Origin of the sequence: Achromobacter sp. JD-1, assembly GCF_038594925.1 — a bacterium.
In the GTDB taxonomy this organism is placed as follows: Bacteria; Pseudomonadota; Gammaproteobacteria; order Burkholderiales; family Burkholderiaceae_B; genus Achromobacter; species Achromobacter spanius_C.
On the sequence record NZ_JBCGCS010000001.1, the window covers coordinates 171,988 to 226,637 of the forward strand.

At 64.2% G+C, this 54,650-nt stretch carries 54 protein-coding genes, 1 tRNA gene and 1 riboswitch (2 of these 56 only partly in view); of the genes, 29 read left to right on the forward strand and 26 right to left on the reverse strand.

Annotation, left to right across the window (positions count from 1 at the left end; all coding sequences use genetic code 11):
• Positions 1 to 1,425: the 5' portion of a glutamine--tRNA ligase/YqeY domain fusion protein gene (locus WBR68_RS00730; protein WP_050448962.1), read on the reverse strand. It extends 345 nt beyond the left edge of the window; 1,425 of the gene's 1,770 nt are visible here — the first part of the coding sequence; it begins with the start codon at positions 1,423 to 1,425; the stop codon falls past the left edge of the window.
• A gap of 136 nt (positions 1,426 to 1,561) precedes the next feature.
• Here WBR68_RS00730 and WBR68_RS00735 point away from each other — a divergent pair, with 136 nt between their 5' ends.
• Both WBR68_RS00735 and WBR68_RS00740 read left to right on the forward strand, forming a co-directional pair.
• Positions 1,562 to 2,905 carry a cytochrome ubiquinol oxidase subunit I gene (locus tag WBR68_RS00735; protein ID WP_230693360.1) on the forward strand — a complete coding sequence of 448 codons (1,344 nt, stop codon included), beginning with the start codon at positions 1,562 to 1,564 and terminating at the stop codon, positions 2,903 to 2,905.
• Positions 2,902 to 3,954: a cytochrome d ubiquinol oxidase subunit II gene (locus WBR68_RS00740; protein ID WP_127183618.1), complete on the forward strand. Its 1,053-nt coding sequence runs from the start codon at positions 2,902 to 2,904 to the stop codon at positions 3,952 to 3,954. Before WBR68_RS00735 ends, WBR68_RS00740 begins: the two co-directional genes overlap by 4 nt.
• A gap of 375 nt (positions 3,955 to 4,329) precedes the next feature.
• Here WBR68_RS00740 and recQ read toward each other — a convergent pair whose 3' ends face one another.
• Entirely contained in the window at positions 4,330 to 6,159 is a 1,830-nt protein-coding gene (gene recQ, locus WBR68_RS00745; protein ID WP_050448912.1) for a DNA helicase RecQ, read from the reverse strand.
• Positions 6,160 to 6,268: 109 nt separating this feature from the next.
• On the reverse strand, positions 6,269 to 7,597 hold the full coding sequence (locus WBR68_RS00750) for a fimbrial protein (RefSeq protein ID WP_127183619.1): 1,329 nt from the start codon (positions 7,595 to 7,597) through the stop codon (positions 6,269 to 6,271).
• A 218-nt stretch (positions 7,598 to 7,815) separates the two neighbouring features.
• Between WBR68_RS00750 and WBR68_RS00755 the strand changes: the two genes are divergently transcribed.
• From WBR68_RS00755 to WBR68_RS00775, 5 genes are all read left to right on the forward strand, one after another.
• Positions 7,816 to 8,517: a response regulator gene (locus WBR68_RS00755; RefSeq protein ID WP_050448961.1), complete on the forward strand. Its 702-nt coding sequence runs from the start codon at positions 7,816 to 7,818 to the stop codon at positions 8,515 to 8,517.
• Positions 8,517 to 10,127, forward strand: coding sequence for a sensor histidine kinase (locus tag WBR68_RS00760; RefSeq protein ID WP_127183620.1), 1,611 nt, complete (start codon positions 8,517 to 8,519; stop codon positions 10,125 to 10,127). The genes WBR68_RS00755 and WBR68_RS00760 overlap by 1 nt, the downstream gene beginning before the upstream one ends.
• 115 nt (positions 10,128 to 10,242) lie before the next feature.
• A complete protein-coding gene (gene ruvB / locus WBR68_RS00765; RefSeq protein WP_050450393.1) occupies positions 10,243 to 11,316 on the forward strand; it encodes a Holliday junction branch migration DNA helicase RuvB in 1,074 nt (357 codons plus the stop codon).
• Between the two features lie 97 nt (positions 11,317 to 11,413).
• Entirely contained in the window at positions 11,414 to 12,379 is a 966-nt protein-coding gene (locus WBR68_RS00770; RefSeq protein ID WP_050450394.1) for a threo-3-hydroxy-L-aspartate ammonia-lyase, read from the forward strand.
• A 137-nt stretch (positions 12,380 to 12,516) separates the two neighbouring features.
• The gene (locus WBR68_RS00775; protein ID WP_127183621.1) at positions 12,517 to 13,437 is read left to right on the forward strand and encodes a complex I NDUFA9 subunit family protein; all 921 of its coding nucleotides are present in this window, start codon (positions 12,517 to 12,519) and stop codon (positions 13,435 to 13,437) included.
• Here the strand turns inward: WBR68_RS00775 and ruvA are convergent.
• The 6 genes from ruvA to WBR68_RS00805 all read right to left on the reverse strand — a co-directional run bounded on the left by ruvA (position 13,434) and on the right by WBR68_RS00805 (position 19,010).
• The gene (gene ruvA, locus WBR68_RS00780; RefSeq protein ID WP_050450396.1) at positions 13,434 to 14,006 is read right to left on the reverse strand and encodes a Holliday junction branch migration protein RuvA; all 573 of its coding nucleotides are present in this window, start codon (positions 14,004 to 14,006) and stop codon (positions 13,434 to 13,436) included. The two genes, WBR68_RS00775 and ruvA, sit on opposite strands and share 4 nt — an antisense overlap.
• A gap of 140 nt (positions 14,007 to 14,146) precedes the next feature.
• Complete coding sequence (ruvC, locus tag WBR68_RS00785; protein WP_127183623.1) at positions 14,147 to 14,695, reverse strand: crossover junction endodeoxyribonuclease RuvC; 549 nt, start codon at positions 14,693 to 14,695, stop codon at positions 14,147 to 14,149.
• Entirely contained in the window at positions 14,695 to 16,284 is a 1,590-nt protein-coding gene (gene purH, locus WBR68_RS00790) for a bifunctional phosphoribosylaminoimidazolecarboxamide formyltransferase/IMP cyclohydrolase (RefSeq protein WP_050450398.1), read from the reverse strand. The genes ruvC and purH overlap by 1 nt, the downstream gene beginning before the upstream one ends.
• A 104-nt stretch (positions 16,285 to 16,388) precedes the next feature.
• On the reverse strand, positions 16,389 to 16,628 hold the full coding sequence (locus WBR68_RS00795; RefSeq protein ID WP_006217670.1) for a helix-turn-helix domain-containing protein: 240 nt from the start codon (positions 16,626 to 16,628) through the stop codon (positions 16,389 to 16,391).
• 36 nt (positions 16,629 to 16,664) lie between these two features.
• Positions 16,665 to 17,690: a tRNA dihydrouridine synthase DusB gene (gene dusB / locus WBR68_RS00800; RefSeq protein WP_050450399.1), complete on the reverse strand. Its 1,026-nt coding sequence runs from the start codon at positions 17,688 to 17,690 to the stop codon at positions 16,665 to 16,667.
• Positions 17,691 to 17,843: 153 nt separating this feature from the next.
• A complete protein-coding gene (locus tag WBR68_RS00805; RefSeq protein WP_127183625.1) occupies positions 17,844 to 19,010 on the reverse strand; it encodes a UbiH/UbiF/VisC/COQ6 family ubiquinone biosynthesis hydroxylase in 1,167 nt (388 codons plus the stop codon).
• A gap of 91 nt (positions 19,011 to 19,101) precedes the next feature.
• On the opposite strand from WBR68_RS00805, the gene WBR68_RS00810 reads away from it, so the two are divergent.
• Positions 19,102 to 19,566: a TM2 domain-containing protein gene (locus WBR68_RS00810; protein ID WP_127183626.1), complete on the forward strand. Its 465-nt coding sequence runs from the start codon at positions 19,102 to 19,104 to the stop codon at positions 19,564 to 19,566.
• 36 nt (positions 19,567 to 19,602) lie between these two features.
• Here WBR68_RS00810 and WBR68_RS00815 read toward each other — a convergent pair whose 3' ends face one another.
• Positions 19,603 to 20,946: an aminopeptidase P N-terminal domain-containing protein gene (locus WBR68_RS00815; protein WP_230693361.1), complete on the reverse strand. Its 1,344-nt coding sequence runs from the start codon at positions 20,944 to 20,946 to the stop codon at positions 19,603 to 19,605.
• 135 nt (positions 20,947 to 21,081) lie between these two features.
• Positions 21,082 to 21,247, forward strand: a riboswitch (yybP-ykoY riboswitch).
• A 79-nt stretch (positions 21,248 to 21,326) separates the two neighbouring features.
• On the opposite strand from WBR68_RS00815, the gene WBR68_RS00820 reads away from it, so the two are divergent.
• The 5 genes from WBR68_RS00820 (at position 21,327) to WBR68_RS00840 (ending at position 28,508) form a co-directional block, all read left to right on the forward strand.
• Positions 21,327 to 22,334, forward strand: a complete 1,008-nt coding sequence (locus tag WBR68_RS00820; RefSeq protein ID WP_050447312.1) for a sodium:calcium antiporter — start codon at positions 21,327 to 21,329, stop codon at positions 22,332 to 22,334.
• Between the two features lie 459 nt (positions 22,335 to 22,793).
• Positions 22,794 to 23,132 (forward strand): hypothetical protein, encoded by a 339-nt coding sequence (locus WBR68_RS00825; RefSeq protein ID WP_050447311.1) that lies wholly within the window; start codon positions 22,794 to 22,796, stop codon positions 23,130 to 23,132.
• 431 nt (positions 23,133 to 23,563) lie between these two features.
• Positions 23,564 to 26,368, forward strand: coding sequence for a magnesium-translocating P-type ATPase (gene mgtA / locus WBR68_RS00830; protein ID WP_230693362.1), 2,805 nt, complete (start codon positions 23,564 to 23,566; stop codon positions 26,366 to 26,368).
• 62 nt (positions 26,369 to 26,430) lie between these two features.
• Positions 26,431 to 27,537: a porin gene (locus WBR68_RS00835; RefSeq protein ID WP_230693363.1), complete on the forward strand. Its 1,107-nt coding sequence runs from the start codon at positions 26,431 to 26,433 to the stop codon at positions 27,535 to 27,537.
• A 98-nt stretch (positions 27,538 to 27,635) separates the two neighbouring features.
• Positions 27,636 to 28,508 (forward strand): cytochrome c oxidase assembly protein, encoded by an 873-nt coding sequence (locus WBR68_RS00840; RefSeq protein WP_157055417.1) that lies wholly within the window; start codon positions 27,636 to 27,638, stop codon positions 28,506 to 28,508.
• A gap of 31 nt (positions 28,509 to 28,539) precedes the next feature.
• Here the strand turns inward: WBR68_RS00840 and galU are convergent, their stop codons facing one another.
• Positions 28,540 to 29,391 carry a UTP--glucose-1-phosphate uridylyltransferase GalU gene (gene galU, locus WBR68_RS00845; RefSeq protein WP_050447308.1) on the reverse strand — a complete coding sequence of 284 codons (852 nt, stop codon included), beginning with the start codon at positions 29,389 to 29,391 and terminating at the stop codon, positions 28,540 to 28,542.
• A 57-nt stretch (positions 29,392 to 29,448) separates the two neighbouring features.
• On the opposite strand from galU, the gene WBR68_RS00850 reads away from it, so the two are divergent.
• Positions 29,449 to 30,972 carry a M48 family metalloprotease gene (locus WBR68_RS00850; protein ID WP_050447307.1) on the forward strand — a complete coding sequence of 508 codons (1,524 nt, stop codon included), beginning with the start codon at positions 29,449 to 29,451 and terminating at the stop codon, positions 30,970 to 30,972.
• Between the two features lie 54 nt (positions 30,973 to 31,026).
• Here WBR68_RS00850 and WBR68_RS00855 read toward each other — a convergent pair whose 3' ends face one another.
• Genes WBR68_RS00855 through WBR68_RS00865 form a run of 3 tightly spaced genes read right to left on the reverse strand, consistent with a single transcriptional unit; the run spans position 31,027 to position 32,826 of the window.
• A complete protein-coding gene (locus tag WBR68_RS00855) occupies positions 31,027 to 32,127 on the reverse strand; it encodes a YheT family hydrolase (protein WP_127183632.1) in 1,101 nt (366 codons plus the stop codon).
• 17 nt (positions 32,128 to 32,144) lie between these two features.
• Positions 32,145 to 32,567 carry a YybH family protein gene (locus WBR68_RS00860; protein WP_050447305.1) on the reverse strand — a complete coding sequence of 141 codons (423 nt, stop codon included), beginning with the start codon at positions 32,565 to 32,567 and terminating at the stop codon, positions 32,145 to 32,147.
• A gap of 40 nt (positions 32,568 to 32,607) precedes the next feature.
• Positions 32,608 to 32,826 (reverse strand): zinc-finger domain-containing protein, encoded by a 219-nt coding sequence (locus WBR68_RS00865; RefSeq protein WP_050447304.1) that lies wholly within the window; start codon positions 32,824 to 32,826, stop codon positions 32,608 to 32,610.
• Positions 32,827 to 33,137: 311 nt separating this feature from the next.
• Here WBR68_RS00865 and WBR68_RS00870 point away from each other — a divergent pair, with 311 nt between their 5' ends.
• From WBR68_RS00870 to WBR68_RS00880, 3 genes are all read left to right on the forward strand, one after another.
• Complete coding sequence (locus WBR68_RS00870; protein WP_050447303.1) at positions 33,138 to 33,887, forward strand: AzlC family ABC transporter permease; 750 nt, start codon at positions 33,138 to 33,140, stop codon at positions 33,885 to 33,887.
• Positions 33,884 to 34,219 carry an AzlD domain-containing protein gene (locus WBR68_RS00875; RefSeq protein ID WP_050447302.1) on the forward strand — a complete coding sequence of 112 codons (336 nt, stop codon included), beginning with the start codon at positions 33,884 to 33,886 and terminating at the stop codon, positions 34,217 to 34,219. The genes WBR68_RS00870 and WBR68_RS00875 overlap by 4 nt, the downstream gene beginning before the upstream one ends.
• A gap of 382 nt (positions 34,220 to 34,601) precedes the next feature.
• Positions 34,602 to 36,080, forward strand: coding sequence for a DEAD/DEAH box helicase (locus tag WBR68_RS00880; RefSeq protein WP_127183633.1), 1,479 nt, complete (start codon positions 34,602 to 34,604; stop codon positions 36,078 to 36,080).
• 76 nt (positions 36,081 to 36,156) lie between these two features.
• On the opposite strand, the gene WBR68_RS00885 is transcribed toward WBR68_RS00880, so the two are convergent.
• Positions 36,157 to 36,540, reverse strand: coding sequence for a thioredoxin family protein (locus tag WBR68_RS00885; protein ID WP_230693364.1), 384 nt, complete (start codon positions 36,538 to 36,540; stop codon positions 36,157 to 36,159).
• A 64-nt stretch (positions 36,541 to 36,604) separates the two neighbouring features.
• Here WBR68_RS00885 and WBR68_RS00890 point away from each other — a divergent pair, with 64 nt between their 5' ends.
• From WBR68_RS00890 to WBR68_RS00900, 3 genes are all read left to right on the forward strand, one after another.
• A complete protein-coding gene (locus tag WBR68_RS00890) occupies positions 36,605 to 37,414 on the forward strand; it encodes an EI24 domain-containing protein (protein ID WP_230693365.1) in 810 nt (269 codons plus the stop codon).
• Between the two features lie 31 nt (positions 37,415 to 37,445).
• Positions 37,446 to 38,261: a competence/damage-inducible protein A gene (locus WBR68_RS00895; RefSeq protein ID WP_050447299.1), complete on the forward strand. Its 816-nt coding sequence runs from the start codon at positions 37,446 to 37,448 to the stop codon at positions 38,259 to 38,261.
• A gap of 125 nt (positions 38,262 to 38,386) precedes the next feature.
• Positions 38,387 to 39,250: an IclR family transcriptional regulator gene (locus tag WBR68_RS00900; protein WP_050447298.1), complete on the forward strand. Its 864-nt coding sequence runs from the start codon at positions 38,387 to 38,389 to the stop codon at positions 39,248 to 39,250.
• Positions 39,251 to 39,326: 76 nt separating this feature from the next.
• Here the strand turns inward: WBR68_RS00900 and WBR68_RS00905 are convergent, their stop codons facing one another.
• Positions 39,327 to 40,304, reverse strand: a complete 978-nt coding sequence (locus tag WBR68_RS00905) for a tripartite tricarboxylate transporter substrate binding protein BugD (RefSeq protein ID WP_050447297.1) — start codon at positions 40,302 to 40,304, stop codon at positions 39,327 to 39,329.
• A 383-nt stretch (positions 40,305 to 40,687) separates the two neighbouring features.
• On the opposite strand from WBR68_RS00905, the gene WBR68_RS00910 reads away from it, so the two are divergent.
• Positions 40,688 to 41,266 carry a phasin family protein gene (locus tag WBR68_RS00910; RefSeq protein ID WP_050447296.1) on the forward strand — a complete coding sequence of 193 codons (579 nt, stop codon included), beginning with the start codon at positions 40,688 to 40,690 and terminating at the stop codon, positions 41,264 to 41,266.
• 157 nt (positions 41,267 to 41,423) lie between these two features.
• On the opposite strand, the gene WBR68_RS00915 is transcribed toward WBR68_RS00910, so the two are convergent.
• The 5 genes from WBR68_RS00915 to WBR68_RS00935 form a co-directional block, all read right to left on the reverse strand.
• Positions 41,424 to 42,467: a quinone-dependent dihydroorotate dehydrogenase gene (locus WBR68_RS00915; RefSeq protein WP_050447325.1), complete on the reverse strand. Its 1,044-nt coding sequence runs from the start codon at positions 42,465 to 42,467 to the stop codon at positions 41,424 to 41,426.
• Positions 42,468 to 42,531: 64 nt separating this feature from the next.
• Entirely contained in the window at positions 42,532 to 43,266 is a 735-nt protein-coding gene (locus WBR68_RS00920; protein WP_050447295.1) for an arginyltransferase, read from the reverse strand.
• A 40-nt stretch (positions 43,267 to 43,306) separates the two neighbouring features.
• Positions 43,307 to 44,080 (reverse strand): leucyl/phenylalanyl-tRNA--protein transferase, encoded by a 774-nt coding sequence (gene aat, locus WBR68_RS00925; protein WP_230693366.1) that lies wholly within the window; start codon positions 44,078 to 44,080, stop codon positions 43,307 to 43,309.
• Positions 44,077 to 44,658, reverse strand: coding sequence for an NUDIX hydrolase (locus WBR68_RS00930; RefSeq protein WP_230693367.1), 582 nt, complete (start codon positions 44,656 to 44,658; stop codon positions 44,077 to 44,079). Before WBR68_RS00930 ends, aat begins: the two co-directional genes overlap by 4 nt.
• A gap of 10 nt (positions 44,659 to 44,668) precedes the next feature.
• Entirely contained in the window at positions 44,669 to 45,601 is a 933-nt protein-coding gene (locus tag WBR68_RS00935; RefSeq protein ID WP_050447292.1) for a LysR family transcriptional regulator, read from the reverse strand.
• A gap of 130 nt (positions 45,602 to 45,731) precedes the next feature.
• On the opposite strand from WBR68_RS00935, the gene WBR68_RS00940 reads away from it, so the two are divergent.
• Positions 45,732 to 46,133 carry a DoxX family protein gene (locus WBR68_RS00940; protein ID WP_050447291.1) on the forward strand — a complete coding sequence of 134 codons (402 nt, stop codon included), beginning with the start codon at positions 45,732 to 45,734 and terminating at the stop codon, positions 46,131 to 46,133.
• Between the two features lie 21 nt (positions 46,134 to 46,154).
• Here WBR68_RS00940 and WBR68_RS00945 read toward each other — a convergent pair whose 3' ends face one another.
• The 3 genes from WBR68_RS00945 to WBR68_RS00955 all read right to left on the reverse strand — a co-directional run bounded on the left by WBR68_RS00945 (position 46,155) and on the right by WBR68_RS00955 (position 48,245).
• Entirely contained in the window at positions 46,155 to 46,745 is a 591-nt protein-coding gene (locus tag WBR68_RS00945) for a DUF2946 family protein (protein ID WP_050447290.1), read from the reverse strand.
• 2 nt (positions 46,746 to 46,747) lie between these two features.
• Complete coding sequence (locus WBR68_RS00950) at positions 46,748 to 47,107, reverse strand: hypothetical protein (RefSeq protein WP_370641163.1); 360 nt, start codon at positions 47,105 to 47,107, stop codon at positions 46,748 to 46,750.
• Positions 47,108 to 47,195: 88 nt separating this feature from the next.
• Positions 47,196 to 48,245, reverse strand: a complete 1,050-nt coding sequence (locus tag WBR68_RS00955) for a cyclase family protein (RefSeq protein ID WP_230693368.1) — start codon at positions 48,243 to 48,245, stop codon at positions 47,196 to 47,198.
• A gap of 66 nt (positions 48,246 to 48,311) precedes the next feature.
• Between WBR68_RS00955 and WBR68_RS00960 the strand changes: the two genes are divergently transcribed.
• Entirely contained in the window at positions 48,312 to 49,088 is a 777-nt protein-coding gene (locus WBR68_RS00960; RefSeq protein ID WP_050447287.1) for an IclR family transcriptional regulator, read from the forward strand.
• Complete coding sequence (locus WBR68_RS00965; RefSeq protein ID WP_050447286.1) at positions 49,085 to 50,062, forward strand: Bug family tripartite tricarboxylate transporter substrate binding protein; 978 nt, start codon at positions 49,085 to 49,087, stop codon at positions 50,060 to 50,062. Before WBR68_RS00960 ends, WBR68_RS00965 begins: the two co-directional genes overlap by 4 nt.
• 67 nt (positions 50,063 to 50,129) lie before the next feature.
• Here the strand turns inward: WBR68_RS00965 and WBR68_RS00970 are convergent.
• Both WBR68_RS00970 and WBR68_RS00975 read right to left on the reverse strand, forming a co-directional pair.
• Positions 50,130 to 50,203: transfer RNA gene (locus WBR68_RS00970), tRNA-Cys, on the reverse strand.
• Between the two features lie 657 nt (positions 50,204 to 50,860).
• The gene (locus WBR68_RS00975; RefSeq protein ID WP_019726331.1) at positions 50,861 to 51,016 is read right to left on the reverse strand and encodes a hypothetical protein; all 156 of its coding nucleotides are present in this window, start codon (positions 51,014 to 51,016) and stop codon (positions 50,861 to 50,863) included.
• A 29-nt stretch (positions 51,017 to 51,045) separates the two neighbouring features.
• Here WBR68_RS00975 and WBR68_RS00980 point away from each other — a divergent pair, with 29 nt between their 5' ends.
• The 5 genes from WBR68_RS00980 to WBR68_RS01000 form a co-directional block, all read left to right on the forward strand.
• Positions 51,046 to 51,798: a hypothetical protein gene (locus tag WBR68_RS00980; protein WP_019726332.1), complete on the forward strand. Its 753-nt coding sequence runs from the start codon at positions 51,046 to 51,048 to the stop codon at positions 51,796 to 51,798.
• A 118-nt stretch (positions 51,799 to 51,916) separates the two neighbouring features.
• Positions 51,917 to 52,129, forward strand: a complete 213-nt coding sequence (locus WBR68_RS00985; protein ID WP_009459729.1) for an AlpA family transcriptional regulator — start codon at positions 51,917 to 51,919, stop codon at positions 52,127 to 52,129.
• A 42-nt stretch (positions 52,130 to 52,171) separates the two neighbouring features.
• Positions 52,172 to 53,047: a ParA family protein gene (locus WBR68_RS00990; protein WP_009459727.1), complete on the forward strand. Its 876-nt coding sequence runs from the start codon at positions 52,172 to 52,174 to the stop codon at positions 53,045 to 53,047.
• The gene (locus tag WBR68_RS00995) at positions 53,031 to 53,279 is read left to right on the forward strand and encodes a hypothetical protein (protein WP_019726333.1); all 249 of its coding nucleotides are present in this window, start codon (positions 53,031 to 53,033) and stop codon (positions 53,277 to 53,279) included. Before WBR68_RS00990 ends, WBR68_RS00995 begins: the two co-directional genes overlap by 17 nt.
• A protein-coding gene (locus WBR68_RS01000) for a ParB family protein (protein ID WP_009459725.1) crosses the window boundary here: on the forward strand, positions 53,272 to 54,650 show its 5' portion. It continues 271 nt past the right edge of the window; only the first 1,379 of its 1,650 coding nucleotides appear in the window; it begins with the start codon at positions 53,272 to 53,274; its stop codon lies off the right edge, out of view. Before WBR68_RS00995 ends, WBR68_RS01000 begins: the two co-directional genes overlap by 8 nt.

Here is a 54,650-nt window from a genome sequence, read left to right on the forward strand (position 1 = left end):
CAGGTATTCGGCCTGGACTTCAACGACTTCGCCCGCTTCGTTCTTGGTGAAGCCGGTGCAGCGCACCACGTAGCCGTACTTCAGGCGCACGGTGTTGCCCGGGAACAGGCGGAAATACTTCTTCGGCGCTTCCTCGCGGAAGTCGTCGCGTTCAATCCAGAGCTCGCGCGACAGCGGGAATTCACGCACGCCGGCTTCCGGGTCGTGCGGGTTGCGCGGGGCGGTGCAGAGTTCGGTCTGGCCTTCCGGGTAGTTGGTGATCACCAGCTTGATCGGATCCAGCACGGCCACCGAGCGGGCGGCGATGGGGTCGAGGTCGTCGCGCACGGCTTGTTCGAGCAGGCTGTAGTCAATACGCGAATCCGACTTGGACACGGCGGTGCGGTCGCAGAACAGGCGGATCGAGGCCGGCGTGTAGCCGCGCCGACGCAGGCCGAAGATGGTCGGCATGCGGGGGTCGTCCCAGCCGTCCACATGGCCTTCGCGCACCAGTTGCAGCAGCTTGCGCTTGCTGGTGACGACGTAGCTCAGGTTCAAACGAGCGAATTCATATTGATGCGGCAGCGGCTGGGCCAGCTTGCCCAGCTCGGCCAGGCGCGCCAGGATCCAGTCGTAGAACGGGCGCTGGTCTTCGAATTCCAGCGTGCACACGCTGTGCGTGATGCCTTCCAGCGCGTCTTCCACCGGGTGCGCCCAGCTGTACATCGGATAGATGCACCATTGGTTGCCCGTGCGGTGGTGGGTGGCGTGGCGCACGCGGTACATGACCGGGTCGCGCAGGTTGATGTTGGGCGACGCCATGTTGATCTTCGCGCGCAGCACCAGGCTGCCGTCCGGATGCTTGCCGTCGCGCATTTCGCGCAGCAGGGCGATCGATTCCGCGGCCGGGCGGTTGCGCCAGGGCGAATCAGTGCCGGGTTCGGTCAGCGTGCCACGGTTGGCGCGGATTTCTTCGGGGCTTTGCGCATCGACGTAGGCATGGCCGGCTTCGACCAGGGCTTCGGCGAACTCATACATATAGCCGAAGTAGTCGCTGGCGAAGTACAGGTTTTCCTGTCCGTCGGCGGCCTTCCAGTCAAAGCCCAGCCAATGCACGGCTTCCATGATGGCGTCGACGTATTCCTGGTCTTCCTTTTCGGGATTGGTGTCGTCAAAGCGCAGATGACAGACACCGCCGAAGTCGCGCGCCAGGCCGAAGTTCACGCAGATGCTCTTGGCGTGGCCGATGTGCAGATAGCCGTTGGGCTCCGGCGGAAAGCGCGTGCGGATGCGGGCCGGATCGGCCGTCCCCTGCGCCTGCACGTCGGCCGGGCCAGGCTTGCCCGCCCAGCGTTTGCCCTGGAAGCGATTGGCTTCAAGGTCGTCCTGGACGATGTTAAGCAGGAAATTGGATGCAGCTGGGGTCGGCGTCGTGGCGGAGGTCATTCTTGAAAGAATAGGAAAAAGCGGCGACAAAGCGTCAATTTTGCCACGTTCCGCCACAGGGGCCTTTTTGAACCCCATGCAACCGGTTTCAAACTGTCCCCACAGGCATGTAACTGGCTCTACACTACGGGCCATCATGGATATATCCACCCTTTCCCTGGCCCGTGCGCAGTTCGTGGCCAGCCTGAGCTTTCTGGCGCTGTTCCTGGCGGTTTCCCTGGCCCTTGCCTGGGTGCTGCTGTTTTTCAAGGTGCGCGCCCGCTGGTCCGGCCGCCCGGGCTGGACCGCCGCCTACCGCTTCTGGGTGCGTATTTTCGCGCTGGCTTTCGTCCTGACCCTGGCGGCCAGCGTGCCCGTGCTGATCCAGATCGGCAGCCTGTGGGCCGGCCTTATGGACAAGATCGGTAATGTGGCCGGCCCCTTGCTGGGCTACGGCATCCTGTCGGTCTTCATCCTGAAGTCATGCTTCCTGGGCGTGATGCTGTTCGGCCAGCGCCGCGTGTCCGATGGCGCGCACACGCTGGCGGTGCTGATGGTGGCGGTGGGCCAATTGGTGGCGGTGTTCTGGGTGATGGCCCTGCAATCCTGGATGCAGACGCCCGACGGCGCCATTCTGGTCGACGGACGCTACCAGGTCTATGACTGGGTCGCCGTGGTGCTGAACCCGTCGGTGGGCTGGCGCATGGCCATGGTGACGGTGGGCGCTGCACTGTCCGTGTCGTTCCTGATGATGGGCGTGACGGCGTTGCAGGCCCTGCGGCGTCCGCTGGGCGATGGCGAGCGCAATACGTTCAAGACGGCGCTGGTGATTGGCGTGGTGGCCGCGTTCCTGCAGATTCCGGTCGCCACTGGTACTGGCCACCTCATGGCCAAGCTGCAACCTGCCAAGGCGGCGGCTGCGGCGGGTTTCTGGAACAGCGGCACCGAGCCGCAACTGGTGCTGTTCGGGTGGCCCGATGCGCGCGCCCATGCCAATGTGTCGGACCTGACCATCCGCAACGCGGGCGGCGCCTGGCTGCATCGCAATGCTGAAGGCACCTACGAAGGCCTGGATAAATTCTCCGGCATGTTGCCGCCCGTGGCGCTGACGTTCTGGTCACTGCGCGTGGCCGTCGCCCTGGGCCTGCTGATGCTGGTCGTGGCCTGCGTCACGTTTCTATGGACGTTCCGGCGCGGGCTGGATCCCTCGACGTTGCCCGTGTGGTGGCAGCGCGTGCTGTGCGGCATGATGTTTTCGGGCGGTATCGCCGTGGTGGCGGGCTGGTGGGTGTCCATCATCGGCCTGCAGCCCTTCGTGGTGAACGGCACCGTTACGCAATCCGAAGTGCTGGGGCCGGTGCCGTCCAGCACGGTTCTTTATGGCTTGGTGGGCTATGGCCTGCTGTATGCCCTGTTACTGGCCGCATTCACTGGCATGCTGTTCCACGCGGCGCGCTACGGCGTGGTGCCGGTGCGTAAATTGGGCGGAGGATCGCCATGATCGCCATGTTGGCCGCGTCGCAGGGGCTCAGCCCCGAAGACCCATCGTTCTGGATGCCGCTGGCCTTCATGGGGCTGTTGTTCGTGGTGATCGCCGCGGGCATGGTGCTGGATGGCTTTGATCTGGGGGTGGGCATCCTGCTGCAACTGGCGCCCGAACACGAGCGCGGCCGCATGATGTCGCTCTTGAGCCCCTGGCGCGACGCCAACGAATTCTGGCTGCTGTTGGGCATGGGCCTGTTCGCCTCGGCCTTTCCTTTCGCGTGGGGCGCGGTGCTGGGCAAGCTTTACGGGCCGCTGACCTTCATGGTGCTGGGCGTGGTGTTGCGCAGCGTGTCGTTCGAATTCCGCATCCGCGCGCGCAACGAGATGAAGCCGCGTTGGATCTTCGGGTTCTGGGCCGGTTCCATCATTACGGCATTCGGGCAGGGGATGCTGCTGGGGCGCATCGCCACCGGCTATCAATCCGACGCGGGCTATGGCTGGTTCGCGCTGTTCGTGGGCCTGTGTGCCGTGGCGGCCTACGTGCTGCTGGGTGCATCGTGGTTGGTCATGCGAGTGGATGGCGACCTTCAACGCCGTGCGTCCTACTGGGCCCGCCACGCCATCCGCTGGACGGCGGTGGGCATGGTGGCGATTGCGGTGACGCTGGGGCTGGCCAACGCGGGCATCTTCTACAAGTGGAGCAACATTGCCCACCTGAGCCTGGCCGCAACGGTTTGGGTGCTGATGCTGGCGGGGTATGTCGCGGCAGAAATGTTGCTGGCCCGCTTGCCCGGCCGGGCGGAGCGTTTCAGCTGGCTGCCGTTCGTGCTATGCGTGGGGCTGTTCTTGCTGATGTTGAGCGGCCTGGCCTATAGCCTGTTCCCGTATCTGATCCTGGACGACATGACGCTCTGGGACGGCGCGGGGGCGTTGGGTTCGATGCGCCTGGTCATGGCTGGTGCGGTGGTGGGAGTTCCGGTGGTGCTGGTGTTCAACATCCTGGCGTACCGATCGGTCTTCGGCAAGGAACGCGCACCGGTCCCGCTATTGCCGCCACCCTCGTAGTAGGATGGGTGAAGCGCGCAAAGATCAATGCAAAATCCCCGGCATCGATCGCGCGCAACCCATCATGCAACGCCGAATTTTTCGCAACGGGCGGCCATGGTGGGGCGGCCGCCTGATGGGTTACGCGCGATGCAGGCCAGCATTCTTTTATGCGGCCTCGCGCGCTTCACCCATCCTACAATTCCCGGATCACAGCCACGGATCGCGGATCACGGATCACAGCCACGGATCACAGCCACGGATCGCGGATCGCGGATCACGGATCACGGACCACGACCGCGGACCACGGATCACGGGCCGCCGACCACGGACCCGACCACGCCCCCGCCCCTTGACGACCCATCCACGTCCGCACACGCCGCGGACGTCCTACGATCACATCACCGGTCTTGCCACGCGTTGCAGGATCTCTTCGCCGTAGGCTTCCAGCTTGCGGGCGCCCACGCCGCTGATGTGGCTCAGGGCGTCCATCGAATCTGGCTGGGCCAGGGCGATTTCGCGTAGCGTGGCGTCGTGGAAAATGACGTAGGCGGGCACGCCGTGGCTTTTGGCGACTTCACCGCGCCAGGCGCGCAGCGCTTCAAACACCGGTTGCAATTCAGCCGGCAGGTCAATCGTTGCCGCCTTGGGACGGCCACTGCCTGTCTTGCCCGACCGGGTTTTCTTCTCGGACTCCCGGCGCAGCATCAACTGGCGTTCGCCCTTGAGCACGGCGCGGCTGCCTTCGGTCAGCGCCAGGGTGCCATAGCCTTCGGCGTCCACGGTCAGCAAACCCTGCGCCAGCAACTGGCGCAGCACGCCGCGCCAAGCCGTGTCGCTCAGGTCTTCGCCCACGCCGAACACGCTTAGGGTTTCATGGCCGTGCTGCTTGGTGCGGTCAGTGACCTTGCCACGCAGGATGTCGATGATGTGGCCCGCGCCGTAGCGCTGCCCACGTTCCTTCCACAAGCGATAGACGGCCGACAGCACTTTTTGCGCCGCCACGGTGCCGTCCCAGGCTTGCGGCGGTTCCAGGCAGACGTCGCAGTTGCCGCAGGCGGTGATCTGCTGGCCGAAGTACGCCAGCAGCCGCACCCGGCGGCATTCCACGGTTTCGCACAGGCCCAGCATGGCGTCCAGTTGCTGGCCCAGCCGACGGCGGTAGGATTCGTCGCCGGGGGACTCGTCGATCATGCGGCGCTGCTGCACCACGTCTTGCAGGCCATAGGCCAGCCACGCCGTGGCGGGCAGGCCGTCGCGGCCGGCGCGGCCGGTTTCCTGGTAGTAGCCTTCAACGGATTTGGGCAGGTCGATGTGTGCCACGAAGCGCACGTCCGGCTTGTCGATACCCATGCCAAAGGCAATGGTGGCCACCATGACCACGCCGTCTTCGCGCAGGAAACGGGCCTGGTTGGCCGCGCGCACTTGGGGGCTGAGGCCGGCGTGGTAGGGCATTGCATCGATGCCCTGATTGCACAGGAATTCGGCCGTCTCTTCGACCCGCGCCCGCGACAAGCCATACACCACGCCGGATTCGCCGTCGTGTTCGGTGCGGATCATGTCCAGCAATTGCTTGCGCACCTCGTTCTTTTCGACGATGCGGTAGCGGATGTTGGGGCGGTCGAAGCTGGACACGAAATGCCGAGCATCGTCCAGCGACAGGCGCTGCGCGATCTCGGTGCGCGTGTCCGCCGTGGCCGTGGCCGTGAGCGCGATGCGCGGCACATCGGGCCAGCGCTCGTGCAGCATCGACAGGCCCAGGTATTCCGGCCGGAAATCATGCCCCCATTGCGACACGCAATGCGCCTCATCGATGGCGAACAGGGCGATGCGGCCGCGCTCAAGCAGTTGCAGGCAGCGGTCGGTCAGGAGCCGTTCGGGCGCGACGTAGAGCAGATCTAGTTCGCCCGCCAGGAACGCCTGTTCCACGTCGCGGGCCACGCGCCAATCCTGCGTGGAATTCAGGAAGGCCGCGCGCACGCCCAGTTCCGTCAGGGCGTCGACCTGGTCCTGCATCAGCGCGATCAGGGGCGACACGACGATGCCGGTGCCTTCGCGCACCAGGGACGGAATCTGGTAACAGAGCGATTTCCCTCCGCCCGTGGGCATGAGGACCAGCGCGTCACCGCCGTCGATCACTTGTTCGACAATGGCTTGCTGGTCGCCGCGGAAGGATTCGTAACCGAAAACGCGCTGCAGGACGCCAAGGGCGCGCGCGTCAGACATGGGGGTAGGCCGAAAGCATCATGGCGGGGATTTTAAGCCGCAATTGCGGGCCGGCCATTTTCAGAGAGATATTTCCGTCCGGCTCGCGGCTTGCAGGCCCCCTGGCCCGCTACCAGCTCAACCAGGTGCCGCGCATGAAGGTGTCCACCGGCATGCTGAGGTTGGCGCGCCATTCGTAGTTGCCCGACACGATGTCGCGGTCGGCACCCACGGCCAGTTGCACCTTGGGCGCCACAAACATGCTGTGCGACAGGCCGACACGCTGCTCGGCCAGGGCCGAGCCTTCGCGCAGCCCTGAATAGGTTCCGCTGAAGGTGCCCCAGCCGGTGATGGGCACGCCCGCCGACAGGGTGTTGCGCGTTTGCGCCGCCGAGGCCACGCCGCCGGAGTAGGTCGACAGGTCACCAAAACCCGCCCCGATCTGTTCGTTGGTGTAGCCCAGGTTGACCATATCCGCCACGTCCACGTTGTAGCCGAAGCGGTAACGCCAGGCGTTGGAGGCGTCGAACGAGCTTTGCGTGGCGCCCGCCTGGAACGTGCCGTATTCGCCCGCGGCGTAGGTCGTGCCCAGGCCGCGCGTGGTCAGGGCGGGGGCGCTTTGCATCTGGCCTTCCAGGGTAAGCACCGGGGTCAGCCCGTAGCGCACGCTGCCGGAGCCGACCGACGCGCCGTAGTCCACCGGACCCGAGCGGGCGGCCGGATCCATCCGGTTCAGTTTGCCAACCGACGATGAATAACCGAAGCTGCCTTCCGGCACGGTGGCGGCGGAGCCTGCCCAGTTTGCAATCTGCAGCCCGCCCACCGGCGCGCTGCTGCCCCATACGGGGGCATTGGCGTTGATGTTGCCCACAGTCAGCGACGGGCCGGCGGTGTTGCGGTAAACCCAGTTGCGGTCGCCACCATAGCGCAGGCCGTCCTGGCCGCTGACCGACGCGAACCAGGGGCGGGTCGGTCGCGATACGCCCGAGATCACCACCACCGGCACGCGCGGAATGTCGCTGTCTTCCAAGGCGAAGGAATAGTCGGGCATGCTGTCTTCAACGATGGCTGTCGGCTGGGTCTGGCATTCCGGCGTCATGCCCTGTGCGCCACCCGACAGGCCCGTGCCCAGTCCGGGAATGACGTCGGAGCCGTCGTCTTCGCCGCCGCGCACGCTGGTGTCCAGGGCCGGTTCGGCGGCCTCCAGGCCGCACAGGGGCGGGTCCAGGGGTACGGCGCGCGCCGCGATCGACGGCGCCGGGCGCACAGGAATCGGCTGCACCGGCGACAGCACGCCGATGCCGCGTGCCATCAGCACCGGCGCGCTCTGCGCGGGCGATGGGACAGAAAATGGGGGCGCATCAAGCGTGTCGGCCAGGGCGGCAGGCAGCGGGCAAACCACGCCCGCCGTCAGCACCACGTGCAACAGCCGTCTGCGCCAGATTGCAGGGGCGACCATAAAAATCAGTGTAGAGAGGGGACGCTGCCGTAGCTGTAAACGATTTTTAGTAAACCGGACCAGGGGCAAGACCAGGGGCTTCATTTTAGGGCCGGCCGGGCGCGCCTGGAAGGAACTTGAGGGATGCGCCACAAGACGCCGTACATCATGCAACAGGTCTATTTCAGTTGATTTCTTGCCCCTTGCGGTCAGGCGCGCCGCGCCGCACTATGGCGACCATGGACAATCCTCATACCAAGCTGCTGGTCGTCGACGATGACCCGGCCCTGCGGCAATTGCTGGCCGACTACCTGAATCGGCACGGCTACGACACCTTGTTGGCGCCGGACGCCACCGACCTGTCGACGCGCATCACCCGCTATGCCCCCGACCTGCTTGTGCTGGACCGCATGCTGCCCGGCGGCGACGGCGCCGACGCCTGCCGCCGCCTGCGCGAGCAAGGCGAAGACATCCCCGTAATTTTGCTGACCGCGCGTGACGAAGCCGTGGACCGCATCATCGGCCTGGAAGCGGGCGCTGACGATTACGTCGGCAAGCCCTTTGACCCGCGTGAACTCTTGGCCCGCATCGAAGCCGTGTTGCGCCGCAAGCGCGGTCCGTCCGCCTTGACCAAGGATGCGCCGGTCACCTTTGGCCCGTTCCTGTTCGACCCGTCCACCCGGCAGTTGTCGCGTGATGGCACGGTGGTCAAGCTGACCGGTGGCGAAATCAACCTTCTGGAAGCGCTGGTGCGCAACGCGGGCAAGCCGCTGTCGCGGGAACGTCTGCTGGCGCTTGCGCGCGACGATGACGCCGGCGAACGCAACGACCGCGCCATCGACATCGCCATCCTGCGCCTGCGCCGCGTGATCGAAGATGATCCGAAACAGCCGCGCTGGATCCAGACCGTTTGGGGCATTGGCTACCGGTTCTCGCCCTGATGCGCTTTCTTGCCCGCTTCCTGGTGCCGCGCTCGCTGCGTGCGCGCCTGATCCTGCTGATCCTGGGTTCCGTCCTGCTGACGCAAGCGGCCACGCTGGTGACGGTGTCGTACTTCCGGCACAAGTTCATGGAAGACGTGGCGATCGGCTATATCGTCACCACCATTCGCACGCTGCGCGCCGCCTTGTCCGAAGTGCCCGCTGAGGACCGTGCCGATTTCGTGCGCACGGCGTCGCAGAATCAATGGCGCCTGTGGTCGCGGGTGCTGCCCGCCGAAGCCAAGCTGCAACGCTTCAACGGACGGCGTCCGCCGCCGCCGCCCCGAGCCACGCCCCGCCCGCCGCCACCGCCGCCCTCGGACGCCCGGCCCGGCGACAGGCCACCGCCGCCCTCGGACGCCCAACCTGGCGACAGGCCACCGCCGGACGGGCACGGCGACGAGCACGAGACGGGCGCCGACCAGGTGGACACGCGCACTGCCCAGCAGCGCGAGGCCGACCGCGTGGCGCACGAAGAGCGCATGCGGCGCCACAACAAGCCCGAGCCCGACGACATCCGCCGCGACCTGAAGGCGCTTGTGCAGTTGCTGAACGAACGGCTGAACGACGGCACCCGCGTAGCGCTGTCGCGCGGCCCCACGCCCGAAATCTTCATTTCTTTGGCGCCCAATTCGGCCAGCGAAGACGTGCCGCGCCTGCGGGAATGGCTGGTCATCCCCCTGGAACGATTGGACCCGCCCGTGGCCACGCCCTTCATCGCCGCCTGGTTGGGCGGCTTGGGCCTGTTGTTGTTGCTGGCCGTGGGCTTTTCCTGGCACATCACGCGCCCCATTACCCGGCTGGCGGACGCGGCTGACCGCCTGGCGGCCGGGCAGCCGCAGCGCGTAGAGCCCTCGGGGCCGCACGAAACCCGCGCCTTGGGCGAACGCTTCAACGCCATGCTGGACGCGCTGGCCGAATCCGACTCGGTGCGCCGCACGCTGCTGTCCGGCTTGCCGCACGACCTGAAAGGGCCGTTGTCGCGCATGTGGCTGCGGATTGAAATGGCCGACGATTCCAAGCTGAAGGAAGGCCTGCGCACCGATCTTCAAGACATGCAACACATGGTGGACCAGTTCATCGGCTTTGTGCGCGGCACTGACCCGGCGGCCTACCGCTATGCGCCCATCGTGCTGTCCGAATGGCTGGCCGAGCGCGTTGGCGCCTGGCACGGCGCGGGTACGGACATCCACCTGAAGTCGGTGGACGATGATGCGCCGCTGGTAGTCCAGGCCGACGCGGTGGCCTTGGGCCGTTTGCTGGACAACCTGATCGGCAATGCCCTGAACCACGGCGCCCCACCGGTGGATGTTGGCCTGCGCCGCGAAAACCACGAAGCGGTGCTGGACGTGGCGGACCATGGTCCCGGCATCGTGCCCGAGCGCCGCCAGGAGGCGCTGCGCCCCTTCAGCCGGCTGGACGACGCGCGTACGCGCACTGGCAGCGTCGGCCTCGGCCTGGCGCTGGCCGAGGCCATCGCGCGCGCGCACGGTGGTTCGCTGGAGTTGCGCCAGGCGGATTCCGGCGGCCTGTGCGTGCGGGTAAGGCTGCCGCTGTCGGAAAGCGCTTAGGGCGCGGCCATCTGCAAGGGTGGGGCCACAAGCCGGCCCCCCTAGCCGGCGCCCCTAGCCAGCGCCACCATACGGTACGATGCATCCTGCTTCGTCCCTTGTCGTTTTCCGCACCATGGCCATCCAGTCCGATTCCCTTTCCTCTCGTCCCGACGCCCCCCGCATTGTGGCGCCGCAGCCGGTATCGCCCAACGAGGAATCGATCGAACGCGCCTTGCGGCCCAAGGCGCTTCAGGAATATGTGGGCCAGCAGCGCGCGCGCGAGCAGCTTGAAATCTTCATCGCCGCGGCGCGCAAGCGCGGCGAAGCCCTGGACCACGTACTGCTCTTCGGCCCGCCCGGGCTGGGCAAGACCACGCTGGCCCACATCATCGCGCATGAAATGGGCGTGCAACTGCGCCAGACTTCCGGCCCCGTGCTGGAACGCCCGGGCGACCTGGCCGCGTTGCTGACCAACCTGGAAAAGAACGATGTGCTGTTCATCGACGAAATCCACCGTCTGTCGCCCGTGGTTGAAGAAATTCTCTATCCGGCGCTGGAAGATTTCCAGATCGACATCCTGATCGGCGAAGGCCCGGCCGCGCGCAGCGTCAAGCTGGACCTGCAGCCGTTCACGCTGGTGGGCGCCACCACGCGCGCGGGCATGCTGACGAACCCGCTGCGCGACCGCTTCGGCATCGTGTCGCGGCTGGAGTTCTACAACGCCACCGACCTGGGCCATATCGTGACCCGCAGCGCGGGCTTGCTCAACGCCGTCATCACGCCCGACGGCGCGGCGGAAGTGGCGCGCCGCGCGCGCGGCACCCCGCGTATCGCCAACCGCTTGCTGCGCCGCGTGCGCGACTACGCCGAGGTCAAGGCTAGCGGCACCATCGACGCCGACGTCGCCGGCCGCGCGTTGGCGATGCTGGAAGTCGACCCCCAGGGCCTGGACCTGATGGACCGCAAACTGCTGGAAGCCATCATCCACAAGTTCGACGGCGGCCCCGTGGGCGTGGACAGCCTGGCCGCTGCAATCGGCGAAGAGCGCGACACCATCGAAGACGTGATCGAGCCCTACCTGATCCAGCACGGTTATCTGCAACGCACGCCACGGGGGCGCACCGCCACGCTGTCCACCTGGCGCCATCTGGGCCTGGCGCCTCCCGCCGGCACGGCCACCGGCAGCGGCGAGCTCTTCAACAAGTAGGCGAAGCGGATACCGGGTAGCAGGTACGGCGCAATCGGCGCGGCGGGTTTATGATCCTGGGGTTTCGACACCCCCGCGATCAAAGGACCGGATTCCCATGCTGCCCGAACTGCCTACCTATGATGACGTCGTGCGCGCCAGCGAGCGCCTGGCCGGCAACGCCCACCGCACGCCCGTCCTGACCTCTGCCACGGCCGACGCCATCAGCGGCGCGTCGGTCTTCTTCAAGTGCGAAAACTTCCAGCGCATGGGCGCCTTCAAGTTTCGCGGCGGCTACAACGCCATCGCGCGCCTGACGCCCGAACAGCGCGCCGCCGGCGTGGTCACGTTTTCGTCGGGCAACCATGCGCAAGCCATTGCGCTGGCGTCCAAGCTGCAGGGCGTGTCGGCCACGATCATCATGCCGCTGGACGCGCCGGCGGCCAAGCGCGCGGCCACCGAAGGCTACGGTGGCAAGATCGTCACTTATGACCGTTACACCGAAGACCGCGAACAGATCGCGCGGCGTATCCAGGCCGAAACCGGGGCCACGCTGATTCCGCCCTACGACCACGAAGACGTGATCACGGGGCAGGGCACGGCGGCCAAGGAATTGTTCGAGGAAGTCGGTGAACTGGATTATCTGTTCGTCTGCCTGGGCGGCGGGGGCTTGTTGTCGGGGTCGGCCTTGTCGGCCTTTGCGCTCAGCCCGCGCTGCCTGGTGTACGGCGTTGAGCCCGAAGCCGGCAACGACGGCCAGCAGTCGCTGCGCAAGGGTGAAGTCGTCCGAATTCCCGCCCCCAAGACCCTGGCCGATGGCGCGGCGACTACCCACCTGGGCAACCTGACCTTTCCGCTCATCCAGAAATATGTGCGCGACATCGTCACGGTGTCGGACGCGCAACTGGTCACCACCATGAAGTTCTTTGCCGAGCGCATGAAGATGGTGGTGGAACCCACGGGTTGCCTGGCCGCGGCCGCGGTCATGCAGAACGTGGTGCCGGTGCAAGGCGCGCGGGTCGGCGTCATCATCAGCGGCGGCAACGTCGACCTTCCGGCCTACGCCAAGCTGCTGGCGTCCTGACCGCCAGGCTGACACGCGAATGACACCCGTATGACGCGCATCAAGCGGCCCGCGCCTGGGGCTGCCGATGCGTGCTTGCGGTTGTGGTCCGTGCAAGGCAGAATCGGGTCTCGATCCTGACGAACAGGGGCTGCGGCATGCGTATCCTTGTCATCGGCGGCACCGGTTTCATCGGCCGCCATCTGATTGCCCGGCTTTCCGGCGACCTGCACCAGATCATCGTGCCTACCCGCCTGTTGGCGCGCGGCAGCGAACTGCAAGTCCACCCCACGACCACGCTGATCCAGACCGACATCCACGACGATGCCGCACTGGACCGCCTGGTCACCGGCTGCGACGTGGTGGTGAACCTGGTGGGCATCTTGCACGGCAACGTCGGCAAGCCATATGGCTCTGATTTTGCGCGCGCGCACGTGCATCTGCCGCAACGCATTGCGCGGGCGTGTCAGCGCCATGGCGTGCGCCGCCTGTTGCATGTCAGCGCGCTGGGCGCCGACTCGCAGGGCGACAGCATGTACCAGCGCTCCAAGGGCGATGGCGAAGCCGCCATCAAAAGCGAATTTCCATCCGGCAACGACGGGGGCTGGACCATTTTCCGCCCTTCGGTCATCTTCGGTCCGGACGACAATTTCACCAATATGTTTGCATCACTGGCGCGTTGGCTGCCGGTCTTGCCCTTGGCCGGCGCGCATGCGCGCATGCAGCCGGTGTATGTGGGCGATGTGGTGGCGGCCATGGCGACGGCGCTGGGCGATACCCACACCTGCGGCAAAACCTATGAGCTGGGCGGCCCGCAGATCTACACCCTGGGCGAGATCGCGCGCTTGTGCGCCGTCTGGAGTGGCAACCCGCGCCCGGTGGTGCCGGTGCCCATGGGGGTGGGGCGCTTGCAGGCGCGCCTGTTTGAGTGCATGCCGGGCGAACCGCTGATGTCGCGCGACAATCTGGATTCCCTGCGACGCGACAATATCTGCGTGGGGCCGATTGCGCCCGAATTGCATGTGGTGCCGACCGGCCTGGAGGCCGTGGCGCCCCGCTATCTGCAGCGCAAGTCTTAGCGCACCAGTGCTTTCAGCGCCTGCTTGATGCCATCGGACACGCCCACGCCTTCGGGCAGCGTCTTCAACGCCGACAGCGATTCCTTTTCCGAATAGCCCAACGCCAGCAACGCGTTCAGGATGTCCGACTGATTGTCCGGTGTGGCGTGCGAGGTGGCGCCGATGTCCGCGCCGAGCTTTCCACGCATTTCCAGCAACAGCCGTTCAGCAGTCTTCTTGCCGATGCCGGGTACGCGCGTCAGGCGGCCCGATTCCTGCAGCGTGATGGCCTGTGCCAGGTCCGCCACGGACATGCCGGACAGCACCGACAGCGCCGTGCGCGCCCCAATGCCGCTGACTTTGATCAGCTCGCGAAACGCGCTGCGTTCGGCCGCGGTGCCAAAGCCATAAAGAATGTGCGCGTCTTCGCGCACCGTCAGGTGCGTATACAGCGTGACGCGCGCGCCGGTCTCCGGCAGCGAGTACAGCGTGCTCATGGACACGTCGATGTCATACCCCAAGCCGCCCACATCCACGCAGATGGTGGGAGGCAGCTTTTCGATCAGGGTTCCGGTAATGCGTCCGATCATGGTGATGATGGCCTGGTAGCAATGGCGCGCGCGGAATGCGCGGCGAATGCGGGCATTCTATACGCGCAAGAGGCCGTGCGAGGCGGGAGGGGAACTTGTGCGGTCGCGGCGCTTGAACGCCACGCGGCCCATGGTGGGAATCAGCCGATCAGGCGACCGTTGCGGATGCGGGTCTTGCCGCCCATGCGCAGTGACGTGCCCAGTCGCTCCAGCTTGTCCTGCAAGGGCCCGACGTGCGCGTGGCAGATGGCGCAGGCCAGCGCGTCGGCGGAGTCAGGCGCGGGCACACCGTCCAGGGACAGCAGGTGCTGCACCATCATCTGCACCTGCTCTTTGGCGGCGCGGCCGGTGCCCACCACGGCCTTCTTGATCTGCAAGGCGGTGTATTCGTGCACCGCCAGCGAACTGTCCGCCAAGGCGCACAGCGCCGCGCCCCGGGCCTGGCCCAGCAGCAGCGTGGACGCGGGATTGGTGTTCAGAAAGACGATTTCAAGCGCGGCGACATCGGGTTGCGTGTCGCGCGCCACTTCGCGCAGATTGTCCAGAATGACTTTCAGGCGCTCGGCCAGCGTCAGCGCCGGCGGGACCACGATGGTCCCGCTGGCCACGTAACGCAGCCGCGAGCCCTCGGCATCGATCACACCGAAGCCGGTGCGGCGCAAGCCGGGATCGATGCCCAGGACGCGCATCAGTGGCGGAAGTGGCGGGTGCCGGTCAGCACCATGGCAATGCCGTGCTCGTCGGCCGCGGCGATGACTTCATCGTCACGCATGCTGCCGCCGGGCTGGATCACGCAGGTTGCGCCTGCCGCCACCACCACGTCCAGGCCATCGCGGAACGGGAAGAAAGCATCCGACGCCACGGCCGAGCCTTGCAGCGTCAGGCCGGCGTTTTCCGCCTTGATCGACGCAATGCGCGCCGAGTCGATGCGGCTCATCTGGCCGGCGCCCACGCCCAAGGTCATGCCGCCGCCCACGAAGACGATGGCGTTGGACTTGACGTACTTGGCAACCTTCCAGGCGAATGCCAGGTCGTTCATTTCCTGCTCGGTGGGCTGGCGCTTGCTGACCACCTTCAGCGCATCGCGCGGCACGTTGTAGGCGTCCGGGCTTTGCACCAGCCAGCCGCCACCCACGCGCTTGATGTCGAAGGCGTTCTGGCCCACGCCCATCGGCACTTCCAGCACGCGCACGTTCTTCTTGGCTGCCAGGATGGCCAGCGCGGCGCCGTCATAGGCCGGCGCCAGCAGCACTTCCATGAACTGGCCGCTGACGGCTTCGGCAGTGGCCGCGTCCACCGGGCGGTTAAAGGCGATGATGCCGCCGAAAGCGGACGTCGGGTCGGTCTTGAACGCTTGCTGGTAGGCGCCCAGCGTGTCGGCCGCCACGGCCACGCCGCAGGGGTTGGCGTGCTTGACGATGACGCAGGCAGGCGCGTCGAAGCTGCGCGCGCATTCCCAGGCGGCATCGGCGTCGGCGATGTTGTTGTAGGACAGTTCCTTGCCCTGCAGTTGGCGGTAGTTGCCCAACAGGCCGGCCGGACGCTGCGCATCCACATAGAAGGCGGCGGTCTGGTGGGGGTTTTCGCCATAGCGCAGCGCCTGTTCCTGCTTGACCTGCAAGGTCAGCGTGCCGGGCCATTCGTTACGGGCCGGCACGGCTTCCTGAGCCGGTTCGGCTTCGGCCAGGCTGGTCAGGTAGGCGGCGATGGCGCCGTCGTAGGCGGCCGTGTGGGCATAGACCTTCGAGGCCAGCGCCAGTCGCAGGCCATAGGACGTGCTGCCGTTCTTGTCCATTTCGGCCAGCACGCGCGAATAGTCCACCGGGTCGATCACGACCGTCACGCCACCCGCTTCGGTGCCGTGGTTCTTGGCGGCCGCGCGCAGCATGGCCGGGCCGCCGATGTCGATGTTCTCGACCGCGTCGGCGAACGTGCAATCGGGCTTGGCCACGGTTTCACGGAACGGATACAGGTTCACCACCAGCATGTCGATGCGATCGATGCCCGCCGCCTTGATGGTGTCCATGTGCTCGGCGCTGTCGCGACGGGCCAGCAGGCCGCCGTGAATCTTCGGGTGCAGCGTCTTGACGCGGCCATCCAGAATTTCCGGCGAACCCGTGTGGGCAGCCACTTCGGTAACGGTCAGGCCGGCGTCGGCCAGCAGCTTGGCGGTGCCGCCGGTCGACAGCAGGCGCACGCCACGCGCGGCCAGGGCGCGGGCAAATTCAACGATGCCGGTCTTGTCGGACACCGAAAGCAGGGCGGTTTCGATTTTCATGGTGGGGGACGGGAGTCGGGCGGTGCGCCTTTCTCGTTCAGGTCAGGATGGGAAATCGGCGTGGGAAAGGGCAGTGCCGCCGGTGGCCTGCCCTTGCGTAAAAGCTATACCTGGATATTGTGCGCCAGCAACTTCTTGCGCAGGGTGTTGCGGGTGATGCCCAGCATTTCAGACGCGCGCGACTGGTTGCCGCCCGATCGCTCCAGCGCCACTTCAAGCACCGGGCGTTCGACGCAGCGCATCACCATGTCCCACATATCGTGGGGCTCGGATTCACCCAAGTCTTCGAAATAGCGCTCCAGGCTGGCGCGCACGCATTCTTCCAGGACATCTTTCTTGCTCATTTGAGTACAGATATTTTTATGTTGGTGTTGAGGCGGTCATGCCGCCAGCAGGGCTTCTGCGACCGGCGCCGGGTGGGGCTCGCCGTCGCGCGAGAGGGTATCGAACCAATCCGACACCGCCCGCCACTGGTCGCGGGTATTGTCGATCAGGTTCATGCGGGCGCAGAACGAATCCGCGCCCGGCAGGCCGTCCAGGTACCAGCCGATATGCTTGCGCGCCGTGCGTACGCCGGTGTGCTCGCCATAGAAGCGGTAATGGTCGTCGAGATGTTCAAGCAACAGCTCGCGCATTTCCCCATGGGAGGGCGGGGCCAGTGATACGCCCGTGCGCAAATAGTGATCGATTTCGCGGAAGATCCAGGGACGGCCCTGTGCCGCCCGGCCAATCATGACCGCGTCGGCGCCAGTGTAATCCAGGACGTGCTTGGCTTTTTCAGGAGAGTCGATATCTCCGTTTGCGATCACGGGGATGCTCAGCTCGGCCTTGACGGCGCGGATAGTGTCATATTCCGCCTCGCCCGTATAGAGGTCGGCGCGGGTGCGGCCGTGCAGGGTCAGGGCCGCGATGCCGGCATTTTCGGCCAGCTTGGCCACGCGCAAGGCGTTGCGGCTGTCGCGGTCCCAACCCGTGCGGGTCTTCAAGGTGACCGGCACGCCCAGCGGCGCACAGGCCGACACGACGGCGTCCAGGATGCGGACGATCAGGTCTTCATGGCGCAGCAGCGCCGACCCCGATGCCACGTTGCACACTTTCTTGACCGGGCAGCCCATGTTGATGTCGATGATGCGTGCGCCCTTGCCGGCATTGAAGACGGCGGCCTCGGCCATCATGGCCGGATCGGCGCCCGCGATCTGGACCGAAATGGGAGCGATTTCGCCATCGTGGTTCAGGCGGCGCGAGGTCTTGACGCTGTCCCACAGCTTGGGGTTGCTGGCGGCCATTTCGGACACGGCATAGCCCGCCCCCAACTTCTTGCAAAGTTGTCGGAACGGACGGTCCGTCACGCCCGCCATGGGCGCGACTAGAACGTTGTTGGGAAGGGTCCACTGGCCTATGCGCATGGTCACATTTTAACCGGCTCGATCAAGCCCCCATTTTTCGAGGGTGCTCGCTTGGTAACAAGAAGGGAGAAATCAGGCGGATCCGGCCCCATTCCGGGGGCCGATTTCCGGACCTGTCTCAGGGCCGGATCGCGAGATCGGATAGCGAGGAGATCAGGTCCGAAAGCCCTGCAACAAATGCTGGGCCAGCGGGGCACGCAACGGCGAAGCCAGATCCATTCCCAGCAAGGCCAGCCCGCAGGCATGTTCCACCGGGGCCAGGCCGGTCGCGAACACGCGTGGCATCAGGTCAGTCAGGCCCGCGGTGATGGCGCGGTCGACATAGCGGGCCTGGGCAAACTCGGTCAACAGGGAAGTGGGGCTAAATTCGGGCCGGGCCAGCCAGCCGGCCAGCGTCTGGGCCAGCCTGGCGGCATCGCGCAAGCCCAGGTTCAGGCCCTGGCCGGCGACGGGATGCAGCGTCTGGGCGGCGTTGCCGATGGCGGCCACGCGCCCTTGCACCTGGGCGCGGCGGGCGGCCAGCGCCAGCGGAAAAACGTGGCGGGGCGCTTGGCTGGACAGCCGGCCCAAGCGGTCGCCAAAGGCGGCGGACAGCGCCGACGAAAACGCCGCGTTGTCCAGCGCGGCCAGTTCCCGGGCCCGTTCGGGCGCGCTGCACCAGACCACCGAATAGGCGTCCGGCGTCTGCGGATGAGGCAGCAAGGCCAGCGGGCCTTCGGAAGTGAAGCGTTCCCAGGCCCAGCCTCGGCGCGGCAGCGTGGCGTGCGCCGTCGTCAGTACGGCATGCTGGCCATAGTCGCGGCGCACATCAGTGGCGCCCGCGCCGTCAGACTGCACGGCAACCCGGCACAGCAGGCTGTGGTCCCCTTGCGTAATGTGCACGCCGTCTGCATCCTGGCGTTCGATCACGGCAGCCGGGCCGGACAGCACGGTGACACCACAGGCCGCCACGCGCTCGTCCAACTTGGCGTGCAAGCCGGAATAGGCCACCACGCTGCCCAACTGCGGCACGCCGAAATCCGTGTTCTGGATAACGGCGCGGCCCAGGCGCCCACGCTGCGACACATGAATGTTGCGGATATCGGCCGACCGCTCGGGCCAGGCCTGCAACGATTCCAGCAATACGCGGCTGCCGTGGTTCATGGCCAGCACGCGGGGATCCGCGGCAGGCACGGCGGCGGAGGCGGCGGGCGTCGGCGCGCTGCCGGCGAGCAGGGCGATGCGCGCCGGGTCCGGCGCCACACGCGCCAGCATCAGGGCCAGCACGCGGCCCACGGGGCCGGCGCCAAGAATCGCAATGTCGAAGGCGGATGCAGTCATGCCGGGATTTTAACCGTCCACTACAATCCGGCACAGCCAGCGCGGTCGGTCGCGCCTCACCCTTTACAGTTGATTCCCAGGTTGATCCCCCATGACGCAGGTTCAGCTTTCACCTTCACTGTCCGCCGCCCCCGCCCGACGTCCGCGCGGCAAGGTCGCCGTGGGGCTGCTGGCTTGTCTGTTTGGGTGGCTGGGCGCGCACTGGTGGTATCTGGGCCGCCGATACGCCTGGGCCGTGACACTGCTGGCCGCAGTCAGCCTGTTCTGTGCGTTCCGCTATTACCCGGTCTGGTACGACAACCCCGCCTTCTTCCTGTTGTTCATTCCGATGATCGACGGCTTTATTGAAAGCGCTGTCTTTTCGCTGATGTCCGACGAGAAATTCGACCGTCGCTACAACGCAGCCCATGGCCGGCCCACGTCCACGGGCTGGGGGCCGGTGCTGGTGGCGCTGCTGGCGTGCCTGGTGGGGTCGGTGGTGTCGATGTTCGCCATCGCCATGGTGGTGGTGTACGTCTGGGTAGCCATGGGCTGGCTGGACGGGCTGGTGCTGTAGCCCCGCCCACCTGCGTTTTCTTCCATCCGCCCGCGCCTATTCGCGCATCAATGCCTCGATCTCGCTGGCTTCCACCGGCACGCCGCGCGTGATCAGTTCACAGCCTTCATCCGTAACCAGCGCATCGTCTTCCGTGCGGATACCGATGTTCCAGTAGCTTTCCGGCACGTCGTCAGCCGGACGCACGTAGATGCCCGGTTCAATCGTCAGCATCATGCCGCGTTCCAGCTTGCGCCACGGGCGATCGCCGCCTTGCGCCGGCCCGGGCTGGCGGTAATCACCCGCGTCATGAACGTCCAGTCCCAGCCAGTGGCCGGTGCGGTGCATGTAGAAGCGGCTGTAGTCGCCGGACTCCAGCACGCCGTCCAGCGACCCTTTCAACAATTTCAAATCCAGCATGCCTTGCGCCAGCACGCGCAAGGCGGCTTCGTGGCCGTCGTTGAACGTGCGTCCGGGCGCGGTCGCGGCCGCGGCGGCTTGTTGGGCCGCCACGGTCAGGTCATACAGCGCCCGCTGCGGGCCGCTGTAGCGTCCGTTCACGGGAAAGGTTCGGGTGATGTCGCTGGCGTAGCTGTCGACTTCGCAGCCAGCATCGATCAGGACCAGGTCGCCGTCGCGCAGCACGGCTTCGCCGGCCGGGTAGTGCAGCACGCAGGCATTGGCGCCGGCGGCCACGATGCTGTTGTAGGCCACGGCCTGCGCACCGTGGCGGCGGAATTCATACAGCAATTCCGCTTCCAGTTCGTATTCGTGCATGCCGGGACGGGCGACCCGCATGGCGCGCGCGTGCGCACCGGCCGATATCTTGGCGGCGCGCCGCATGGTGGCGATTTCGGCCGGGTCCTTGACCAGGCGCATTTCCGCCAACCAGGCGCGGACGTCCTGCTGGCGGGAGGGCGGCGCGTGGCCCGCGCGGCCGGCGTCGCGCGCGGCGGCCAGCCAGCGGTGCAGACGCCCGTCATTACGTTTTTCGCCCGCCAGCGGCGCATAAAGCGTGGGATGGTCCAGCATCAGTTTGGGAATCAACTCATCCAGCGCATCGATGGGGTGCGCATCGTCAAAGCCGAAGTGCTCGGCCGCCGCCTCGGGACCGAAGCGCTTGCCTTCCCAGATTTCATGTTCAACATGGCGCGGCCGACAGAACAGCAACGCGCGGTCGGTGGCGCCCGCGATCAGCACCAGCCAGGCTCCGGGTTCGGTAAAGCCGGTGAGATAAAAAAAATCGCTGTCGTGGCGGTACGGGAATTCGGCGTCGCGGTTGCGGATGGCTTCGGGGGCGGTCGGCAGGATGGCGATGCCGCCGCCATCGGCGCGCATCCGTTCCATCAGGCGTTGGCGGCGGGCGACGAACGGGGCGATGTCGGCGGGAGGCAGGCTCATGGCGGGCAGGGGCGCGAACCCCGCGAAAGATGTGGATGCGGCTTACTTTACCCCGCTATCGCGCGCAAACAACAGCGGATGTGCATTGCGCGAAGCCCATGCGGGATTCACTGGACGGCCCGATTCGCGCTGCTACAATCGCGGCTCTGTCATTGGGGAGTAGCCATCCTTTGTCCCCAAAGGAGTTAGCGTCAACAGACTTGGTGGTTCAGGGCCGCGTAGCGGTTGCTAGAACTCCATGGCGCTAACGGTTTCCATGCAAGCGGCATCGCCCGCCGCATGGATCAGCCAGGCGAGACCTTTGGCCGCGTAGCGTTCACCCTAGCCGGGCGAGCCGTTGCGTCGCGCCAATTGGTTTCTGCTCGTCCGGCTGCGTATCTATGTTGCTCACCCTGTTTCTGTTTTTCCTGTCCGCGGCAGTGATTTACTTCGCCTGCGAATTCTTCGTCAACGGCGTTGAATGGGTCGGACACCGCTTCCACCTGGGCGCCACCGCCACCGGCACGATTCTGGCGGCCTTTGGCACGGCGTTGCCGGAAAGCGCGGTGACTTTCATGGCGGTCGTCTTCGGCGACACCCCTGAACAGAAAGACATCGGCGTCGGCGCGGCCATGGGCGGCCCGCTGGTATTGGCCACCCTGGCCTACGCGGTGGTGGGTATTGCCCTGTGGCGCGCACGCCGCGGCGGCCAGCCGGAAAAAGCCAACTGTATTAACGCGGACCAACGCCGGTTGGCCCGCGACCAGGCCTGGTTCATGGGCATCTTCCTCTTCAAGGTGGGCCTGGGCCTGCTGGCCTTTGCGTGGAAGCCCTGGTTGGGCATCCTGTTCCTGGCCACTTACGGCATGTACGTCTGGCGCGAACTCAGCCATGACGAGGCGCGCGCCGACTGCGAAGACCTGGAGCCGCTCAAGCTGCGGCCCAGCGACACCGACCCGTCCATGTTCTGGGCCGCCACGCAGACCATCCTGGCGCTGGTCGTGATTGCCGGCGCGTCGCACGTCTTCGTGAACCAGATTGAGCTGTTGGGCATCGCCATGGGCGCGTCGCCACACGTGGCCGCCTTGCTGCTGGCGCCGGTCGCCACGGAGCTGCCCGAAATCATGAATGCGCTGATCTGGGTGCGCCAGGGCAAGGAACGCCTGGCGCTGGGCAATATCTCGGGCGCGATGATGATCCAGGCGACCATTCCCAGCTCATTGGGGATCTTCATGACGCCCTGGTTGCTGGATGCGCCGCTGCTGGCGGCCGGCCTGTTCACCATGTTGTCGATCGGTCTGCTGTGGCTGCGTTTCCGCCGCTCGGTGATGACGGTGCCCGCGTTGTCGGCGGTGGGCGGTTTCTATGCCTTGTTCGCGACCTATTTGGTGTGGCACTTCTACGCCTGACGCGGGAACGGAAAGACGGAAAAGCGGCGCAAGGCTGACACGCTTTGCGCCGCTTTATCTTTTTTGCACCGTTGTGACGTTAAACCGCAAAAACCTTGTCCATCAGTGGAAACCCGCGTAAAATCCGTCCGTTATCCATCTCAGGAGCAGTCTTCGTGAATACCGATTCCGGCGAAAGTAGTCGATCTTGCATCGACATCGCTGTCTGACAGGAAACACGCAGAGCTCCATCTGCCGCATCCTGTCATACAGGTTGCGGCGTATCCCAAGCCCTGGGCTTCTACCCGGGCAATAGCGCAGGCCTTCGGCTTGCCGGGAAATTCCCCAACATAAACCGCCAGAACCGCCGCTAGTCGCAGCGTCAGCGTTCGTGCACGTCTTTTGTGCACGTTGCCATGCGCCGCGTCCGGCTGCTCGCGTACTCGCGATACCGCTCCCCATCTTGCAATGGAGGTCGTTATGCGTTTCTTCGACTTGTTCCTACGCCGCGCTGGCGTAGACCGTGCCACCGCCCTGAGCCGCCGTCGCGGCACGTCGCGTTTGACGGTCATTTGTCCGCGCGACGAATTGGGCGCCTTGCGCAAGCAGATCTGCCTGGACTTCAGCGCCGCCGGCCTGGATGTCTCGCAAGTGCAGGTCGACCAAGGCCGCGACCCGAACCTGGCGTCAGCTTGCATCACCGTCAATTGCCCGCCCGAATTGCGCGCTGAATTGATGTCGCAAGCGCGCCGCCTCAGCGCCAACCCCGCCGTTCGCCACGTGCATTTCGGCGCGCAAGCCGCCGCGATGGCCGCTTGAGAACCGCTGCTTCTTACCGGAGAGATCATGCCCAGTGCCTTAGACCCTGACCCTCGATTGCGCCCTGTGTGTGGCGCCGGCATGACTGTCTGACCTGTCTTCTCTTCTGAGCCGACCGGCCGGACAGCATCCCGGTTCTGGCGGACTCCGCAGCAATGAATCCCCGGCCTAGGCCCCGTCTTTGACGACGGACGCGCCCCAGGCGCCGGTCTCGATTCCTAGCTAGCTCCCTTTCCGTTTTCCGCACTCCGGCGCGACTTCACCGCGATCCGGACACCGGCAACGTTGCCCCGGTGCCTGTGCACGCCCATCAGGGGCGGCTTGACGGCTTTCAGCGTGAAAGTCGCGGCCCGCCGCTGTCCGCGTGCCTGGCCCAGGGTGGGCGCGCCCGTGTCTCCGACAAGAAATCAAACAAGAACCGGAGCACTCCGATGTTTACCTTTCTGAAGTCTTTCTTTTCGTCCGCCGCGAGCCGGCGGCGCGCAAGCCGGCATTTCCGGCGCACTCCCATTCTTGAACAGGGCAGCCAAAACGGCGCCGTGTCGACGCCGTCCGAGGCCTCGCGGCAGGCCAACCGCCATATGCTGGAACGGTCAAGCATGGGGCTGGATGCCTTGTTCTCGCTTTTGGCCAGCGGCCGGGGCGGCCTGTCGGAAGCTCAGGCGCAAGCGGCGCGCGAACGCCACGGCGCCAACGAGGTCGACCATGAAAAGCCGCTGTCCTGGGTATCCCACCTGTGGCTGTCCTATCGCAACCCTTTCAATCTGCTGCTGACCGCATTGGCCGGTCTGTCGTGGCTGACCGATGTGCGCATGGCCGAGCCGGACGACAAATCGTGGACGGCGGTGGCAATCATCGGGTCGATGGTGCTGATCTCCACCGTGCTGCGTTTTGCTCAGGAATTGCGTTCAAACCGCGCGGCCGAAGCGCTGAAAGCCATGGTGCAGAACACCGCCACCGTGCTGCGCGTGAACGCCGAGGCGCCGGCGGCCGGCAACGCCAGGCGATTGTTCGGCGCCCCCTTGCACGACTCCGGCTCGCACCAGATGGAAGTGCCGCTGGCCGAGCTGGTGCCGGGCGATGTGGTGCTGCTGTCCGCGGGTGACATGATTCCCGCCGACTGCCGGATCCTGAACGCCAAAGACCTGTTCGTTGCCCAAGCGGCGTTGACGGGCGAATCGCTACCGGTTGAAAAGCATGCCGTCCAGCGCGTAGAGACCCAGAACGCGCTTGAACTGGAAAACATGGCGTTCATGGGCACCAACGTGGTCAGCGGTTCGGGCAGCGCCTTGGTCATCGCCACGGGCGCCAATACCTATTTCGGCCAGTTGGCCGGCCGGGTGACGCAAGCCAGCCGCGCGCCGACCCAGTTTCAGCAGGGCATCAACCGCGTCAGCTGGGTGCTGATCCGCTTCATGCTGGTGATGGCGCCCATCGTCTTGCTCATCAACGGTTTCACCAAGGGAGATTGGCTGGAGGCGCTGCTGTTCGCGCTGGCCATTGCCGTGGGCTTGACGCCTGAAATGCTGCCGATGATTGTCACAGCCACGTTGGCCAAGGGCGCCTTGCGCATGTCGCGCCGTAAAGTCGTGGTCAAGCGGCTGGACGCCATCCAGAACCTGGGCGCAATGAACGTGCTGTGCACGGACAAGACCGGCACGCTGACGCAAGACCGCATCGTGCTGGAACGGCATACCGACGTTTACGGAGCCAGCAGCGACGACGTATTGGCCTATGCCTATCTGAATAGCTACTACCAAACCGGCCTGAAGAATCTGCTGGACGTGGCGGTGCTGCAGCACGCGGAGCTCAAGCGCAGCCTGAACCTGGCGGCCAGGTACCGCAAAGTGGATGAAATTCCTTTCGATTTCTCTCGGCGCCGGATGTCGGTCGTGGTCAATGAAACCGAGAACGGCCGTGATCATCACGAACTGATCTGCAAGGGCGCGCTGGAAGAAATGCTGCTGGCCTGCACGCGGCTGCGCGTGGGCGACGCGGTGCTCCCGTTGACGGATGCGCGGCGCGCGGATATCCGGCGGGTGACGGCTGAGCTTAATCGCGACGGCCTGCGGGTGATCGCGGTGGGCGTCAAGGAGATGCCGCCTACGCAGTTGACCTATGGCGTGGCCGACGAATCCGACCTGGTGCTGGTGGGCTACATGGCCTTTCTGGATCCGCCAAAAGAATCGACCGGTCCGGCCCTGGCTGCGCTGAAGGCATCTGGCATCGAAGTCAAGGTGCTGACGGGAGACGTGGAACTGGTTACGCAGAAGGTCTGCCGCGAAGTGGGTTTCGACGTGCGCCGCGTCTATCTGGGCGCGGACATCGAGGCCATGGACGATGCGCAACTGGCCGTGGCCGTGCGTGAAGCCAATGTGTTCGCCCGGCTGACGCCCGCGCACAAAGAGCGCATTGTGCGCAGCCTGCGCGCGCAGGGCGACACGGTGGGCTTCATGGGCGACGGCATCAACGACGCGCCGGCCCTGCGCGCCGCCGACGTGGGCATTTCGGTGGATACGGCGGTGGATATCTCGAAGGAAGCCGCCGACATCATCTTGCTGGAAAAGAGCCTGATGGTGCTGGAGGACGGCGTGCTCGAAGGCCGCAAGACCTTCTGCAACATGCTCAAGTACCTGAAGATGACGGCCAGCTCGAACTTCGGCAATGTGTTCTCGGTCTTGGTGGCCAGCGCCTTCCTGCCGTTCCTGCCGATGTTGCCCATCCATCTGTTGCTGCAAAACCTGATGTACGACATTTCGCAAACTGCAATTCCGTTCGACAACGTCGACGAGGAACTGCTGAAGAAGCCACAGCAATGGGACGCGGACGGCCTGGGGCGCTTCATGGTGTTCTTTGGCCCGATCAGCTCGCTGTTCGACATCGCCATGTTCGCCATCATGTGGTTTGTGTTCCAGGCCAACGCGCCCGAGCATCAAACCTTGTTCCAGTCGGGCTGGTTCGTGGAAGGCCTGCTGTCGCAAACGCTGATCGTGCACATGATTCGCACACGCCGGATTCCCTTCCTGCAAAGCCGCGCGGCCTGGCCGCTGCTGGGCATGACGGCGATGGTGGTGGTGCTGGGCCTTGCGCTACCGTTCTCGCCTTTGGCTGAGTACTTCCAGTTGCAGGCCTTGCCGTGGGCGTACTTCCCTTGGCTGGTGGGGGTGTTGCTGAGCTATTGCGTGCTGACGCAGTTGCTCAAGGGTATCTGGGTACGCCGCTACGGCTGGCAATAAGACCACGATAGGGTCACATCTGACAGGGCGGGCGCGGGTGTCCGCCCTGATAGGAGAAGAGCATGAAAAAAGCATTTTGCACCGCGCTCATGGCGGGCCTGAGCATGCCGCCGGCGCTGGTCGCCGCGGCGGCGGTCGAAGACATCGGCCTGCACTTGTACGGCGTGGTTGACGCCAGCGTGGCGGTAACCCGGGTGTCCGGCCAAGGCAGCCGCGCTGCCGTGTTGAACGGGGGGCTGACGGATTCGCTGTGGGGCCTGTCTGGCACCGACGATCTGGGCGATGGCTGGCATACCCGCTTTCGCCTGGAAAGCGGTTTCGATCCGTCCAGCGGCAAGGCGGAAGACGAGGGCCGACTGTTCAACTACGCGGCCTGGGTGGGCGCGGGCAGCGACCGCTACGGTGAGATCCGCTTCGGGCGCCAAAACACCGTCGGCCAGATGTACGGGTCCGCGCTGGAGATCGCCTCGTGGAAGGACATGGGCATGGGCGCCACGTTCAAGGCCTCGGACAACTTCCAGTTCAGCAATATGGTGAACGTTACGTCGGCGGACTGGAACGGGTTTCAAATCGGCGTCGGCTATTCCTTTGATGCCGACGACCAGAATCATTTTCGGACCCAGCAGAACCCGCGCGCCGCCAGCGCCGGCTTGAAGTTCGAAAGCGGCCCGCTGCTGGCCGTGGCCACCTGGGACCAATTGCAGTTGGCGGATTCCCCAGCAGGCAGTGGCAAGCGGCCGCGCGCCGTGCAATTGGGCGCGGCAGTCGACTTTGACGTGCTCAAGGTCTCGTTGGCCTGGACACGCCAGAAAAACGGCTATGTGGGCCTGAACGGGGGTGACCCCGACACGCCGGGCCAGGGGCTGGGTCCGGCCCCGTTTGTGCAGGGCGGGGCCATCAATGCCTGGCTGTTGGGCGCCAGCGTGCCCGTCGGCCCCGGTGCCGTGCTGGTGCAGTGGTCGATGGCGCGGCCTGACTGGCAATGGGACAACGGCATGACGGCGCGCAAGGCGCAGGTGGCAACCCTGGGCTATACCTATGCCCTGTCCGCGCGCACGACGTTCTACGGTTTTGCCGGCTATGCGTCCAACTACACGCTGGACAATCAGTTTGACCCCGCCCATTCCCACACCACGCGCGTCGGAGCGGGCGTTTCGCACCACTTCTGATCCTGCCGACCCACCGGACCACGGGCCGGCGCGGTCTACTACAATCAGCGCACGGGTTGGCGCAAGTCGCCGCCTTTGTCTTCCCCGGTGTCTTTCGGATGGCCCGCATGGATAGTCTTGAATGGCTCATACCCTGGGAGTTCTCTCCCACGCTGGTCGCTTCCTTCGTGGCGGCGATCGTGCTGTTCGTGCGCGGCCAGCGTGTGCACCATGTGACCGGGGCGCGGCGCTTCCTGTTCTGGGCCGGGCTGGTGCTGTTGTATTTGTCGCTGCACACCCGGGTGGATTACTACGCCGAGCGGATGTTCTTCATCCATCGCATACAGCATTTGGTGCTGCACCACCTGGGTCCGCTGCTGGTGATGGCGGCCTTTCCGGGGCAAGTCATGCGCGCCGGCCTGCCGATGGCCTGGCGCATCCGTCTGCGTGATTTCCTGCGCACGCGCAGTGGTCGGGTCACGGTGGCGGTGCTGACCAACAAAATCTTCGTTCCGGCGCTGTTCGTCTTCCTGGTGCTGATCTGGCTGATTCCGTCGGTGCAGTTCTATTCCATGCTGGACTGGCGGCTGTATCGCCTGATGAACTGGTCAGTCGTGATCAGTGGCTTCATGTACTGGAACCTGATCCTGGACCGCCGGCCCGCGCCGCCCGCGGCCATGACGCCGGGCGGACGTGTCATCTCCCCCGTGCTGACCATGCTGCCGCAAATGGTGGCGGGCGCGGTCATCGCCTTTACCGAAAGCGATATCTATCCCTTGTTTGAACTGTGCGGGCGAGCCATTGCGATGTCGGCCCAAACCGACCAGACCATAGGCGGCTTGACGATGTGGATTCCCGCCGCGCTGGTCGAGGTGATTGGCTTGATGGTGGCGCTGGGCACGTTGATGCGCCTGTCCGCCAAGGGGCGGCTGCGCAAGGTGGACCGCGATGCGCGGGCCCGGGCCAAGGCGCGGGCGGCGCTATCGGGCTAGCGCGGGTTCGGACTCGGGTTCAGGCTTGGGCTTATTCCGGCACCAGGCCGTGGTATTTCTTGCCCAGCGCCACAGTGGCCTGGAACATGCCCGCCTTGTTGCCGCAGTCATAGCGCACACCTTCGAAACGGTGCGCGTAGACAGCGCGTTCGCGCATCATCGAGGCAATGCCGTCGGTCAACTGAATTTCATTGCCCGCGCCCATTTTGGTTGAGCGCAGATGGTCGAAGATGGCGGCTTCCAGCACGTAGCGGCCCACGACGGCAAGTGTCGACGGAGCGACATCGGGTTCGGGCTTTTCAACAATATGCGTGACGCGCTCGGTGCGGGGATCCAGATGGGTTTCGCCGGCACGAGTTGCCACGATGCCGTACTTGCGCGTATCGGCGCGGGGCACGTCCTGCACCCCCAGCACACTGGCGTTCTGCGCAACGGCAACATCCACCAACTGCTTCATGGCGGGCGTGTCGGCGTCGATCAGGTCATCGGCCAGCAACACGGCAAAGGGCTCGTCGCCCACGGCGGGAGCGGCCGACAGCACGGCGTGGCCCAAGCCCAGCGGGGCGGACTGGCGAATATAGAGACAATTCACATGCGCGGGTAGAATGCCCCGCACCATGGCCAAGAGCTCGTGTTTGGCCTTGCTTTCCAGGTCGGACTCAAGCTCGGGGGCGGAGTCGAAGTGGTCTTCGATGGCGCGCTTGTTGCGGCCGGTCACAAAAATCAGGTCAGTGATGCCGGCGGCCACGGCCTCTTCGACGGCATATTGAATCAATGGCTTATCGACCACGGGCAGCATTTCCTTGGGCATCGCCTTGGTGGCGGGCAGGAAGCGTGTGCCCATGCCGGCAACGGGAAAAACGGCTTTACGGACGGGACGCATTGAGACCTCGTTGGGAGTATCGATGAAACATTTTAAGCTCATCGCTATCATAGGCTTATGAACCGCAGGAAAATGCCATCCATTTGCGCTATTGCGAAACGAAGCGCGATTCTCGGCCTGAGCGCCGCCTTGATCGCCCCGTCCATTCCCGTCGCCGCCTGGGCGCAACCCGTCGGCCTGCCATCCATGGGCGCGGCGTCTGCCGCCGAGCTGTCCCCGATGCTGGAACGCAGCTTGGGCGAAGCCATCATGTCGCAGGGCAGGCGCGACCCCACCTACGTCGATGACCCCGAACTCAGCCAATACCTGACGACCATGGGCCGCAAGCTGGCCGCGTTTGCGCCCGGCGCCGTGCCCGAGGTGGAAATGTTCGGCGTGCGCGACCCCGAGATCAACGCCTTCGCCATGCCCGGCGGATTCATCGGTGTGAATACCGGCTTGATTGTGTCGTCGGCCAGCGAATCCGAATTGGCCGCTGTGCTGGCGCACGAAATCGGCCACGTCGTGCAGCGCCACATTGCGCGCGGCATGACGCAGCAGAGCCAGAACAGCATGGTGATGCTGGCAAGCCTGGCGGGCGCGCTGCTGGCGGCGTTGGCGGGCGGCGGCGGCGACCTGGCGATGGGCGTGGCGGCGTTTGGTCAGGCGGCGGCAATCAACCGGCAACTGGGTTTTTCGCGCGATGCCGAACGCGAGGCGGATCGCGCCGGCTTCCAGATGCTGACCAAGGCGGGCTACGACGCCGAAGGCATGTCGCAGATGTTCTCGCGCCTGATGAACGCATCGCGCCTGAACGAGGGCGCGGGCGGGGGCTCATGGGCCAGTACCCACCCGTTGTCCATCGAACGTATGTCCGACGTGCAGAACCGCGTGCGCTCGCTGCCGCCCTCGCGCCATATCGATAGTGACGACTTCTGGTACGTGCGCGCCAAGATGCGGGTGGTGCAGGGGCGCGATGCCGTCAGCCTGCGGTCGGCCGGGCAGCAATTGCAGGACGAGGCGCGCGCGCTGTCCGGCGTGCGCCAATCGGCGGCGTATTACGGGCTGGCCTTGCAGGCGTTCCAGCGCAACAACCTGGCCGAAGCGGAGCGGCTTTGGAACCTGGCTACGGCCGGGGGGCGCAATTCCGCTCAACTCGCCAAGCTCAGTGTGGACATCGCGCTGGCCCGAAAGGACTATCCGCGCGCGCTGGAGCTGGCCCAATCGGCCACCAAGCGCTGGCCCGACCAGCGTGCGTTGGGCATGGCCTATGCTCAGGCGCTGCAAAGCAATGGCCGCCATGCCGACGCGCAAGACTATCTGCGCGCGAAGATCAAGCAATGGGGAAGCGACGAACCCGGGCTTTATCAGATGCTGGCGCAAAGCGAAGAGCGCAATGGCAAGCCCGTGCAGGCGCGCCGCGATCTGGCGCGCTTTTATGTGATGACCGGCGCGTTTGCCGCCGCGGAATCGCAGTTGCAGCAGGCGCGCGGGCTGTCCACCGATTTCTACGAGCAATCGCAGATTGATGTGCAGATCAAGGAAGTGAAAGACAAGCTGGCCGAAGAGCGGCAACTGCTGGAACGCTTCAGGTCGGGTTGACGCGCACGCCATGCGCCCGGGGCGAAACGCCGGGCGCGTTTTGCCCGCCCTTGCCTACAAGCCCGTTTCGAAAAAGCGCCCCAGGCGTTGCGGCAGCCAGTTCAGGTGCGCGGGAAAAGCGCCGGTGGGAAACCCGGCATGCCCGCCGTCGCTGGGCTGGTGCAGCAAGATGACCGGCGAGCAGTCTTCCAGCTTGGGCAGCGAGGCGGCGGGGATGAACGGATCGTTGCGCGCATTGAGTACCAGCGTGGGCACCGAAATCTTGGACAGCCAGGGTTTGCTGGACGCGCGGGTCCAGTAATCCAGTGCGTTGCGGAACCCGTGCATGGGCGCGGTGTAGGTGTCATCGAATTCGCGCAGGTCATGCGCGTGCGCGATGCGCATCACGTCAATCGCGCCGGGGAAACGATGCGCCTTTTCCAGCACCTTGTGCTTAAGCGTTTTCAGGAAATGGGCCGAGTACACGCGCCGGTTGAATATGCCGGTGGATAGCGTCTTGCCGCAGGCAACCAGGTCCAACGGCACCGACACGCCAGCGGCCGCAGTCAGCCACGTCGTATCTTCCTGGTGTTCGCCCAGGTACTTCAGCAGCGCATTGCCGCCCAGCGATACCCCCACCGCATGCCAGCGCGCATGGGGAAGACGGTCGCGCACCGTATTCAGCAGAAAGCCGACTTCGGCGGAATCGCCGGAATAATACGCCCGGGCCAACCGGTTGGGCACCCCGGAACAGCCGCGGAAATGCGCGATCACCACGATCCAGCCGCGCGCGCGGAAATAGTGGGCGATGGACTGGGCATACCGGCTGTTGCTGCCGCCTTCCAACCCGTGCAGCAGTATCAGCGCGGGCGTGTCGGGCGTCTGGGGCAGCGACTGCCAGTCGGGCGCCGTCATCCAGCGCGCCGCGGCGGTTTTGCCATTGGCGACAGGTCCCTGTCCGCTGACGGGCGCGCCATCGGCGGCTTTGTGCGGAAACAGCCCGGGGCCGGTCCAGTCAAAGTCCACGAAATCAGTGTCGGGCGTGTCCACCCGATCCCGCACGAAAGCGATCCGATGGTATTGCGCGAACAGGGATGCGTAGACCGTCTGGCTGTCGCCTCCGGGCAACCAGGAGGGAACGGGGCAGGGGGACGAATCAAGACGAGCAGCGGCCAACTAAAGATCCACCCGATTCAATGCAGCATGTCGGGTACGTCGTGCAAGTCGAGCACCCCGGCTTCCGTGGGCGCCGAAGACGAATGGTGCATGACCATGCGCCAACCGGTTGGGCCCTTGTGGTAGATGTTTGTCGCGTAGCAGTTTGCGAACTGCATGCCTTCCCGTGTGCGTACGGCCACCTGCTCAACCAGCACATGCACCGCGCACATCATGCTAAGCATGACGAGTGGGCGCAACGGGCGTACGTGCAGCGGGCCGTTGGACAGCACCTGTTGCCAGGATTCCTGCACCGCCGAGTGTCCGACGATGCGCAGGCCGCCAGGGTGGATGCAGATGACTTCTTCGTCGTCGGCCCACACTTGCATCAGACGGACGCTGTCTCCCTGTTCGAGGGCTTCGTAGAATGCGTGTTCAGCTTCTTCGGGGGTGGCAAACATGGCTGCTGTGACGGTGGCGTTGTGCGGCGGGGCGGCGTGCTTAGTGGTGGCCGTGCAGCACGGTGCCTTCTTTCAGGCGATATTGCGCGCCACAGTAGGCGCAGCTGGCCGAGCCGGTGCGGGCAACGTCCAGGAAGACGCGGGGGTGCATGCTCCACAACGGCGCTTTCGGGCCGGGGCAGAAAACGGGCAGGTCTTCTGCGCCGACTTCAATGACTTCGTGAGCGTTGGGGACGGCGGCCGGAGCAGCAGCGGTCATGGATGTTCCTAAAAAAAAACCGATAAACGGCAGGTTGGGGCAATATGCGGCCGGCCTGCGGCCGCTCGCGCGAATGAAGGATCAGAATCGCATCTTACTTAGCCAGTGATGGTACTTCGGGACGCGGCCATTCACCATTGTCGATTTCGGCATGTGCCAGCCCGCTACCAGCCAAGAAATTCCAGGCGCGTATTGTATCAAGCAGCGGGGTTACAATATCGGCCTATTCGCGCACCGCCGTGGTGCCATTCGGCCCACGCAACCCGTAAGAGTTCCCATGTCGTCCTGTCCGAATCGCCAGGGGTCAGCCGTTGTCCTCTGAATCTGCGTTTCCTGAGTCTGAAGATCCCGGCGCGGTTCGCCAGCAACGTCTGAGCGCGTTTCGTGCTGGCGTCCATGCCATCGTGCCCGCGCTGATCGCCACGGCGACCTGGGGTCTGGTGACCGGGGTGGCCATGGTCAAGTCCGGCCTGACCGAATCCATGGCCCTGGCCATGACCTTGTTGCTGTATGCCGGCTCGGCCCAACTGACTTCACTTCCGCTGATTGCCACCGGTGCGCCGCTGTGGCTGATTTTTGCGGCGGGCTTCGTCGTGAACCTGCGCTTCATCATCTTCGGCGCGGCCTTGCAACCGTATTTCCGCCACCTGTCCTGGCCCAAGCGCCTGGGGCTGGGCTATTTCACCACCGACATGGGCTTCGTGCTGTTCATGCCGCGCTTTGGAGATTCGGCCGAACGCGGCACCCGCGAACAACTGTGGTTCTTCCTGGGCACGATCGTGCCGGGCTGGCTGGTCTGGCAGTCGTCTTCGATCGTGGGTATCTATCTGGGCGCCATGGTGCCCACCGGCTGGTCGCTGGACTTCGCCGCGGTGCTGGCGTTGCTGGCAATCACCGTGCCTCTTGCCAGCTCCAAGCCGATGCTGGTGTCCATGCTGGCTGCCGGCGTGGTGGCCTGGACGGGCCAGGTGCTGCCGTTGCGGCTGGGCCTGGCGGCGGCCGTCGTGGCCGGCGTGGTGGCGGGCATGTGGGCCGAACGATTCTTCAAGGCGCGTCCATGACTCTCTGGCCCTCCGAGATCTACGTCTATTCGGCCATCCTTTTGCTGGCGTTGTGCAGCGTACTGACCCGCGCCGGCTTCATGCTGTTCGGCGACTACATTCCTTTGCCCGATGGCGTGCGTCGGGCATTGCGCTATGCGCCCGCTGCCGCGCTGACCGCCATCGTCGTGCCTGACCTGCTGCCTTGGAAGGCGGGTCTGGGGCCGGTATTCGACTACAAATTGGTGGCCGGCCTGGTCGCCATCATGGTTTTCTTGCGTACCCGCAGCGCCGTGCTGGTGATCGTGGCGGGCATGCTGGTGTTGTGGGGGTTGCGCTGGCTGGCCGGCTGATGTCCGGTCCTCAATCATGATTAGTCCATCTGGTGGACACTCCAAATCGCCTGGGAGCGGGCGCGCCCGTTGCTTGGCGCGGCTTGGGCCGCCGCCCGAAACCACGGTTTGACGTTGTGGTAAGGCGCCTGCGCTAAAATCCCTCGTATCCACAGCAATCCGGGCCTGGTACTGCCCTCATAAGTATCGAATCCAGAATGCGCCCGCTGGCCTGCAAGGCAGGGTGCCGATTGCCCGCGAAGCCCTATCCGCTTCGCGGCGATTTGCGTGCCGTCGCAACGCGACCACGTGTATTCAGATTGCCCCGATGCGTATGTAGTGCAGTGCATGTAGCACTCTCGTTTTGTTCTTTTTCACTGGTCCCGGTATCTGCCAAACCCTGATGACTGAATCCACTCAATCCGTAGCACCCACCGCCGACGCGCCCGCGCCGACGTTTGCCGATTTTGGACTGCACCCGCTGTTGTTGCAGTCCATCGCCGAAACCGGCTACACCATTCCGACGCCCATTCAGGCGCAAGCCATCCCTGTGGTGGTGGAAGGGCGCGACGTCATGGGCGCCGCCCAGACCGGCACCGGCAAAACGGCCGCGTTCACCGTACCCATCCTGCATCGCCTGATGCCCCTGGCCAACACCAGCGCGTCGCCCGCGCGGCACCCGGTGCGGGCGCTGATCCTCACGCCCACGCGTGAATTGGCCGACCAGGTATTCGAAAGCGTCAAGCGCTACAGCAAGCAAACACCGCTGCGTTCGGCCGTGGTGTTTGGTGGGGTGGATATTGGTCCGCAGAAAGAAGCGCTGCGCCGTGGCTGCGAAATCCTGGTGGCTACGCCCGGCCGCTTGCTCGATCACGTTGAACAAAAGAACGTGAACCTGAGTCAGGTCGGCATCCTGGTGCTGGACGAAGCGGACCGCATGCTGGACATGGGGTTCTTGCCGGATCTGGAACGCATCATCCGCCTGTTGCCCGCACAGCGTCAGGGCCTGCTGTTCTCGGCCACCTTCAGCAACGAAATCCGCAAGCTGGGCCGTTCGTATCTGAACCAGCCGGTTGAAATTGAAGTCGCGGCGCGCAACGCCACGGCCACGACCATCACGCAGATCGCCTACAAGATGCCCAGTGACGCCAAGCGCGCCGCGGTCGTGCATCTGGTGAAGTCGCGCGGGCTGAAACAGGTCATCGTTTTCTCGAACACCAAGATCGGCACGGCGCGCCTTGCCCGCGAACTTGAACGCGATGGCGTCAAGGCCGAATCGATCCACGGCGACAAAACCCAGGCGGACCGCATGAAGGCGCTGGAAGCCTTCAAAGCGGGCGATCTGGAAGTGCTGGTCGCCACCGACGTTGCCGCGCGTGGCCTGGACGTGGCTGGGGTGCCGTGCGTCATCAACTACGACTTGCCGTACAACGCCGAAGACTACGTGCACCGCATCGGCCGTACCGGCCGCGCGGGCGCCTCGGGCGAAGCCATTGCGCTGTTCACGCCCGATGAAGAACGGTTTTTGCTCGACATCGAAAAGCTGATCAAGCGCGAAGTGCCGCGCGGCACGCTCGACCTGCCGGCAGATGCCGTGGCGCGCAGCCACCGACGCAGCGAAGAACGCTCGGGTTCGTCCTCGCGCGAAGGCCGCGAAGGCGGTCGTGAAAGCCGTGGCGACCGCGGTAGCCGTTCGTCGGATCGCCGTTCGGGCTACACCTCCAGCGGCCCCCGTCAGCCGGTGGACGATTTCTTCCTGAAGCCTTACGAGCCTTCGCCCTCGGCCACGCCCGCCGAAGAGCAGGCGCCCAAGAACGACAGTGGTTCGACGGCGCCCAAGCGCCAAGTGGCGGTACTGCTGGGCGGTTCGCGCAAGAACTGATCGCCAGCCACGACGCATGAAAAAACCCGCAACGCCCAGCCATGGGCCTTGCGGGTTTTTCTATGTCGCGCGGGAATCAGGCCGCCAGCAGCTTGGGCAAGTCGGGTAGTTCGGTGCTGACCGCCGGGCTGTCTGCGTTCACGCTTTCAAGCAGCCGTTCCAGATGCCCGATATGCGGCAGCATGGGGCCGTAGAACACGACGCGCGATCCAATCCGCACGAGGAGCGTGGGGAAGTTCTCGACGTCTACGTCACCCAGCAGTTCGGCGTGGTCTTCGATGTCGATCCAGGCAAAGACATGCTGTGGCAGTGCGTCGGCCAGGGCTTCGAGCTTGGGCTTGTATTGCTCGCAGGTATCGCACCATGCCGCACAAAAACAGGCGACCAGCCAGGATTCAGGAGTGGTGCCAAGCCGAGCGCGCAGGGTGGTCAGGTCGGTGCCGGGTACGAGTAGAGACATGTGAGCAGATCGAGGCGTGTTTGACTATCATACCCGGGATGTCCACCCCCTTTTGCCAGCTTCCATGACTGCTTTGCGCACTGATACCGCCCCTCCCGGCAATGACCGATACTCTGGCGCGGGCAGCGGCGCCGTCAGCGTTGGCCAGGCGTTCAAGCGCGCCCTGGTGTCCCAATGCCACCCGACGATGCTGTTCGCGGTGCTGCTTCCTTTCCTGATTGCGCTGGTTGGCGCGTTCCTGCTGCTGTACCTATTCTGGACGCCGTTGACGGACTGGTTGCGTGCCGAGGTATCGCACTGGGACATGGTCAATCGAGCCGACGAATGGATGATCGCCATGGGCTTGTTTTCGCTCAAGATCTATCTCATTCCCGTCATTGCCGCAGCCATCTTGTTGCCCGTGTCCGGCATTCTGGGCCTGGCGATCGCGGCGGTGTTCGTGATGCCGCTGGTGTTGCGCCATGTGGGGCAGCGCGAATACGCCACCGTGACACGACGAGGCAAGTTTTCAACGGCGGTCAGCGTGTGGAATGCCGTCTGGGTGTCGGCCGCGTTTGCCGTCGGTTGGGTGCTGACGCTGCCCTTGTGGTTGGTGCCCCCCATGGCGGTCATCCTGTCGATCTTCTGGTGGGCCTTTGCGTTCTCGCGCATGATGCGCGTGGACGCCATTGTTGAACACGCCAGCCCCGAAGAACGCAAGCTGATCCTGGATCGCAACAATCGTGGCTTCTGGACCATCGGCCTGATCTGTTCGCTGCTGAACCTCTTGCCGCCTGCCTGGATTATCCTGCCGGTGTTTTCGGCGCTGGTCTACGCTCACTACGGGCTGGACGCGCTCAAGCGCCTGCGCCAGGACAACGTCATCGACGTCTGACCGTATTTTTCTCTTACCTCTGGAATTGGACATGGCCGCAGAATCCGCCGCCCGTCGCATAGGCCTCATCATCGTCGGGGATGAAATCCTCTCGGGCCGCCGTCAGGACAAGCATTTTTCCAAAGTCGTCGAGCTGCTCAGCGCGCGCGGCATGCAACTGGGCTGGGCCGAGTTCCTGCCCGACGACCGCGACACACTGGTGGCCGCCTATCGGCGCAGCTTCGCCACGGGCGACGTGGTGTTTTCGTGCGGCGGCATTGGCGGCACGCCCGACGACCATACGCGTCAAGCGGCCGCCGCCGCGCTGGGCCTGCCGCTGGCCTTGCACCCCGAAGCCGAGCAAGCCATTGCTTTGCGTACCGCTGAAATGGCCGCCAAAGGGCAGGGCACGGCTGACATGAGCGCGCCCGAGAACCAGCAGCGCCTGCAGATGGGCATGTTTCCGGAAGGCTGTGAAATCGTACCGAACCCGTACAACCGCATTCCCGGTTTTTTCATTCAGGATCACACCTTCGTGCCCGGCTTTCCCGTGATGGCCTGGCCGATGCTGGAATGGACGCTGGACACCCGCTATCGTGCGCTGCAGCATGTGCGAGCCCATGTCGAGCATTCGTTCCTGGTGTTCAGCATGCCTGAATCACGCATCACACCGGCCATGGTCAGCGTGGAAAGCCGATGGCCGGACGTGCGCGCATTCAGCTTGCCCAGCGTGGGCGAAGCCGGCGGAACGCCTCATATTGAGCTGGGCGTGAAGGGCGAACCCGTCGGTGCCGCCGAGGCGCTTGAGTTCCTGCGCGCCGAGGTACTGCGGCTGGGTGGAAAGCTGGCGCCGCCAGCCGCCGCATAGGAAACCTTGCAAAAAGCCATTGCAAAATGGCGTCGTAAATTTCACAATACGGGAAAGGACTGTTTGCTGCGTTGCCGCAAGACCGGACTTTTTTCGGTGTTGCGGCGCTAGCCCTATCTAACCCTATGCCCCGTCTTTCGCCCCCCCGCACCCCCCTGGACGCCGAAACCGAAGGCGCATCCAGCCATCCCATCGCCATCCAGGTCATCGAGCGCGCCATGCGTCTGCTGGATGCCCTGGCCGCGCAGCAGGATCCCGTCACGCTGAAGGAATTGTCGGCCACCACCGGGCTGCACGCGTCAACCGCGCACCGCATTCTTAACGATCTGGTTGTGGGCCGCTATGTTGAGCGCGTCGACAACGGCCTATACCAGTTGGGCATGCGCTTGCTGGAATTGGGGTCGTTGGTGAAGGGCCGCCTGAACGTCCGCGAGGCTGCCATTTCGGCCATGCGTTCGCTGCACAAGCTGACCGGGCAAACCATCAACCTGTCGGTGCAGCAGGGGGATGAAATCGTCTATATCGACCGTGCCTGGAGCGAGCGTTCCGGCATGCAGGTGGTGCGGGCCATCGGCGGCCGCGCGCCTTTGCACCTGACCTCGACCGGCAAGTTGTTCCTGTCCACCGGCGATACGCGCCAGGTTCGCGCCTATGCGCTGCGCACGGGGCTGGCCGGCCACACGCGCAACAGCCTGACCGACCTGGACCGCCTGGAACGCGAATTGGCGCTGGTGCGGCGCCATGGCTATGCGCGCGACAACGAAGAGCTGGAGCTTGGCGTGCGTTGCATCGCCGCGGGGATCTTTGACGACACTGGCAAGCTGGTGGCCGGGCTGTCCATCTCGGCGCCGGCCGAACGCCTGCAGGACGATTGGATCAAAGCGCTGGTCGACACCGCCGCCAGTATTTCCGAAGCGTTGGGATACGAACCATCGGTGTCCACCGGCTTCAATGGCTTGGGAATGGCCGCGGAAGCCCTGCGCCCTTAAGCTCGGGCAGGCCCGGGTCTGGCCCCGGCCCGCGCCATGAGAAAAGCCCCTTGCGGGGCTTTTCTCGTCAACGGCGTTACTGGGGCTGAAGGCCTGCCTTCTTGAACAGCTCGGCCCACTGCGGGACTTGCTGCTTGACCTTGGCCTCAAGCGCCTGCGGGTTGGCTTCCTCGGTCAGCACCGCGGCGCCAAGCACCTTCATGCGTTCCTGGAACTTGGGGTCGGCCAGGCCTGCCTGCAGGCTCTTGACCAGCTTGTCCACCACGGGCTTGGGCGTGCCCTTCGGCACCCACATACCGTGCCAGATGCCCACTTCGAAACCCTTGTAGCCGGATTCATCCATGGTCGGCAGCTTGGGCAGCGTGGGCACACGCTTCAGGCTGGTCACGGCGTAGGCCTTGACCTTGCCGCTTTCGATCTGCTGCGTGGTGTTGGTGGTCTGGTCGCACATCATGTCCACCTGCTTGCCCAGCAGGTCGTTCATGGCCGGGGCGGTGCCCTTGTACGGAATCGTCAGCAGCTGGACGCCCAGCGCTTCAACCAGCATGGTGCCGCACAGGTGGCTGGCGGCCCCAATGCCAGCGTTGGCGAGTGACACCTTGTCCTTGTTCTGTTTGACGTATTCGGCCAGTTCCTTGATGTTGTTGGGCGGGAAGTCCGACCGCGCGATGATGGTCATGGGTACATCAACCACCAGGCCGATGGGTTCGAAGCCCTTGAACGGGTCGTAGCCGGGGTTCTTGTACAGCGACGGAGCGGTCGTGAAGCCCGCGTGCATCAGCAGGACGGAATAGCCGTCCGGCTGGGCGCGCGCCACTTGCGTCGTGCCGATCGTGCCGCCAGCGCCGCCCTTGTTTTCAACCACGACCGTCTGCCCCAGGCTTGGACGCATGGCTTCCGCCAGCGAGCGGGCAACGTTGTCGGTGGGACCACCTGCGGCGAACGGCACCACCATATTGATGGGGCGGTCCGGAAATTCCGCTTGGGCGGCGCCGGCCGCGAACATGGCGCTGGCCGCGAGCAGGGCCGAAAGCGTGCGGGGAATTAGGGTCATGAAGTCTCCAATTGCAGGGTTTTGCTTGCTGCGATTTAGTTATAGACCACTGATTTATGGTGTGTTTTTTCTGTCATCAGCGTGCAAGCAGTTTAGAAAAGAATTGATACGCCGTCATGTCCGGTATTTCCCGAATCATGGGAAAAACTTGTCGTGGATCAAAGACATGCAATCCCTTGCACCGTTAAAGTGCAAACACTTGTTGCGTTGCACAAAAACCGCTTGACAACAATTTCTGCCAGTCTAGAATGTGAATTGTGCAGTGCATCAAACGGGCCGGCGGTAGCTTGTAGTACCAGTTTCCGCGCACGTTTCTATCTTTCGTCGCAGACAACCAATCCTTCTTGCCGGAAAGCGTCCGGCTACCACTAAAGGAGCATTCTATGAGCGCAATTCCGCAACAAGTCCTGGACCGCCAAAAGGCCAGCATCAACACTTTCGTGGCTGCCCAGTCCGCCGTTTTCGCCGGCTTTGAAAAGCTGGTCGAGCTGAACATGAAGGTCGTGCGCGCCACGCTGGACGAAGTCGCCCAGAAGTCGCAGCAAGCCTCTGAAGTCAAGGACCCGCAGGAAGCCGCGGCGTTTGCCTCGGGCCTGCTGCAGCCGGGCGCTGAAAAGGCCATGGCCTACACTAAGCACGTGTATGACATCGTTGCCGGTGTGCAAGGCAGCCTGGTCAAACTGACCGAAGAGCAAATCGCTGAAAACCAGCAGCAACTGAGCGAAGCCGTCGACCAATTGTCGAAGAACGCTCCGGCTGGTTCGGAAAGCGCCGTCGCCTTGATCAAGTCCTCGCTGGCCACCGCGACCAGCGCCTACGATTCCGTGAGCAAGGCCGCCAAGCAGGCTGCTGAAGTTGCCGAGTCGAACCTGAATGCCGCCGCCAACGCGACCTTCAAGGCTGCAACGGATGCCGCCGACGCCGCCACCAAGGTTGCCAGCCGTAGCCGTCGCACCGCCTGATTCTTGGCGCGCGATGCTGCGCAAATCGCAGTAATGTAGTACTGTTGAGTGACAGAGCAGAGCTGGAATTAGGGCCACCCACAGGGTGGCCCCTTTTTTTGCCTGACGCTTTTTGTCCTGCTGCGCAAGGCCGGGGCCGCGCACCGCCCCTTGATGGCTAGCGTTTTGCCGTGGCTCGCACGCATTCGGTGACCAGAGCAGGGCCGCGATAGATCAGGCCGGTGTACAACTGCACTGCATCCGCGCCCGCGGCCATTTTTTCGCGTGCCTGCTGGCCCGACAGCACACCGCCCACGCCGATGATCGCCAGGCTGTCGCCCAGTTTTTCCTTCAGGCGGCGTATTACTTTCAACGACAACTCATGCACCGGCGCACCCGACAAGCCGCCGGCTTCTTCGGCATGCGCCTGGCCCGTGACCGCGTCGCGAGACAGCGTGGTGTTGGTGGCGATGACGCCATCAATGCCGTGCCGCGGCAAGGTATCGGCAATGGCGTCGATCTGTTCTTGCGTGAGGTCCGGGGCGATCTTCACCGCCATGGGCACGCGGCGCTGGTACTGGTCTTCCAAGGCGCGGCGCTTGTCGGCCAACTGCGCCAGCAGCGCCGACAGCTCGTCGCCGCTTTGCAGCGCCCGCAGGTTTTTGGTGTTGGGCGAAGAAATATTCACGGTGACGTAGTCGGCATGCGGGTACACCCCTTCCAGGCCGATCAGGTAATCGTCTGCCGCCCGCTCGATGGGCGTGTCGGCATTCTTCCCGATATTCAGGCCCAGGATGCCACCCTGCTTGCGCCACTGGCTGCGTTGCACGTTGGCCAGAAAGGCGGGCAGGCCCTGGTTGTTGAAACCCAGCCGGTTGATCAGCGCATTGGCGCGCGGCAGCCGGAACATGCGCGGCTTGGGGTTGCCGGGCTGCGCGCGCGGCGTCACCGTGCCCACCTCGATAAAACCAAAGCCCAGGTTGCCCAGCGCGTCGATATAGGCGCCGTTCTTGTCCAGCCCCGCCGCCAGCCCGATCGGGTTTTCCAACTGCATGCCCATCAGCGTGCATGGCGCCTTGGGCTGCGCATGCATCAGCTTGCGCGTGGCGCCGCATTCGTAAGCGCGTTGCAGGCCCGACAGCGTAACTTCGTGGGCGGTTTCCGCGTCCATGGCGAACAACGCCGGGCGGGCCAGGGGATAGGCGTGAAAGAGGATAGACATGGGGCGGAATTGTAGAGCGAATTTCACCGCGCTTGCGGCAAACCCGGGCCACTCCGCACGCAGGTCAAAGGGACGGATCGGGCTGGTCCCGCCATTGCCCATCCACCAGGAACTGCGCGGGATGGAAGCTCGACTTATAGGACATCTTGCGGCTCTCGGCGATCCAATAGCCCAGATAGAGCCAGGGCAGGCTCAGCGTGCGGCACTGTTCGATCTGCCACAGGATGCTGTAGGTGCCCAGGCTGCCCTCGACGTCGGGATCGTAGAACGTGTAGACCGAAGACAGCCCGTCATCCAGCACGTCGATGATCGACACCATCATCAGCACACCCTCGGGGTCACGGAATTCCACCAGGCGTGTGTTGACCCGGCTGGTCAGCAGGAATTGCGCGTACTGCGTGCGGCTGTCTTCGTCCATGCCGCCGCCGGGATGGCGACCCTGCTGATAGCGCGTATACAGTCGGTAATGCTCGGGCGACCAGGCCAATTCCGCCACGAATGACTGCAGGGATTGATGGTCGCGCCAGGCGCGCCGTTGGCTGCGGTTGGGCGCGAAGCCCGCCGTGTCCACCCGCACGGGTACGCAGGCGCGGCAGTTGTCGCAATGGGGACGATAGGTGAACAGCCCGCTGCGGCGAAACCCCTGCTCAACCAATTGCGAATAGGTGCCGGCGTTGATCAGATGGCCCGGCGCGGCAACCTGCGACCGCGCCTGGCGCCCCGGCAGGTAGCTGCACGGGTAAGGAGCGGTTGCGTAGAACTGCAGCGTGGAGAAGGGGAGTTCTTTGAGCTGGCTCATGGAGTCGTGCGCATCGCGCGGTACGTCCGCGATGAGATGGCTACATATTAACGCTTAAGTCGCCGCTGGATGGGGCGTCCGGCAACAGGCGCGCGGCGCTGTCCAAGGTGCCGCGCGCCCAGAACACCGGCGGCTGCGCGGTCGCGTGGCGGACGTACTGGAGGAACTGCGCGCGCGGTATGGGGCGAGCGCCCAGGCTGGCCAGATGCTGTGTCTGCTGTTGGCAATCAATGCGCTCGACGCCTTGCGCCGCCAGATAGCGCACCAGATAGGCCAGGGCGATTTTCGACGCGTTGGGCGCACGGGTGAACATGGATTCGCCGAAGAACATGCGGCCCAGGCTGATGCCGTAGAGGCCGCCGGCCAGTTCGCCGTCAACCCAGGTTTCAATGCTGTGCACATAGCCCGCCCGGTGCCAGTCCGCATAGGCCTGCTGCATGGCGCTGGTGATCCAGGTGCCCGGCTGCCCCGCGCGGGGGGCGGCGCATTGCGCCATGACGTCCGTGAAAGCGGTATCCACGCGCACCTGCACGCGCGGTTGCGCGTCATGTTCCTGGCTGGCGATTTGCCGCAGCAGCTTGCGCAGTGAATGGGACGGTGCAAAGTCCTTGGTGGCCAGCACCATGCGCGGGTCCGGACTCCACCACAGCACGGGCTCGCCTTCCGAATACCAAGGAAAGATGCCGTTGGAATAGGCTTGTATCAGGCGGTCAGGGGACAGGTCGGCACCGGCCGCGAGCAGGCCGTCCGGTTCCGTCAGCGCAAATTCCGCGGGCGGAAACGGAGTGTCGACGGCAAGCCAGGGGAGCTTCAACGGTGCGATTCTAGGGTGTAGTGATGGGGAACGAACGCGCCTTGCTTGCGGTCGTCGAAGTAATGACGCAACGTGCTTGCAACGGTGCGAAATGCCAGGTCATCCCAGGGAATGTCCGCTTCATCGTACCAGCGGGCTTCCAGGCTTTCCAGGCCGGGATCCAGCTCGGGGCCCAGCGCCTGGGCGAGATAAAACACATGCACCTGGTCGATCTGCGGCAGGTCGATCATGGTGTAGAGATCGCCCAGACGGATACGCGCGCCGGATTCCTCAAGGGTTTCGCGGGCCGCGCCCTGCGCCGTGCTTTCGCCCAGCTCCATGAAGCCGGCGGGTAGCGTCCAGGTGTTGTAGCGCGGTTCGATCGCGCGGCGGCACAGCAGCACGCGGTTTTCCCAGACGGGAACCGTGCCGACCACCAATCGCGGATTCTGGTAGTGGATGGCGCCGCAGTGATCGCAGATGTCGCGTTCACGGTTGTCGCCTTCCGGCACCCGGCGGTTGACGGGCGTGCCGCACTGGCTGCAAAAAAGCGAACGGCGGGGGGCGGGGAAGTATTCGATGGGCGATTTGGCAGTCATGGGGTTGATTCTAACGGCTGCGGCGAGGTCCGGCGCGTCCCACGGGAGCGGCCGGGGCGCCGCCACCGAAGCGCTCTTCCAGGTGCTCGACGAACGACCTCACCTTGGGCGACAGGAACCGGCGGTGGGGGTAGATGGCGTACATGGAAATCGGGGTGTGGGCGTAGTCGGCAAGCAAGGCCACCAGCCGGCCCGCGCGGATATCGTCGCCGACCAGGAATTCGGGTTGCAGAATAATGCCGTGGCCGGCCAGTGCGGCGGTGCGCAGCACGTCGCCGTTATTGGCCCGTAGCGCGGCAGTGACGCGCACCAGATGCGTGACCCCGTCTTTCTCGAAATGCCATTCATTGCCGGTGCTGGCGTAGGCATAGTGCAAGCAGCGGTGCTGCTTCAGGTCTTCCGGTGTCTTGGGCGTGCCGTGGCGCTTCAGATAGGCAGGGGCGGCGCACACCCGCAATTGCTGCGGCGCCAGGGGGCGCGCCACCAACGACGAGTCCTGCAGCGGCCCGATACGCACGGCCACGTCGTACCCATCTTCCACCAGGTCCACCACACGGTCATTCAGGTCCAGGTCGATGACAACGTCGGGATAGCGTTGCAGATACTCAGCAATGGCGGGCCCCAGGTGCAGAATGCCGAACGACACCGGCGCACTGACCCGCAGGCGGCCGCTGGGGCGCTGGCCCTCGGCCTGTAGCGACAGCTCCAGATCGGCCACTTCGGCCAAGATGGGGCGCACCCGCTCGTAGAACGCCCGCCCGGCGTCCGTCATGCTGAGTTTGCGCGTGGTGCGGTTCAGCAGGCGCACCCCGTACTTTTGCTCCAGATAGGCAATCTGCCGCGTCACCACGGAGCGCGCCTGGCCCATCTTGTCGGCCGCCGCCGCGAAAGAACCTAATTCAACGACCTTGGCGTAGGTCTGCATCGCGGTGTGTGTATCCAAGATTGTTTCCTAACGGGGAACAATAATTTGCAATTCTGCAGGTTTATCTTTGTTTTTGGAATCGCAAGAATAGCGCCCTTGAAAGGATCTCCCGTGTTGGGCGATTCCCCAACCGCAGAAGGAAACCGCAATGATCGATACCCGTACCGCACCCTATGCCGCGCTGCTGCTGCGCGTGGCGCTTGGTGTCATGTTCCTGGCCCACGGCCTGACCAAGCTGCTGGTGTTCACGCTGCCCGGCACCGCGCAGTTCTTCGCCAAGATCGGGTTCGCCGGCTGGCTGGCCTATCCCGTCACGTTCTTCGAAGTGGGCGCTGGCGTGCTGTTGATTTTGGGCATCGTGCCGCGCTGGGTGGCGGCGATCGCGGTGGTGCAGTTGTTCGTGGCGTCCACCGTGCACTTTGGCAACGGCTGGGGCTTCGGCAATGCTGGCGGCGGTTGGGAATACCCGATCTTCCTGACCGTTGCAGCCGCCGTGCTGGTGCTGCTGGGTGATGGCAAGTTCGCTTTGGTCAAGAGCGGGCGCGGCTGACAGAACCCGCGCAGTTGAGTATCAACCCGCCGGATTGGGATCGAACCCCAGGCTTCGCGCCACGTCCCGCCGCGTGATCGCGCGCAGTGGCGCGGCAGCGTAAACGCCAGGCCAGGACACCAAGATCGTTGTGTCCGGCGAAAGATCGGCCAAGGCCTCCAGCAGGGGGGCGCCATCCTGGGTCGATAGTTTTTCCAGCACCGCGGGCAGGTCGCGGTCCAGCAGCAACCCCGCACCTGCCTGGGTGACCGCATACAACTGGCCAGCATCATCCAGCCACCAACTATTGATGGCGTTTACGGTTACTTCCGTGTGCGTCAGCAGGCGCCCGTTATCGTCGCTCAGGCGAAGCACGAACGGCGCACCATCCAGACGCACGAAGACCCGCTGCGGCCCGTTCTGGAAATACCAGCGGCCAGCGTCGTCATGTTCATAGTTGCGGTTGATGAACTCCAGGATCTGCGCATTGGTAATGGATTCACCCGCGCCGCCTTGCCCGGCCTGGCCTTGCGGATGCAGGCGCCAGCGGCCGCGTCCGTCCAGTGACAGCCAGCCGTATACCGCCGGCACGTTGGGCCAGCGAGCAAGTGCGTCCTTTACCGATTGATCCATGTTCAGGGCCGAATGATGATGGAAGGCGGTGTGATGACAATGGCGGGGGCCGCCATCGGCACGACAACCTGAGGCTGTGCATAGTACCCGTGCCGATAATCATCGCGGCACTTGCGCTTTTCCTGGTATTCGCCGTTGCGCTTCCATTTGCGCTCGACCTTGCACGCGCCGTCCCAGTATTTTTCCTTGTACTCGCGTCCGTGGCGATGGTGATGGCGGTCGTTGTCGGCCTCGGCCGCAATCGGCGCAAGCGACAGCAATGCCGCGGTCGACAAGGCAAGCATGGGGGAGCAGGCGCGGGAATTCAGAGTGCGGTGCATAGCGTCGACGTGAGTGGAAAACGGCGTCACCTTAGCAATCATTCGATTGTCCGCGCGTAGGGATGCGTAACGAGTTGCGAGATACCGGGTGCAAGAGGGGCTCGACTGTACCGCGCCAGTCGAGCCTGGCTTACACCGTTGCCACGGGAGTGACCGGAGACCCGACAGCGCCCGGAAGATTCAAGGGGGGCGCGGTCAGCAGGAAGCGGTTGCGGCCGTTGGCCTCCAGCCAGCGCGCCAGCTTGCCCAGATACCACATCTCGCCGATTGGCATTCCCAACTTGAAGATGCAGTGGTGGTGCAGCGGCAGGGCCGCGCAGCAGGCATTGGGCTTTTGCGTCGGATAGATCTCGAGCGCGTGGTTGTCGGAGGCCATGGCGGACACCTTCGAATCTGTTATCCACTGCAGCAGCTTTTCATCGCTGCCATCCAGGCCGGCGCAGATCTCGTGCAGGGTATGTGCATCGGGTTCGCGACGTCCTTCAAGCAAGGCGTCCCCGAACTCGGTGTGAAACAAGACGATATCGCCTTGTTCGATTTCGATCCGGTCCGCATCAAGAATGCGCATCAAATCGTCGTAGCCCACCGACTTCTGAGCGCGCCCGTAGTGCTTGGCCAGATCCACCATCACGCCTCGGCTCTGCACGCATGATTCCGCCAGCTGGGTGATGTCCAATTTCTTGGCGTTGGACGCCGTTCCCAGGCCAAGATCCGTCTTTGCGAAGCCGTTGGTCTCGTCGTAATCCACGGGGCTGACCACATGGTCATTGGGCCGATAGCCGTTGTAGTAGACACGCTCAGGCAGGCCATCGCCATTCGCATCGAACAGCGCGCCCACGTGCGCCAACGAATCCCATTGAGTCGAATATTGCAGGCTCATCTCGACGATGTCGTCGCTCAGCACGTCCACGCAACCGGGGCGCAAGCGACCCAGCGGGAAGTTCATGTATTGGTCGCCGTCGCGTTCGGTGGGTCGCAGCTTGGGCGGGTGACGTCGGACATTCACGCCATTGCCGCCCGGATAGTCCAAAGGCAGGGACAGGCAGAAGCTCAGGCCCAGGCGAACTTCCTCGATGCCCTTCAGCACGTTCGCTGGGGTGATGTAATTCAGGCAGCCACGCTGATCGTCAGGGCCGAAGTCCCCCCAGTTCGATCCTTCGGGACGGTTTTTCCATCTCATGTGTCGCAACTCCTTGGCGTTGAAAGCGGATTGACATTAATTTATCACGTAGAGGATAATAAAATCATGGATGTGAAAACAGCGGGTAGAGTTCTGGACGTGCTGAGCCTGTTTGCCGAGGAACAGAAGCCGCTGCTGTACAGCGAAATCGCCGCGCAAATGGAGATACCGCTGTCCAGTTGTCATGGGCTGCTCAAAACGATGGTGGCTCGCGGATATCTCTATGAAATCGGCAAGAAGCATGGGTACTACCCCAGCCAGAAACTGATCCATGTCGCTACGCTTATTTGCCGTAGCGACCCTTTGAACGCCGTGTTCGAGCCCGTGCTGGAGCGGGTGCGCGACCTGACCGGAGAGACGGCCCTGCTGGCCAAGCTGGCGGATGACAAGGTGGTGTACTTGATCGTGGCCGAATCCAAGCAGACGATCCGGTTCTCGCATCAGCCCGGTGGGTTCAAGGCGGCGCACGCGACCAGTTCGGGCAAGGCGCTGCTGTCCATGCTGTCTGCCGAGGAGCGCCAGAAGTGGTTCAAGGCCTACGGCCGCTTCGTCTCCTACACCGACAGCACTATCACTTCCCGCGACGAATTTGATCGCGACCTGCAAGCAGGGGTGGTCCGTGGCTGGCAGCGTTCGGTAGGTGAGAACGTTGAAGACGTGATGTCCGTATCCCTCGGGTTTCGAGCATATGAACAACCTTTTGCCATTGTGGTGGCCGGCCCTCTGGGGCGCATGCTGAAGAACGAAGCCACCACTGGAAAACAACTGGAAGAGGTCAAGGCGCTGCTGCACGCGGCGCTGCCCTCGGCCAGCCTAACCTTCGACGGAGAAGACAGTAGATGAACAAACGCAACTTCCTTATCGCGACATGCTCGATGCTTGCCGCTGTATTGCCGATCGCCGGCGCTCAGGCGCAGGGCAACTATCCAGACAAGCCGATCCGCGTGATCATGCCCTGGGCGGCGGGTGGCCCGACCGATGTGGTGGGTCGCGTAGTCGCGGTGCAAATGGGAGAGATCCTGGGGCAGCCCTTGGTCATCGAGACCCGTGCCGGCGCCAGTGGCACGATCGGCGCGGCCCAGGTGGCCAAGGCGCCCGCTGACGGTTACACGGTACTGATGAATCCGTCCGTGCAGGGTATTTACCCTGCCCAGTTCAAGAGTCTGAGCTTTGATCCGATCAAGGATTTTCGGATGGTTGGGGTGTTGGGCACGGTGCCGATGGTGGCCGTCGTCGCACCGACATCCCCGTTTAAAACGTTCTCCGACCTTATCCAGCGCGCGGGTTCCGAACCGGGAAAATTGACCTTCGCCTCGCCTGGCGTCGCTACCTTGCCGCACCTGGTCGGAGAGCTGATCAACATTTCAACCAAGGCATCAATCGCGCATGTGGGGTACCGGGGAAGCAGCCCTGCGTTGACGGATGTTGCCGGTGGCCACGTCGACTTGATGTACGCGCCCCTGGCGCCGGCCCTTCCGCTGATTCAGAGCGGTAAGCTCATCCCGCTGGCTGTCACGACCAAAACGCGATTGGCCGAACTGCCGGACGTGCCGACGATTGCCGAAACCGTCCTGCCCGATTTCGATATCGTGACCTGGTACGGCATGTGGGTGCCCAAGGATACGCCCGAGCCCATCGTCGCGACCTTGAACAAGGCGATGGTCGAGGCGTCGAAATCGGCCAAGGTGGTCGAGGCACTGAAATCGCAGGGCACCCTTCCCAGCACAATGAGCTACCAGCAAGCCGAAGCCTTCAACCTGTCGGAAAGCGCTCGTTGGATCAAAGTCATGAAGGATGCCAATATTCAACCCGAGTAGAACTCGACTGAATTGGGTAGTCCGCAGAAAACAAAAAGGCTCGCATCGCTGCGAGCCTTAAAGATACTGGAGGCGCAAGCCGGAATCGAACCGACGTACACGGATTTGCAATCCGCTGCATAACCACTCTGCCATTGCGCCAGCACTTGCAAGAAAAAAGGAAGCGCGGTGTTGGCCGATGCTTCCTTCTTGTATTTGGAGCGGGAAACGAGACGTGTACTAGGACAGTAAGTCGTTGTTTCCCAAACACTTTCTTCGTTGGACTGGCCAGCGAAGACCTCAATTGTAGCCTTGTTTTTCGTCCTCGGCAACAAATTCGTCCAAAGAGTTCCACAGACGTCCAAAGAGCTGCACTCAGTACACCAGACCCACGATCGGTACATCGTCGTAGGCGACTGCCTCGAACTCATCATCCACGCCCGGTTGTCTGCCCCGCATCCATCATCGTGAAGACGATCAGGCAGATGGTTCTGGTGATGGCACAGGTCGGATGCTGGGAACGCCTGCACCACAACTCACAAGGACCTTCTGCTCAAGCTCCTTTGAAAGAACGCGCACGCTGGCCACCGCGTTTCCGCACACGATTCTTTGTCGATATATCAGGATGACGGGGCAAGCATGACAGACGCGGGTTTGCTGCGTCCGGCTGGACATTCGACGACGATTGCGGCCCCTTAACGCCTCCTGAGACCGCTGGCATATCAGGTCATACCTAGACGGTTTTGCAGAAACCGTAACTTCTCACGACCCTGATAGCGTGAGCGTCACTGTCGAGCCTACGTCCCGATGCTCGACCTTCTAATCGATGAATTTTTGCACATCGAGCACACGACGACTACCAGTTGCGCGAACTGGTGAGCAGTATTCAAACCACATGACGAAGCGGCCTTCGGTGCCCACTTCCTGCACAGACGACAGGCCGACCATGAGGTCGGTGACAAAGGAGTCGGTCATGTAGTTCTTCTCCTGGAAGGAGACGGAGCATGCACGAGAACAAGAATGATGCACCAACATCAAAGGTGTTCTATCGCCCGATCGAAGCGTCCATCCGCTGGGCCGGGCTGCTGCGATACGAGCAGGTGATCCTGGCTTCGATTTCGTCGCCAAGGCGCCTGCCGCAGTCGTTGGACTGCCCACGTTGCGCCGAGCTGAGACTTTGCACCGAACGTATCTTCGACGGCATCCTCAATGGAGAACTGCCCTTCGGGCAGAACGGCATCACGACGCGCGATTCCACGCTGATCGACTCCCCTGATCTGACGGTGCGCCACGTCGATCTGAAGCGCTGGATGCGCCAACACTATCCCGAGCAACGACCGGGCTTCCTCTTCTCCCGAAGCGAGCGCATCACCCATCCCTTCATCTCGCTGGAAACTGGGCAGGCGATGCTAGTCGAGCGCCTGGCCCTGAAATCCACCTTGGACCAGTACAAACGCCAACTGCATGAGTTGCAGGAAAAGCACGGGGCGCTTCTCAAGCAGATGGCGCCCTCTGCTGGCGCACAGTGCCTGATCAGTGATCGCGCCGAAGCCACCTACCTGAACATTATCGGCAGCATGCTGGACCTGATGCTCGGCCAGTCGCCTTCGGGCGTGCCGTACTCCAGCTTCAAGACGCAGGAGGCGGTGGTCAGTGCATTGGTCGCCCATCACAGCGGCGCCATGGGGATCGCGGAGCGGACGCTAAACGGCAAGTTCGCCACGGCCAGACGCCGGCTGCGTAGCGCGACAGTCTGAGGTTTTCCATCTTGTATGTGCAATCGCGGAGATTGCATTTGCAATGTCTTTTCCCATCCATGTCTATTGAATGGAGGTCACGCCAACAAACGCCACTGAGCGTTCAGGAGTGACCGCCATGTCGCAAACACCTGCACTGCCCGCAAGCGAGCGCCGCATCCTGCGGCTTGATGAAGTCGAAACCAAGTCCGGTTTCAAACGCGCCCACATCTACAACCTGATGCGCAAAGGCTTGTTCCCGAAGGCGCTGCGCCTGGGCGTGCGCGCGGTCGGCTGGGACTCCATCGAGATCGATCAGTGGATCGCCGAGCGCGTCAACAACCGGGCCTGACCCGTTCTCCAGCGGACTTCCCATCCTCACACGGAGAACGCCATGCAGGTCGTATCCATCATTTCAACAAAAGGTGGCGTCGGCAAGACCACCACGGCCGCGAACCTCGGCGGGCTTGCCGCCGACGCGGGGCTGCGTGTGCTACTGCTCGACCTCGACGTGCAGCCCACCTTGTCCTCGTACTACGAGCTAGGTCACCGCGCACCTGGTGGCATCTACGAGTTGCTGGCCTTCAACGAGCGCGACCTCGGGCTGCTTGTGTCCCGCACGATCGTCGCGGGCCTGGACTTGGTGCTCTCCAACGACCACCGAGGCGAGCTGAACACCTTGCTGCTGCACGCGCCGGATGGCCGCCTGCGGTTGCGCCATCTCTTGCCGGTCCTGGCGCCTCTCTATGACCTGGTACTGATCGACACCCAAGGCGCGCGATCGGTGCTGCTGGAGATGGCGGTACTCGCCTCCAACCTCGCGCTGTCGCCCGTGACCCCGGAAATCCTCGCGGCGCGCGAGCTGCGGCGCGGCACCATGCAGTTGCTCGAAGACATTGCGCCCTACCGGCACCTGGGCATCGAGCCTCCACCTCTGCATCTGCTCATCAATCGCGTCCACCCTGTGTCAGCCAATGCACGGCTGATCCAGCAGGCCCTGCGCGATCTTTTCCAGGACCATGCCGGCATCCGCGTGCTGGCCACCGACGTGCCGGCCATCGAGGCGTATCCGCGTGCAGCTACGCGCGGATTGCCAGTGCATCGGGTCGAATACCGCCAGCCGCCGGGCAGAGTCGCCCCCGCCGCGCTCGACACCATGCGCGGCCTCGCAGACGAACTATTTCCGCAATGGCGGCACCGATTTGCCATGGTGTCCGGCCGTCCGCCACACCCTCTTGATGCCGGGAGGTTCCATGGCGAACGCACATGAGCTTGCCCGAGGCCACAAGCGGCTTCGCGCCCTGATCGAGTTCGCGGTTGGCGAAGGTTGGCACGTCAAACGCACGCCTGGCGGCCACCTCAAGTTCACCAAGCCTGGCTGCGCCGCGATCTACACCAGCTCGACGGCCAGTGACCACCGGGCGACCCTGAATGCCCGTGCGCAAATCCGCCGCGCCGAGCGCGAGGCCCGATACCAAGCGCAGGGAGGCGGCCATGGCTGAGATCACCTCCCAGCAGATGGCTGGCAAGCTGCTCGCGGCCGGGTTCGAGCGCAGCGGCCCGTCAGCCTCGACCTTGAGCGACCCGATCGCCGACACACCCATGGTCGTGACCCTAGATCAGTTGCGCCCCTACGACCACGATCCCAGGAAAAAACGCAACCCGGCCTACGAGGAAATCAAGGCGTCCATCCGCGAGCGCGGTCTGGACGCGGCGCCGGCCATCACTCGCCGACCAGGTGAGGACCACTACATCATCCGCAACGGCGGAAATACGCGGCTGGCGATCCTGCGCGAACTATGGTCAGAGACCAAGGACGAGCGGTTTTTCCGTATATCGTGCCTGTTCCGGCCGTGGCCCAGCCGCGGCGAAGTCGTCATGCTGACCGGCCACCTGGCCGAGAATGAATTACGCGGGGGCCTCACGTTCATCGAGCGCGCCCTCGGCGTCGAGAAGGCACGCGAGTTCTACGAGCAAGAAAGCGGCACTACCTTGAGCCAGTCCGAGCTGGCCCGCCGCCTCGCTGCCGATGGCTTCCCGGTACAACAGTCGCACATCAGCCGCATGAACGACGCGGTGCAGTATCTCCTGCCCGCGATCCCCACCGTGCTCTATGGCGGCCTCGGTCGCCATCAGGTCGAACGCCTGTCGGTCATGCGCAAAGCCTGCATGCTCGCGTGGGAGCGCTACGCCAAGGGCCGCTCCCTGGTTCAGGACTTCGACGAATTTTTCCAGGAAGCGCTGTCGCAATTCGACGTCCAGGCCGACGAGTTCTCCGCGCAGCGCGTACAGGACGAGCTGATCGGCCAGATGGCCGAGTTGCTGGGTGTCAATTACGACGTGCTCGCCCTGGACATGACCGAATCCGAAAGCCGGCAGCGCGCCTTGATCAGCGACCCAACGCCGCCCTCGACGCCGCCTGCGTTGCCGGAGCCGGAGTCGGAAACCATCGCGCGCCCAACTGCCAACACCGCGCCACCCACCGCAGGGGCTGCATCGGCAGCGCCGCCTGCAGGCCGACCTGCGCGCGAGAGCGACACGGATACCAGTCAGGCGGGTCCGGCCAGCCCTGCGGCGGGGAGCGATCTGCTTCGGGAGCACATCGTTTCGCCGGCACCGACGACCGAACGGCTCCAGTCCATCCAGCGCATGGTCGCCGATCAGTTGGGCGATGCGCTGCCTCCCGACTTCTCGGCGAGCGTCTTGCAGTCCATCCCCGTGCAGGCTGGCGGGCTCTATCCGATCTCCGATGTCTGGTACATCGATCCCGGCTTGGATACTGCCGAGCGCTTGCGCATCCACATCGCACAGTTCGCCCGCGAAATCGCGAGCGAGGCAGACCTGGACGAGTGCATTGATGACCGTGCAGAGGG

What these genes read in the sequence shown, in the direction of transcription:
- galU (WP_050447308.1), bottom strand. Translation starts at nt 29,391, where the DNA reads ATGCGTCCCGTCCGTAAAGCCGTTTTTCCCGTTGCCGGCATGGGCACA.
- WBR68_RS00920 (WP_050447295.1), bottom strand. Translation starts at nt 43,266, where the DNA reads ATGAGCCAGCTCAAAGAACTCCCCTTCTCCACGCTGCAGTTCTACGCA.
- WBR68_RS00735 (WP_230693360.1), top strand. Translation starts at nt 1,562, where the DNA reads ATGGATATATCCACCCTTTCCCTGGCCCGTGCGCAGTTCGTGGCCAGC.
- WBR68_RS00750 (WP_127183619.1), bottom strand. Translation starts at nt 7,597, where the DNA reads ATGGTCGCCCCTGCAATCTGGCGCAGACGGCTGTTGCACGTGGTGCTG.
- WBR68_RS00740 (WP_127183618.1), top strand. Translation starts at nt 2,902, where the DNA reads ATGATCGCCATGTTGGCCGCGTCGCAGGGGCTCAGCCCCGAAGACCCA.
- dusB (WP_050450399.1), bottom strand. Translation starts at nt 17,690, where the DNA reads ATGCGCATAGGCCAGTGGACCCTTCCCAACAACGTTCTAGTCGCGCCC.
- WBR68_RS00825 (WP_050447311.1), top strand. Translation starts at nt 22,794, where the DNA reads ATGCGTTTCTTCGACTTGTTCCTACGCCGCGCTGGCGTAGACCGTGCC.
- WBR68_RS00905 (WP_050447297.1), bottom strand. Translation starts at nt 40,304, where the DNA reads ATGACCCTAATTCCCCGCACGCTTTCGGCCCTGCTCGCGGCCAGCGCC.
- WBR68_RS00805 (WP_127183625.1), bottom strand. Translation starts at nt 19,010, where the DNA reads ATGACTGCATCCGCCTTCGACATTGCGATTCTTGGCGCCGGCCCCGTG.
- WBR68_RS00850 (WP_050447307.1), top strand. Translation starts at nt 29,449, where the DNA reads ATGAACCGCAGGAAAATGCCATCCATTTGCGCTATTGCGAAACGAAGC.
- WBR68_RS00815 (WP_230693361.1), bottom strand. Translation starts at nt 20,946, where the DNA reads ATGAGCCTGCCTCCCGCCGACATCGCCCCGTTCGTCGCCCGCCGCCAA.
- WBR68_RS00940 (WP_050447291.1), top strand. Translation starts at nt 45,732, where the DNA reads ATGATCGATACCCGTACCGCACCCTATGCCGCGCTGCTGCTGCGCGTG.
- WBR68_RS00770 (WP_050450394.1), top strand. Translation starts at nt 11,414, where the DNA reads ATGCTGCCCGAACTGCCTACCTATGATGACGTCGTGCGCGCCAGCGAG.
- WBR68_RS00885 (WP_230693364.1), bottom strand. Translation starts at nt 36,540, where the DNA reads ATGTCTCTACTCGTACCCGGCACCGACCTGACCACCCTGCGCGCTCGG.
- recQ (WP_050448912.1), bottom strand. Translation starts at nt 6,159, where the DNA reads ATGTCTGACGCGCGCGCCCTTGGCGTCCTGCAGCGCGTTTTCGGTTAC.
- WBR68_RS00965 (WP_050447286.1), top strand. Translation starts at nt 49,085, where the DNA reads ATGAACAAACGCAACTTCCTTATCGCGACATGCTCGATGCTTGCCGCT.
- WBR68_RS00810 (WP_127183626.1), top strand. Translation starts at nt 19,102, where the DNA reads ATGACGCAGGTTCAGCTTTCACCTTCACTGTCCGCCGCCCCCGCCCGA.
- purH (WP_050450398.1), bottom strand. Translation starts at nt 16,284, where the DNA reads ATGAAAATCGAAACCGCCCTGCTTTCGGTGTCCGACAAGACCGGCATC.
- WBR68_RS00775 (WP_127183621.1), top strand. Translation starts at nt 12,517, where the DNA reads ATGCGTATCCTTGTCATCGGCGGCACCGGTTTCATCGGCCGCCATCTG.
- WBR68_RS00955 (WP_230693368.1), bottom strand. Translation starts at nt 48,245, where the DNA reads ATGAGATGGAAAAACCGTCCCGAAGGATCGAACTGGGGGGACTTCGGC.
- WBR68_RS00995 (WP_019726333.1), top strand. Translation starts at nt 53,031, where the DNA reads ATGGCGAACGCACATGAGCTTGCCCGAGGCCACAAGCGGCTTCGCGCC.
- WBR68_RS00915 (WP_050447325.1), bottom strand. Translation starts at nt 42,467, where the DNA reads ATGTCTATCCTCTTTCACGCCTATCCCCTGGCCCGCCCGGCGTTGTTC.
- WBR68_RS00975 (WP_019726331.1), bottom strand. Translation starts at nt 51,016, where the DNA reads ATGACCGACTCCTTTGTCACCGACCTCATGGTCGGCCTGTCGTCTGTG.
- ruvA (WP_050450396.1), bottom strand. Translation starts at nt 14,006, where the DNA reads ATGATCGGACGCATTACCGGAACCCTGATCGAAAAGCTGCCTCCCACC.
- WBR68_RS00960 (WP_050447287.1), top strand. Translation starts at nt 48,312, where the DNA reads ATGGATGTGAAAACAGCGGGTAGAGTTCTGGACGTGCTGAGCCTGTTT.
- WBR68_RS00840 (WP_157055417.1), top strand. Translation starts at nt 27,636, where the DNA reads ATGGCCCGCATGGATAGTCTTGAATGGCTCATACCCTGGGAGTTCTCT.
- WBR68_RS00795 (WP_006217670.1), bottom strand. Translation starts at nt 16,628, where the DNA reads ATGAGCAAGAAAGATGTCCTGGAAGAATGCGTGCGCGCCAGCCTGGAG.
- WBR68_RS00890 (WP_230693365.1), top strand. Translation starts at nt 36,605, where the DNA reads ATGACTGCTTTGCGCACTGATACCGCCCCTCCCGGCAATGACCGATAC.
- WBR68_RS00760 (WP_127183620.1), top strand. Translation starts at nt 8,517, where the DNA reads ATGCGCTTTCTTGCCCGCTTCCTGGTGCCGCGCTCGCTGCGTGCGCGC.
- WBR68_RS00980 (WP_019726332.1), top strand. Translation starts at nt 51,046, where the DNA reads ATGCACGAGAACAAGAATGATGCACCAACATCAAAGGTGTTCTATCGC.
- WBR68_RS00950 (WP_370641163.1), bottom strand. Translation starts at nt 47,107, where the DNA reads ATGATTGCTAAGGTGACGCCGTTTTCCACTCACGTCGACGCTATGCAC.
- WBR68_RS00835 (WP_230693363.1), top strand. Translation starts at nt 26,431, where the DNA reads ATGAAAAAAGCATTTTGCACCGCGCTCATGGCGGGCCTGAGCATGCCG.
- WBR68_RS00985 (WP_009459729.1), top strand. Translation starts at nt 51,917, where the DNA reads ATGTCGCAAACACCTGCACTGCCCGCAAGCGAGCGCCGCATCCTGCGG.
- WBR68_RS00820 (WP_050447312.1), top strand. Translation starts at nt 21,327, where the DNA reads ATGTTGCTCACCCTGTTTCTGTTTTTCCTGTCCGCGGCAGTGATTTAC.
- WBR68_RS00895 (WP_050447299.1), top strand. Translation starts at nt 37,446, where the DNA reads ATGGCCGCAGAATCCGCCGCCCGTCGCATAGGCCTCATCATCGTCGGG.
- WBR68_RS00910 (WP_050447296.1), top strand. Translation starts at nt 40,688, where the DNA reads ATGAGCGCAATTCCGCAACAAGTCCTGGACCGCCAAAAGGCCAGCATC.
- WBR68_RS00930 (WP_230693367.1), bottom strand. Translation starts at nt 44,658, where the DNA reads ATGACTGCCAAATCGCCCATCGAATACTTCCCCGCCCCCCGCCGTTCG.
- ruvB (WP_050450393.1), top strand. Translation starts at nt 10,243, where the DNA reads ATGGCCATCCAGTCCGATTCCCTTTCCTCTCGTCCCGACGCCCCCCGC.
- WBR68_RS00900 (WP_050447298.1), top strand. Translation starts at nt 38,387, where the DNA reads ATGCCCCGTCTTTCGCCCCCCCGCACCCCCCTGGACGCCGAAACCGAA.
- WBR68_RS00880 (WP_127183633.1), top strand. Translation starts at nt 34,602, where the DNA reads ATGACTGAATCCACTCAATCCGTAGCACCCACCGCCGACGCGCCCGCG.
- WBR68_RS00875 (WP_050447302.1), top strand. Translation starts at nt 33,884, where the DNA reads ATGACTCTCTGGCCCTCCGAGATCTACGTCTATTCGGCCATCCTTTTG.
- WBR68_RS00945 (WP_050447290.1), bottom strand. Translation starts at nt 46,745, where the DNA reads ATGGATCAATCGGTAAAGGACGCACTTGCTCGCTGGCCCAACGTGCCG.
- WBR68_RS00990 (WP_009459727.1), top strand. Translation starts at nt 52,172, where the DNA reads ATGCAGGTCGTATCCATCATTTCAACAAAAGGTGGCGTCGGCAAGACC.
- WBR68_RS00860 (WP_050447305.1), bottom strand. Translation starts at nt 32,567, where the DNA reads ATGTTTGCCACCCCCGAAGAAGCTGAACACGCATTCTACGAAGCCCTC.
- mgtA (WP_230693362.1), top strand. Translation starts at nt 23,564, where the DNA reads ATGTTTACCTTTCTGAAGTCTTTCTTTTCGTCCGCCGCGAGCCGGCGG.
- ruvC (WP_127183623.1), bottom strand. Translation starts at nt 14,695, where the DNA reads ATGCGCGTCCTGGGCATCGATCCCGGCTTGCGCCGCACCGGCTTCGGT.
- WBR68_RS00865 (WP_050447304.1), bottom strand. Translation starts at nt 32,826, where the DNA reads ATGACCGCTGCTGCTCCGGCCGCCGTCCCCAACGCTCACGAAGTCATT.
- WBR68_RS00755 (WP_050448961.1), top strand. Translation starts at nt 7,816, where the DNA reads ATGGACAATCCTCATACCAAGCTGCTGGTCGTCGACGATGACCCGGCC.